We start from the raw sequence: 57,433 nt of genomic DNA on the forward strand, positions 1-57,433 counted from the left end.
TGCCGGCGTTCCAGCTAAAAAAATTAAAGATATCGATGAAAAAACAAAAAGTAAAACAAGTTTAATTGACGAATTGCGCAAACTATAAAAATAAAAGGCTATCTCTCGTGAGATAGCTTTTTATACTATTTACTTAAAGGAGAAAGAATGATGAGCGAATTAAATCCTTTTATAAAAATAAGAAGAGACTTGCATCAAATCCCAGAAATTGGCTTACTAGAATTTAAAACGCATGCTTACTTGATGGACTATATTACAGCACTCCCACAAGAGTATCTTGAAATCATTGAATGGGAAACAGCTATTATAGTGAGAGTTCGTGGCAAAGTTGGAGCTAAAACGATTGGCTGGCGAACAGATATAGATGGTTTACCCGTTAGTGAAGAGACAGGATTGCCTTTTAAATCTATTCATCCGAACCAAATGCACGCCTGTGGACATGATGTTCATATGTCGATTGCATTAGGTTTACTGACATACTTTAGCGAACATCAAGGACAGAATCATTTAGTCTTTCTATTTCAACCAGCAGAAGAAAATGCAAGCGGAGGGAAACTTCTTTATGATGCGGGTGTCTTAGATGCATGGATGCCAGATGAATTTTATGCATTGCACGTTCAACCTAATTTAAAAGTTGGGCAGATTGGGACAAAAGTTGGAACGTTATTTGCTGGAACATGTACTATTCAAGCGAAGTTTAGCGGGAAAAGTGGACATGCGGCATATCCTCATGAAGCCAATGATATGATTGTTGCTGCTAGTCAATTTGTGAATCAAATCCAAACCATCATTAGTCGAAATGTAGACCCAATTGAAGGTGCGGTTATTACTTTAGGTACGTTTCATGCTGGAACAACAGGAAATATTATCAGTGGAGAGGCTTCTTTGACGGGGACAATTCGAACGCTTACCCCTGAGATGAGTCGCTTAATGCAAGAACGTGTTAGACAAGTAGCTCATGGAATTGAACAATCCTATCAATGTCAAGTCGAGTTGATTTTAGAGCAAGGGGGCTATTATCCGGTTGTAAATACGGAAAAAGAGACAACTGCATTGATTGATTTTATGAAAGACCACTCAAAAGTTGATTTTATTTCTTCACCAACAGCGATGACAGGGGAAGATTTTGGTTATTTGTTAGATAAAACTCCAGGAGCGATGTTTTGGTTGGGTGTAGATAGTCCCTATGGCCTGCATCATTCGATGATGAGTCCCAAAGAAGAGGCAATTCCACTTGCTATTGAAGTTCTTGAAGCCTTTTTAACAATGAAAATAAATTAAATAATGAATGAAAAGTTGCTTATGGCTATTTTGCATAAGCCTTTTTTTATAGATAAATTTAATCGCCAACTTCTCTTGTTATTGGATGAATGGATAATAAATTAAGAATAAAAAGAATAAGTCTTTTCTTTTAATTTGTTAACTAAAAACGCTTGTTTAGAACGAACGTTTGTATTATAATAGAAATCTATGTTTGACAGTACGAGTGAAAGAGGAGGGAAAGTGCATGAAGTTTTTGATTCAACAAATGAAAAAATTTCGTTTGTTTACTGTTTTATCAATTGTTTTAACTAGTATCATGGTGGGTTCTCAATTGTGGCAACCTAAGTTATTGCAACAAGTATTAGAAGCGATTGTAAACGATAAATTAGACGATATTTATTCAATTGGAGTAATATTGATTGGAGTGGCTGGAGTCGGTTTGATTGCCGGCATTTTAAATACAATTACTTCAGCAAAAGTAGCTCAAGAAGTTGGAGCGAATTTAAGAGAAGAAAGTTTTAGAAAAATTCAAACATTTTCGTATAGTAATATTGAACGTTTTTCAACTGGAAATTTAGTTGTTCGTTTAACGAATGACATTACTCAAGTTCAAAATTTAGTGATGTTGGCTTTACAATCGTTGATCCGAATTCCAATTTTATTTATTGGTAGTTTTATTTTAGCTATGTATACTTTGCCACAATTGTGGTGGATCATTATTTTATTAGTTGTTTTAGTTTTTATTATTGTATTCTTTACTTTTGGTGCAATGGGCAAACACTTTGCTAAAATTCAAGGCTTTTTAGATCGTGTCAATGGCATTGCAAAAGAAAATTTAGCGGGTATGCGTGTTGTGAAATCATTCGTACAAGAAGAAAACGAAGAAAAACGTTTTACAGATGTTAGTGAATCGTTAACCTACCATACAATTAAAGTGGGAAATCTATTTTCAATTATGATTCCAGCCTTTATGTTTGTATCAAATATCGCTGTTGTGACATCAATTTTCTTTGTTGGAACAATGGTGAAGAGTGATCCAGCTGTCATTGGTGCAGTTGCTTCATTTATGAGTTATTTAACTCAAATTATGATGGCGATTATCATTGGTGGAATGTTAATGATGATGTCTTCAAGAGCGATTATTTCTTTAAAACGTATTTCCGAAATTCTTGAAACAAAATCAGACATTGAATACAGTGCAACACCGTTGAAAAAAGAACTTGATGGTAGTGTTACTTTTGAGCATGTTAGTTTTAAATATGAAAATGACGATGATGCAGCTTTAAAAGATATTTCATTTTCAGTTAAACCAGGTGAACTAGTTGGAATTGTTGGTGCTACTGGTTCAGGTAAATCGACCTTAGCACAATTAATGACAAGACTTTATGACCCAAGCGAAGGCGAGATTTTAATTGGTGGTGTGCCCTTAAAAGAAATTCCTAAGGATACTTTGCGCCATACCATTTCATTAGTTTTGCAACGGGCTGTCTTATTTTCAGGTACGATTGCGGATAATATTCGTCAAGGGAAACAAAATGCTTCGCTAGAAGAAATGGAGCATGCTTCTGCTATTGCTCAAGCAAAAGAGTTTATCGATCGTCAAGATAACCGATATGATGCAATGGTGGAAGAACGTGGCTTGAATTTTTCAGGTGGGCAAAAGCAACGATTATCAATTACAAGAGGAATTGTGGGGGAACCCAAAGTCTTGATTTTAGATGATAGTACAAGCGCCCTAGATGCTAAATCTGAAAAATTGGTAAAAGAAGCGTTGAATCAAGAATTAGATGATACAACAACATTTATTATCGCACAAAAAATTTCATCAGTCATTCAGGCCGATAAAATTTTAGTATTAGATCAAGGTAAATTGGTTCAAGTAGGAACCCATAAAGAGTTGCTACAAACGAGTGCTATTTATCAAGAAATCTATGAAACTCAAAAAGGGAAAGAGGTGGCAGTAAATGAGTGAATTTAAAAAAATTAGTCGCTTTTTCTGGATGTACTTGCGACATTTTAAATTACAATTAGCTGTCGTAATCGTAGCAGTAGTTGCTTCGACTTATTTACAAGTAAAAGCCCCTTACTATATTGGACAAGCGATTCAAGAATTAGCAAATTATGCAGCACGTGGTTTTAAAGATAATAGTGAATTTATCCGCATTATCTGGTTGTTAGTCATTTTTTATGTCTTGCTTGCAGCAGGTACCTTTATTCAAAGTATCTTGATGGCTGGAATTTCAGGTCGTTCGACTAATAAAATGCGTATTGATTTATTCAAAAAAATGGAAAGTTTATCTATCCGATTTTTTGACAGTCATAAAGACGGAGAGATGCTGAGCCGTTTTACAAGTGATTTAGATAATATATCAAATACGCTGAATCAAGCGCTAGTTCAAGTCATGTCGAATGTGGCGTTGATGGTTGGTGTGACTATTATGATGTTCCGTCAAGATGTTCAATTAAGTATCGTAACATTGGCAGCCGCTCCATTTGCCATTATTATAGCAGCTTTAGTCATTCGTAAAGCGCGTAAGTATGTAAACTTACAGCAAGAGAGCATCGGTTCTTTAAATGGTTATATTGATGAGAAAATTTCAGGTCAAAAAATGATTATTGCCAATGGTTTAGAGGCAGAAACTGTTACTGAATTTTTGGATTATAATCAGAATGTTAAAAAGGTTTCTTTTAAAGGGCAAGTTTACTCAGGTTTGCTTTTCCCAATGATGCAAGGAATTGCTCTTTTTAATACAGCGATTGTTATTTTCTTTGGTGGGTATTTTGCTTTAAATGGCAGTATCGAACGTGCGGTAGCACTAGGGTTAATTGTGACTTTTGTACAATATTCACAACAATTTTATATGCCCTTAACGCAAATTTCATCACAATATAGCATGCTGCAACTCGCTTTTACTGGTGCAAAACGTGTTATTGAAGTTCTTGATGAAGAGCCAGAAGTGGAACGTCCAACGGTAAAAGCAATGTATGGAATTGAAAAAGAAGTTCGTTTGGACCATGTTGATTTTTCATATGTAGCAAATAAACCTATTTTAAAGGATATTTCAATTACGGCGAAAAAAGGCCAAATGGTTGCTTTGGTAGGACCAACAGGATCTGGTAAAACGACCATTATGAACTTGCTAAATCGTTTCTATAATGTTGATAATGGGGCTATCTTAATCGATAATGTTGATATTCGAGATATTGAGTTAGCTTCATTACGAAAACAGGTAGGAATTGTGTTACAAGATTCAGTATTGTTTTCAGGCACGATTCGAGATAATATCGTTTTTGGTAAGCCAGAAGCTACAGATGAAGAAGTCATTGGCGCTGCAAAACAGGCGCATATTCATGATTTTATTATGTCATTAGATGATGGATATGAGACAATTGTAAGTGATGAACACAGTATTTTTAGTGTGGGGCAAAAACAATTGATAAGTATTGCTAGAACAATTATTACAGATCCATCCTTGTTGATATTAGATGAAGCAACGAGTAATGTCGATACGGTGACCGAAAGTAAAATTCAAAAAGCAATGGAAGCCATCATTTCTGGTCGAACCAGCTTTGTAATTGCCCATCGCTTAAAAACTATTTTAAATGCGGATTATATTGTCGTATTGAATCAAGGAGAAATCATTGAAGAAGGTACACATGAAGAACTATTGAATTTAGAAGGATTTTATTCTGAATTGTATCACAACCAATTTGTCATGGAATAGTAAAAAGCGCCTCTCATAAAGTATGAGAGGCGCTTTTTTAATTAAGCTTCTTTTTCTTCACTTGGTGAATCTAAGAAAATCGTACATACAACACCAATCACTAAACAAGTAATTCCCATCAAAACTAATAGGATAGGATTCATTGTAGCTGTTGTTGCACCCCAATAAGGAAAGACTCCTGTTTCAAATAAAGTAATTAAAGCTGAAATCATTACTCCAGCCACACCATAATAAACAAGACTTTCATATTTTGTTAGCAAATAGCCCATTAATTTAGCAATTAAAATGATTCCAACAACAGATCCGATAACAAATGGTACTAATAATAGGACACTACCAAATGCTGCACTAGCTGCAACAAAGTCACCTTTGAGTAAATAGAAAAGTAAATCTACAAACTGACCAACTGCATTATAAACGGTTCCATATTGATTGATAACCATTAACATAATGCTGCCACTTACACCTGGAACGGACATTAATGACATTGAGAAGGCACCTGCAAAGAGCATTGAAAAAGCATCGTCCCAACTATCAAAAGATTGAATTGCGATATATGATTCGCTGCCGCCCTCACCCATTTTTGTTAGGGCTAAAATAAGTAGAAATGAAACAACTGAAACAATTAAATAACTTGGCTTAAATGGGATTTTTTTCATTTTTTTAAAGACTAGAGGAAAACTGCCTAAGACTAATCCTACAAAGAATAAGTAAGATTGGATGGGGTACTCAATACAGACCCATAGAATCATTTTTGTAGAAGCCATAATCCCGATAACTGCACCAATTCCAATAGGTAATAAAAATTGAATAGAAGCTTTCTTATTAGACTTAAAATGATTAATAGCATCCATCATTTTTTCATATAATCCGACAACGACTGCAAAGATACTACCAGATAACCCTGGGATAACTAAGGCAATCCCAATTAAAAAACCTTTTAGTGTATTGATTAAAGACATTAAATAACGTTCCTCCTAAAGAATATTACTCATTTTTATGTTACATACCTTATTATAACGATTTTTTGATGGATCAACAATAATAAAATAGTTAAGATAATGATAAGATATTTAATTGTTTAATTGGTTTTTTAATGAGTAAAAAGGATAAATAAAACCAAATAGACTAAATTTATGTTAAACTAAAAACAAATTAAAAAAAGAAGGAACTCATTATGAAAGCAAAAAAAGTAACTAAAACAAATGCGTGTCGGATCTTGGATCAAGAAAGTATTCCTTATAAGATTTATGAATTTCCTTGGAGTGAGGATCATATTGACGCAAAGTCAGTAGCCGATCAGTTAGGAATTGCTACGGAGTCTATTTATAAAACACTCGTGACAGTAGGAGATAAAACCGGAGTGGTTGTAGCCTGCTTATCAGGATCTGTAGAGCTGGATTTAAAAGCCTTAGCGAAAGTAAGTGGCAATAAAAAAGTGGAAATGCTCCCGATGAAAGAATTGGAAAAGACAACTGGCTATATTCGCGGTGGTTGCTCGCCAATTGGTATGAAAAAAGAGTTTCCTACCTTTATTCAAAAAAGTGCTGAATTAGAAGATGAAATGATTATCTCTGCAGGTCGAAGAGGAATGCAATTAGCTGTTGCACCAAAAGAGCTAGCACAGGTAACAAAAGCACAATTTGTTGATATTAGTCACTAAAAGAGCAAAAGATAGCCCTTAAATGCCTAAGCATTTAAGGGCTATCTTTTTATTTTGTTGAAGAATCTTCTTCAGCAGCAGAGTCAGTTGCTGGTGGAACAAGCTCTGGTGCATCTGTTTTATATAAGTCAACAGTTGAAGTATTGTTGTTTTTACTATATAAACTTGTTGATTCTTTCCCTAATTTTTTGGTAATTGCATCAATTTGTTCTTTTTGTTTTTTATAATTGTAATCTTCTGGCGAAACTGGTTTAAAGCCATCAGGTGTATAGAATCTCAATAAGTCACTATTGATAATGCTGTCTGATAGATTTAATTGTTTTTCAACGCCTAATCTTATTTTTTCAACTTCATCAAGAACTTCTTGGGTAGGTTCTTCAATCAAGATTCCGGTTTTTGTTTCATAAATTTTTGAACCGATAACGGTATAATTAGGAGTAACAAAGTTTCCATTACGGAAAGTGACAGTTTGATCGTGACCGCTTGAAGTTAAATCAGTTCCAAATTGAATATAACTTTTAGCATCTACACCTAGTAAGTTTAATAGGGTAGGTAATACATCAATTTGTCCTCCGAATTCTTCTTTGATTCCACCATTTGTTTGACCAGGAATGTGGAACATTAATGGGACACGTTGTAACATTGCATTGTCGTAATCGTTCCATTCATTAGCATCTTTTCCTAATAATGGTGCCAGTGAAGGATTACGAGAATTTGAAATACCATAATGATCTCCATAAAGAACGAATACAGTATTGTCATATAAACCAGCTGCTTTTAAATAGTCAAACATTTCTTTAATAGACTGGTCTAAATAATGAGCTGTCGCAAAGTAACCGTCAATCGTGCTATCACCTGTTGACGCTCTTGGAAAGCTAACATTCGCATCATCAAGAGGGTAAGGGAAGTGATTGGTTACTGTTAAGAATTTTGTGTAGAAAGGTTGTTGTAATTGTTCTAAATATTGAGCAGACTCTTGGAAAAGAAGTTTATCTTTTAAGCCATATTCCAAGGTATTTCCTTCAGAAGTATCATAGTAACTTGCATCAAAGAAATAGTTGTATCCTAAAGATTTGTAGGTATCGTCACGGTTCCAGAAGGAGCCAACGTTTCCATGAAAAACGGCGCTTGTATAATTACCGTTGTCATGCAAAATTTTTGGAGCAGCTTGGAATGTGTTAGATGATCCTGCTTGAGTAAAAGCGGATCCTTGTGGCAAACCAAACAGTGAATTTTCTAGAATCGTTTCAGCATCACTTGTTTTTCCTTGTCCGACTTGATGGAAGAAATTTGGATAGCTACTTGTACTTTGGTCGTGGTAAAGGCTATTTAAGAAGGGCGTTACTTCATGTTCAACGCCGTTTTCATCTTTTAGCTTGTAATCAATCAAGAATTGTTGGAAGCTCTCTAAATGGATATAAACCACGTTACGTCCCTTAGCAGAACCAAATGTTTCTGGATTAGGCTCGGCACGATGTTCATTTAAATACTCTAAAACGTCATCCATATCTGAAACATCAGCATTGGCTTTAACTTGATTAGCTTGGGCTGTTTTAATTCCATCATAAACTGTAAAGACGTTTAACCCTAAATACTTGACGATATAGTTACGGTCAAATGTTCTTGTTAACAATTGAGGTCGATTGCTTTCGGCTAAACTTAAGTTGGCACTGAAAATAGCAATTGCTAACGCAGTTGTTGCAAATGCATAGCGTTTTTTAAAGGGTCTTGGATCAATTTTTACTTTTTTAGAAACAAGTAAAGCGATTAGAATAATAAAATCTAACCAATAGAAAGCATCTGAAAAATTGACTAAGGCAAAAGCACTTGAATTCAGTCCACCTGAAACACTCTTAACTCCTAACATCGTATTAACGGTTAAGAAGTCTGTAAATTCTCGATAATAAATGACATTGGCATAAATCAAAGCCGATGATAAGAAATAGAGAACAAATAATGCGATATAGGCGCTTCTGGGTTTTTTAAAGTACAGCGCAATTGAAAAGATAAACAGCGTTGTTGCGATTGGATTGATAATTAAGATGAACTGTTGTAGTGGTCCAGTAACTCCTAATGAAAAATCGGCTTGGTACCCATAATAAGTTTTAGCCCAGAAAAAAATCACACTTAAAGTGAAAAATCCTAAACGGGTATTTAATAAAGATTTTGTTTTATTCATAAAATTCAAAGTTGTTGTCCTCCTCTTAAAAAGCAGACAGTTTTTATGATTAGCACTAAAGCGTAGCGGGTAATCATCATTTTTGTGATGGATATTTGCCTGTTGCTTTAAAAATATATCACCTTCAATTTTACCGTTTCTCGATTTTAAAGTCAACTTTATAAAAAAATTGATTCATTTCGCAAAGTGAGTCTGTAAGAGGTTCAGACGCTAATTTAGGATTTTAATAAAAATTTAAACAAACTTTCCATGATTTTTCTTGTCTTTAAGTTATAATGAATATTGATTTATCACTAAAAGGGGGGATCCCAAAAAACGATGCTTTTCTTAAATGATTTATATGAATACACTGAGACGGTTTTTGGGGACACAATCAATCATTTCCCATTAATTAAATTAATTTTTTATAGTTTAGATAAAACGCTGATTTACTTTTTAATTTGGTTAGCCCTTCGTTTTTTTTATTTGCTTTTGAAAAGAAAGAGTGGCCAAAAGAATTCGTTGCTTAAAGAGCTATTGCTTCATTTATTTGTTTTCTACTTTATTTTGTTATTTCAACTGACTGTTTTTCGTGGGGAGTACACGATAATGAATGTCTATGTTGAATGGCGGCCAATTAGTGAAGTTAACTGGGAACCATTTACAGAAACGTTTAAATTGACTAATGGCTCTTCTCAATTTGATTTCTTTTATAATCTGTATGGAAATATTTTTTGGTTTATTCCAATGGGTTTTTTCTTAGGAATGTTATTCAGGAAAAGACATCCATTTTTTAAAGTCTTACTGTTTGGTTTTTTATGCTCTCTTTCAATCGAAACGATGCAGTTTCTTTTTAGAACAGGGGTCGCGGACATTGACGATTTGATTTTTAATACAATTGGTACACTTATCGGATATTTACTTTATGAAATTATTTTTTCAATTAAGAGAATAGTCAGCAAGGGAGCAACGGATTAATCACTGGTTGCTTTTTTGCTATGCTATAATAAAACTGACTTTAATGAAAAGAGATGACTCTACTATGGTAGAAAAAGCAAAAGCAGCAAGAACGATTTGGCAAAGAAATTTAAAAATACTTTGGATAGGGTGCTTCTTAGCTGGAATGGGTTTTAGTTTAGTAATGCCTTTTATGTCGTTATACATTGATACGTTAGGAGACTTTTCTCAAAAACAACTAAGCCTTTGGAGCGGGGTTACGTTTAGCTCGACTTTTTTAGTAACAGCAATCGTTTCACCTTATTGGGGACGGTTGGCTGATCGTAAAGGCCGCAAGTTAATGTTGCTACGTTCAGCTTTAGGGATGGCGATTGTCATCGGTTTGATGAGTTGTGTTACAAATGTGTATCAATTGATTGGGTTGCGCTTGCTACAAGGAGTTTTCTCAGGATTTATCTCAAATGCGACAGCATTAATTGCAACACAAGTTCCTAGAGAACAAAGTGGTAAAACATTAGGCACTTTAACGACTGGAAGTGTCACGGGAACGTTATTAGGTCCTTTTTTTGGTGGTGGGATTGCTGAATTGTTTGGATATCGAATTCCTTTTTTGTTGACAGGAATTTTATTGTTAGTGGTTTTCTTTTTATGTTTCTTTTTTGTGAAAGAAGAATTTCAGCCAGTCGAAAAAGGAACGGAGCTTTCTGGCAAGGAAGTATTGAAAAACCTAACGTATCCTCGAGTAATTGTAGGGATGTTTATTACAACGATGATGATTCAAGTAGCAGCTAATTCAATTAGTCCCATTTTAAGTTTATATATTAAAGAACTATTAGGAGCTAATCAAAACGTTGCATTTATTAGTGGCATTGTGGCATCGGTGCCAGGCATTGCTACATTAATTGCAGCGCCTCGGTTAGGAGCTTTAGGGGATCGAATCGGAAGTGAACGGATCTTAATGGCGGGTTTGATTGTATCGATTTGCCTGTTATTACCGATGGCTTTTGTTACAAATGTTTGGCAATTAGCTGTTTTACGTTTCTTTTTAGGGGTATCTGATGCTGCATTGATTCCGGCTGTTCAAGCTATTTTAACTAAAAATAGTCCTCATATTGTTGCTGGACGGATTTTTAGCTATAATCAGTCTTTTCAAGCGATGGGAAATGTGATGGGACCTTTGATCGGATCGATGATTTCAAGTAGTTTAGGTTTTAGAGGGGTTTTTATCATTACACCACTTTTTGTTCTATTTAATTTTATACTTGTCAGAAGAAATACGAAAAGTATTCATCAGCAATTACATTAAAAACAGCTTTTGCCAGCGGTTCTAGTTTATGGTATGCTTTGAAACGAGGATTTAAAAGTAGTCAGTATTTAATTTAAAGGAGCTAATACAACGTGGAAAAAATAAAATTAAAGAAAGTCGCAACCAAGAGAGTGAAAGAGGGCTATCCGCTATTAGTTAAAGGGGATTTTCTTTCAGAGCCTAAGCTGAATGACGGTTCTTTTGTAGAATTAGTCGATGATCAAAAACAATTTGTTGCGAGAGGCTATCTTGCTACTCAAAATAAAGGAGATGGCTGGGTTTTAACAACGAACCCTAAGGAGCTATTAGAGCAAAGTTTCTTTGAAGGTCTTTTTTTGAAAGCTGAAAAAGCAAGAAATACATTAAAACTTGATGAATCAACGACGGCTTTTCGCTTCTTTAATGGTGAAGGGGACGGTCTTGGCGGTTTAACAATTGACTATTACGCAGATTATTATGTTTTTTCTTGGTATAGTGAGGGAATTTATAAACATCATTCTGTGATTCTTAAAGCTTTTCAAGCGGTGATTAAAAACTGTCTTGGGATTTATCAAAAATTTCGTTACGATGTAAAAGGCAAAGAATACAGCAGTCATATTTCTGGTGAAATTGCACCAACGCCATTGATAATTCTTGAGAATGGGATTCAATATGCTACCTACCTTGATGATGGTTTGATGACGGGAATTTTCTTAGATCAAAGAGAGGTTCGAGAAACGATTCGAGAAAACTATTCAATGGGAAAAACAGTTTTAAATACATTTAGCTATACTGGTGCTTTTTCTGTGGCAGCAGCAATGGGAGGAGCAAGTGAAACAACGAGCGTTGATTTAGCTAACCGGAGTTTGCCTAAAACTAAAGAACAATTTGAAGTTAATGGAATTAGCGCTGATACACAACGGATTTTAGTAATGGACGTTTTTGATTATTTTAAATACGCATTGAAAAAAAACTTATCTTACGATACAGTGATTATTGATCCACCAAGTTTTGCTCGCTCAAAGAAGCGGACATTTAGCGTTGCCAAAGATTATCAAAAACTATTAGAAGAAGTCATTTCAATTACAAATCATAATGGTGTGATTGTGGCTTCAACTAATGCGGCTAATGTAACGATGGAAAAATTTGAAGGATTTATTCGTAAAGCGTTTGAAAACAGTCATGAAAAATATACCTTATTAGAAAAATATAGTTTACCAAGTGATTTTAAATTGAATCCACATTTTCCAGAAGGCGACTATTTGAAAGTATGTATTTTAAGAAAAAAATAGTTTAATAGAAAGTATTCCAGCAAAGAGGGAATGCTTTTTTGTTGCTAATTAGTTTAAAAATTTACTAAAATAGCTAGGTAAGGAGATGGAAAAAATGCAAACTAGTGAACTATTGATTCGCTCTCTTGAAAATATTAGTGTGATTTATTTTTTTATCTCAGTTATTTTCTATTTATTTGATGGCAAAGAAATCATTACCGTCTATTCTACTTATTGGAAAAAACTATTATTTGGGATTTCCTTTGGAATGTTAGCTTTATTACTTACAGAAACAGCAATTAATGAAGGAACAAGTGAGCTGTCTTACAGTCTGATTCCTATTTTTATTTGTTTTTATTTAGCAGGACCCTTTGCAGGTATGACAAGTTTTTTTGTTTTATCTGTTACCGATAGGGTAGCTTTTAGTTTTTTTAATGTTACCTACATGCTTGTGATTTTTATGTTTTTGATTGTTTTAAGAGTTTGGGAAAAAAGATCAGTTAAAGCTTTTTCAATCGTTCTTTTTATTCTTATTTTCTATTCTTTAGTGCTTATTTTCATATTTTATCCTACCGCAATTTGGAAACCGAGTATTTGGATATTTGAATTATTTTGTTATCTATCTTCAGTAATTTGTTACTTTTTTATTAATAAACAACGGATTTATTTTCAAAGTCATTTAACTTTAGTGGATGAATCAAGGAAAGATTTTTTAACAGAGCTTTATAATCGTAATTACCTAGTTAAATTAATCAAACAAAGAGATGCGAAACAAAAACGCTACAGTATCTTATTGCTAGATATTGACCACTTTAAAAAAATTAATGATCACTACGGCCACGCTGCAGGCGACACTATTTTAATGCAATTTGCAGCACTCTTAATGCGAAAAACTAGTGGAAGGAATTCGCTTGTTTTTCGCTATGGTGGGGAAGAGTTTATTGTTTTAGTTGATGAAACAGACCGTGAAAAAATAACGAAATTAGCTGAAACTATTCGTGTGGCTGTGGAAACATATCCCTTCATTTTATCTGAAGAGAAAAAAATAGCGGTGACAACATCAATCGGAGTTTCGTTTAAGCTAAATGAAAAACAACGTTATCAAGAAATAATTAATCAAGCAGATGAAGCATTGTACAAAGGGAAGGCTCAAAATCGAAATCAAGTAGTTGTTTTTGATGAAAAGTAAGAAATACAAAAAGTTGCCTAAAAAACAAGATCTTGTTTTTTAGGCAACTTTTTTAGTTGATAGAGATTCCCGCTAGTGCTAAAGAATCTGTAATAATAGTTTTAGCGGCATGTGGATAAAAGTGTTCTTCCATATGTTGCACTAAATTTTTTGCTAACAGGGGTTGCTTTAATAACTGATAAATAGCTGGAATAATTTCTTCTTCAGTTTTAGTTACAATAGCCATACATTCTTTTTCAAATAATTGCGCATTTTCACTTTCTTGTCCTGGAACACCAGGAGTTAAAATTAAAGGCGTTTGAATGGCTAGGGCCTCTGATAAGGAAATACCTCCTGGTTTGGTAATCATAATATCGGCGTGACTCATTAATTTAGCCATTTCCGAAACAAATCCTTTGATTTCAATAGTAGGTTGATCTGCAAATTGTGTTGATAGAGAATCAAAAAGATTTTTATTATTGCCGCAAACAACAACAATGTTCAAATCCTCTTTTGATTGTAATTCTTCAAGGATATCAGCTAAATTTGTTAAAACACCGTATGCTCCTGCTGAAATCAAGAGATTTTTTTTGCTGGAAGGAGATGTCATTTTCTGTGCTTTTTCTTGATTTTCAAGATAAAACTGTTCTTTGATAGGAATACCAGAAATTGTAATGGTTTCTTTTGGAATGCCAGATTCGATCAGTTCTGTTTTCAAATGATTGCAAGAAACAAAAAAATGATCAATTTCTTTTGAGACCCAACGAGTATGCAAACAAAAATCAGTCAGTACATTGACAAAAGGAATGCGTTTGCCGACTTTTTTCTTATAGGCAGGAAAAACTTGCATTGGAAACGTGTTTATCACCAAATCAAAGTCGTTGTTTTTCATCAATTGATTTAAACGGATATAACCGTATGAATCAGTAAACTTATCAAAGCTGTGCTCTTTTAATTGATTGTCAAAATTATAGTACAGAAAGCCATAAAGATTGCGGTATCTAGTAAAGCTTTTAATATATAGATATTTTGTAACAGTAGTGACAATTGGGTGAGCTTCATAAAATAAGTCCGACGTGGTAATATCTTTGATACCAACTCGATGAAGTTCTTCAATTAGTGCTCTTGTTACTTCAAGATGCCCGTTTCCATAGCTACCTGTTAAAATGAGTATTTTTGGAGCTTTGTCCAAGTGACCATCCATCCTTTCTGTGTTCATTTTGATAGAGTATATCATAGTGATGCTTATTTTGTTAAGTTCAAAGGTGAAACAGGAATTTCAATACCTGCAGCTGTTAAGGCTACAATGTATTTTTGTAAAAATTCATTTTGAATTTGATATTGGCTGCCGTTTAGAGTGAAAATAACAATTCGCATCGCAAGCTGCCCATTTCCTAAATCAGTTAAGCCTAAATTAGTAGGTCCTTGAACGATTTCTTGGTGAAGTGGAACCAATTCTTCATTAACAGCTTCAATGATACTGGCAACTTTGTCAATATCAGGATTTGGCATCATATGAATATCGATTAATGCGCGCATATTGCCTCTAGATAAGTTGCTAACAATCGTGATGTTACGGTTTGGAATATAGTTTAACGTACCATTAACGCTTTTAACTTGCGTTGTTCTGAGTCCAACTGCTACTACATTGCCTTCAATTAAGTCTAATTTAACAAAGTCTCCAACATCTAGTTGTTTTTCTAAAATAATGAAAAAACCAGTAACAATGTCGCTAATAAAACCTTGTGCGCCAAGACCAATTGCAATTCCTACCACCCCAGCACCAGCGATTAACGTTGCAACAGGAACACCTAAAATTGACAGTAAAGCATAAGCATAGAAAAAAACCATCACATAGTGGAATATATTTAATGATAAGGTATAAAGTGTGTTTGAACGGTTTTCTGAAACGTATTTTTTCTTCTTATAATTATTAAAGCTTTTATCAAGAAAAACTTTTCCCATTTTACGAAAGACAAAAAATAAAAAGGTAATAAAAACAAGTTGGATTGATTTATTGATAAGCAAGGCTAAAATGTTGTTCCAATCAATACTATGCCAATAATTAACAAATAGATTGGTACTTTTGGATACTTTTTCAACCACGTCATTTGTGACAGAACTATCTACATCTTGATTCATAAAAAAACTCCTTTAAAAACTACTTAGTTTCATTCTATCAAAAATTAAGCGGAAAAGAAAAAAAATTAGTAGAAATTAAGAATAAACTAACGTTCTTAATAAAAATTATTGGAAACCCCTTTCGTATAATTTGAAGTGATAGTGAAAAAATGTTATTCTAATTAAGAAGAATAGTGACTATTTAGTTGATTTTTAGTAGCTTTTTACGAATACATATCAATTTAAATAGCATGAATACTATATTTAGATGGGAGTGAGGCATTAAGATGACAGGTGGAGAAATTGCAGCAATTATTGCAGCAGTTGCATTTGCCGTTTTAGTTGTGTTTATCGTGATGGCAGTGATGAAAATCACTAAAATTATGGAAGAAATTTCTAAAACAGTAAAAGAGGCAAACAACAGTATCGAAGTGATTACGAAAGATGTCGATAGTTTATCGATTGAAGTTGAAGGGCTATTGAATAAATCCAATGTTTTATTAGATGATGTCAACGGCAAATTAGGTATGACAGACCCTCTATTCCAAGCAATTGGTGATTTGGGTGTGACGGTTTCTGATTTAAACCAATCAAGTCGTAATTTAGCAGGGCATGTAACAGGCGCAACTAAGAAAACTGCGCAAGCTTCCGTTATTTCAAAAATTGGCCGTACGGCATGGTCAATGAATAAAAATCGTAAAGCTAAAAAAGTATCGAAACAATCACTATAAAAATGAAATGAGGAATGAAAGATGGCTAAAAAAGGTGGATTTTTACTAGGAACAATTATTGGTGGTACAGCTGCAGCAATTACTGCATTATTATTTGCACCAAAATCAGGAAAAGAATTACGTGGCGATATTAACGATAAAGCCAATGATTTTAAAGAAACTGCAAAAGACTATGCAGATATCGCTGTAGATAAGGGAACTGAAATTAGTCGTGTTGCAAAAGATGCTACAGAAGATATCAAAGTAAACTTAAAAGATACTGCGAATCAATTTGCAGATCAATTAAAACAAACATCTAAAGAAGTAGAATCAGATTTAGAAGATATTCATACTGAATTAGATAGCAACAAAGAAGAGTTGAAATCAGACTTAGAAGATACAAAAGATACAGCTGTAGCAGGAGCTAAAAATGTTGCAGATGAAGTGAAATCAGCAACTGATGATGTAAAAGGGGAAGCTAAAAAAACAGCTGAAACAGTGAAATCAGATGCGAAAGATGTTGCGAACGAAGCAAAAGACCAAGCAAAAGATGTAAAAGAAGACGTTAAAGCAACGATTAAAGACGCTAAAAAATAAACGCAAGTTAAAAACCGTTTGACCTCCATTTATTTGGAGGTCAAACGGTTTTTTTAGGTTATACACCAAAGGCATCGCTTAATTCTTTAAAAATATCATTTTCGTTTTGAATGACCCAAGCGTTTTTATCATCGGGATTTTCTTTTAGAGAAATAGATAGTTTTATAGGTTCTTTTGTTTCAGTATTTGCTTTAATTTTTTCTGAATAAATGTCAAAAGCTAATTGATTAATCACCTTTTGTGCATCTTCTTCAGACAAATCTTCTTTGATTAAATCGGGGTTAGCTGCTATCTTTTGGGAGATTTCTTCTTCAAGGTTATCTAAATTCAATTCTTTTAAGCCAGAAACAGTTACTTCAACAGTTGCTTTATCTGATTTTTCATGTAAAATTTTTGTCGAAAATTTAGTGTTTTTTTTCAAATTCGTTTGATAAACTTGATAAAGGTCATCTAGCTTCTTATCGTAGTCCGCGCCTAATTTGAACTGCTCTTTTAAAGAGGTAGTAAAGTTTTCTTTGTCTTCTTTTGCTAAGTCCATTTCTTTTTCAGCAAAAGCTTTTTGTAAAGTGTCGGTTTCTTCACTATAGATATAGGCTTTGATATAGCTTGAAATAGCATCTTCTGAATCAACTTTTTTTGTACAACCAGCTAACAAGGTTAAGCTGATACTCAATACAGCTAAAATGGGTAAAATTCTTTTTTTCATTTTTATAGGCTCCTATTACTATTAACGTCCATTACGGAAATAGTTTTTCTTTTCTTCTACAATATTTCTTCTTTCATCCTGGCTTAAGTTAGGATCACTTAGACGTTCTCCATACTCACGCCCTTTATTGCTGCGTTCTTGCCAATTGTTTTGACTAGCTCCCGTTGTTGCTTCTGGAGTAGCAGAACTAGCCGACGGTTCATTTGGTTCTACCGGAGTAGTTTGTTGAGTATTCACTGCTGCTTGTTGTTCTTGAGCTGCTTGCTCATTAGCGACTTGCTGGGCTTGTTCTTGGGTAGCGCGAGCTTGAGCTTCTTCTTCTGCTTTGACTAAAGCCTCTTCTTTGATGGCAATTTTTTCTTTGATCGTTTCTTTCACTTCAACATCGACTCTAGAAAGAACTTGATTAAGTTGTGTCATCATTTTTTCTCGTTTAATTTTGAAACGATTTTCAATCAAACTTGAAGTATCGGGTTTGGCAATAGCAGGAACTGAACATAGGCTTCCTCCAACAATCATTATTACAGCACCTGTTACTAATTTCTTTTTCATTAATAAAATCTCCTTTTCTTATTTAATTATCTTAATGTAAGATAATTTTCTCGATTGAAATAACGATTTTTATTCACATCATGAAGAATTCTCCAAGCTCTTAAGTTTTTGACTTCACCGACTTGATTTTTCATGTCAGAGTAGATTAAATGATGAAGGGCTTTTTGATTTTCTTTAGTTAGATGATTGATTTTAAATGTAACTTCAATTGTATTACCGGATGTTTTTAACTTCGTTTTTTGAATAGGTAAATCGGTTAATTCTTTAAAAGAAATTGTGGTGTAGTAATTTTCTTTTAATTGTCGTGCTAATTTTTTGCGATAGGGTAAGTTTAAAATTAAATGAGATTCACTAATGATAATGTCTTCAGCAAAGAGGTTCGTTTTGCCAATGTTAATAATTTCATCCACGATGACTTTTACAAATAAAGGCAATCTAGGACGTTCAATTGCAACGAAAACAACAATCGTTAATGCAAAAATATTATAAAGTAACCAATACGTGTTTAGATTAAAGAATGAAATCGCGTGTCCTGATTGATAGCTAGTTAGGGATAGTTTTACAAAAGCGATTAAACAAATAACCAATAATACAATTTGTGTTCGAATGATGCGCCAGTTAAAGTGGCTAGTGGTTTGCTTCAAACCTTTTTTTGTTACATGGAATTTTTTTCCTTTATCTGATTTAGCAAATACTTCTTTAAAAACTGCCCAAAACACTTGTGGCGCGGTGGATAATTCATAAATATGACTTAATAATGAATGGTATTTTTTTCCTGCAATTGATTTAAACATTAGTTGTCCTGAAAGATAAGAAGGGACCCAAAATAAAAGTAAATCAGTAAAAGCAGCTTCAATACTATAAACATTGAATAAAATATAAAGAAGGGGACAAATAATATAAATTAATTTGTAGATTCCATAAAACCAATACAAAACACCATCGACATAAAATAATTTTTGGATAAAACTTAGTTCAGGTAGCTTGTTTAACTTGTACTTCTTAAATACTTGAATATTGCCACGTCCCCAACGATCTCGTTGTTTAATAAAATCTTCTAATGTTTCAGGAGAAATGCCTGATGCTAAAGCTTCATTTACAAAAACAGTCTTCCAACCATTATTTTGAATGATTAAACCAGTTGCCATATCTTCCGTAATTACACCAGTGCTAAAGCCACCGATTTCTTCTAGTGTCTTGCGACGAAAAAGAGCATTACTTCCAACATATAAAAGGGCATTGTATTGATCTTTTGCCGTTTGCAAAGAGCGCATAAAGAAGTCTTGTTCGTTATTAACTTCATTATGTAGAAATAAATTATTTTGAAAAATATCATAGTTGAAAAAGGTTTGGGGTGTTTGAACAAAACCCACATCTTCTTGATAAAAATACCCTAAGGTTCGCTTTAAAAAATTACGTTTTGGAACCATATCGGCATCTTGTGTGACAACAATTTCACCTGTTGTTTTAGTCAAAGCATGGTTTAGATTGCCTGCTTTTGCATGCTCGCTGCTGTCTCTATTAATGTAGCCAATATTGAATTCTTTAGCTAACATAGCTATATCATTGCGATTTCCATCATCACAAAGATAGATAGAAACAAGGTGTTTCGGGTAATCAATATTTTGACAACCTAAAATTGTGCGATTTAAAATTTCAGCATTTTCGTTATAAGTTGCAATTAAAATATCGACAGTTGGAAGTTTTTTAAGTCGCTTTAGACTACGAAATTTTCTGCGATAGGGGGACCAAAACAGTATAACTAAAACTAGGGATTGTAAAAACCCCATTATTTCAGCAAATAATAGTAACCCTCCAGAAAAACTACTAAAAATAGTAATAGTTGGGAAAGAATAAGCAATTCTCCAATAAAGATAGATGCCATTCATTAAAACGTACCCAATTAATAAAAAACGTCTGAATTTTAAGTTGATTTTGGTTAAAATATAAAAAATACTTAGAAAAATAATACTAGGAATCGTGTAGTAATAGAATAATAGCTGATACATGTTTTTTCCTTCCTTTTACAAAGTAATCGTTTTTAGATATGTTTTTAAGTCTTCTTTTAATTCTGGATGGTTTAATCCGTATTCAATATTGGTTTTTAAAAAGCCCATTTTATCTCCAACGTCGTAACGTGTCCCTTTAAATTCATAAGAGTAAACCTCCTCTTGTTTGTTCAAAGTAGCGATAGCGTCAGTTAATTGAATCTCATTGCCAACACCGGGTTCTTGTTTTTCTAATAGGTCAAAAATAGCTGGAGTTAGCAAGTATCTGCCAATAATCGCTAAATTACTTGGTGCATCTTCGATAGCAGGTTTTTCAACTAAACCATTTACTTGGCATAATTGTTCAGAGGAATTTTCAATCGGACTAACTACGCCGTATTTTGAAATTTCTTCAAGAGGCATCGCCATCGTTGCAACAATAGAGCGACCTTTTTTTTCATAGGCATCCATTAATTGTTTTGTTAGTGGTTTGGTATCTGCCATCAGATCATCTCCAAGTAATACAACAAAGGGTTCATTTCCAATAAATGATTTTCCTTGTAAGATTGCATGTCCTAAGCCATTTGGATTTGTTTGACGAATAAAATGCAATTTAATACCGGTTGTATCCTCTACAAGTTTTAAAAGATCCGTTTTTCCTTTTTCTTTTAAAGTAGATTCTAATTCTGGATGAGAGTCAAAATAATCTTCAATGCTACGTTTCCCTCGACCCGTAACGAGTAAAATTTCTTCGATTCCCGCTTCTTTTGCTTCTTCTATAATAAATTGAATCGTTGGTTTATCAATGATTGGAAGCATTTCTTTTGCAACTGATTTTGTAATCGGTAAAAATCGAGTGCCTAACCCTCCAACAGGGATAATCGCTTTTCTTACTTTGTTCATAAAATATTAACTCCATTCTGCTATTTTTCTGCTTATACTATTTATTGAATAGTAGTTGCTTTTTATAATATACAACAAAAAAAAATATTGTCAATAGAATAATACTGTTTTATGAATAGTAGTTGAAGTTTTATTGCTACTTAAAGGGATTATTGATATAATAATAGATATTGTCTTAAGGAGAAGTGTCTATGAGAGCCGCAACACAATTTAAAAAAGGCGCATTAGAGATGTGTGTCCTTTATTTATTAAAAAATGAAGATCGCTATGGGTATGATTTGACCCAAGTAGTTAATAAATACGTTCCGACAACCGAAGGTGCGCTTTATCCTGTCTTAAGACGATTAGTCAAAGAAGATTTTTGTATTTCCTATACAAAAGAATCATCAGGTGGGCCTTCAAGAAAATATTATCGCATAACCTCTAAGGGGGAAGACTATTTAGCGTCATTAATTGAAGATTGGGATATTTTTGTTCAAAATATAAAAAAAATGAGGGAGGATGAAGATAATGGACTTAACAAAAGAGTATTTTAAAGAACTGAAAAGTTATTTTTCAGAGGATGATTTAGAGAGTTACTATGAAATTAAAGAAGACCTAATGGATCACATCGAAGCGTGTAAAGAAGACGGACAGACGGTTGAAGAAGCGTTAAGTTCGTTAGCCTCTCCTAAAGAAGTAGCGGATGATTTTTTTGAGGATCGTCGCTTACAAACAGCAATGAATGCAGAAAAAGATGTTATTCCAAGTGAAGAAATCCAATCTGTTTTTTTAGGCACTCAAAAGAAAAAAATGAAGATTTTAGCGATGTCAATCTTCACTGTGGTTCGTATTTTTTTTATGTCTTTATTATTGTTCGTGTTATTTTATTTTCTTGTTTATTTAGGAGAAGAAATGATTAATGAGAAGCATTTAGCAATTATACCTTTATCCTCTAGCTTAATGATTGTAGCGATTATTAGTTTAGGATTTAGAAAAAAACGGTTATTTAAAAAAATACATTTAAGTGGTTGGACGTCAGTAGTGTTAGTTTTTTTAAGTTTGATTATATTAGCAGGTGCTTTTTTAGCAGGAGATTTATTTTATCAAGGAATCAAAATTGAACAAGATTTAGTGATAAAAAATGAAAAAGATGTCAAACTTATAATGGATTCAGATGCAGATGTTGAAATTACAACAGTAGAGGTTCCTAAAAACGAAGAATTCCGAATTTTTTTAAGCGGACGATTCAAAAAAAGTGAACTAACTAAAATCAATCATGCTATTAAAGGAAATAAATTTGATTTAAAAGTAGACAAACGTAATAAATTTGATTTTTTTACAAGAACAGGAAGTTCTGAAATGGTTGTTTTTATACCTGAAGGGACGAAACTGGATTCGCTTGATTTCAATTTAACAAAAGGTGAGTTACGAATTATTGATCTTCATGTTGATCATTTTAATTTAAATTTAGTTGATGGCGATTTATATGGTAAGAATATTACATCTAATAGAGGAGAAATTTATAGTGAGTTTGGAGAAGTTGTCATTGAGGACTCAAAAACAAATTTAAAGGTAGACAGTCAAAAAGGCAAAACCATTTTAACGATGATTACAGGAGATGTTGAGGCAAACATTGAAGATGGACTTTCCATTTTTAAAGACTTGACATCAAAAAAAGTGAATGTTAAAAGCAATTCTGGAAAATTTATATTAGAAGATTCTACTATTCAAAAACTAGTTGCCGTGTCAAATGATGGACAAAGTATTGTAAAAAGAACAAAAGGATCAGTCGATTTGAAAACGACAACAGGAAAAATGATTCTTCGATCTAACAATGGACCATTAAAAGTTGTAAATGATGAAGGGACGATTATATCCATTCAACACGATAATTTGAATGCAGACATTAAGAGTGAATCTGGCTTTATAAAATGGATCCAAGATAGTGATGCCGATATTCGCATTGTTGCAGTTTCTAAAACAGGTGATGTGACTAATGAATTTAATTCTAAAAAGAAAGCACCTTATAAAGTTAAATTAAAGTCTGATACAGGTATGATTCGAGTAATCAAAAAAGTAAATTAAGACGAAAAAAAGGAGTCGATTGTGTTTTCTAATCGACTCCTTTTTTGTTTTTAAATCGTTGTGTAGGTTTTTGGAGTATGAGTGAAGACCTCACAACCCTCTTTAGTAACATACAAACAATCTTCAATTCGAACACCTGCTACGCCTGGAACGTAAATACCTGGCTCGATTGAAAAGCACATGCCTTCTTCTATCACAAGAGGGTTACCTTCCATCAGTGAAGGGTATTCATGAACCGAGCTACCTAAGCCATGACCTAATCGGTGATTAAAATAAGGTCCAAATCCAGCATCCGTAATAATATCGCGTGCAATTTTGTCTAATTCACCAGCTGTAATACCTGGTTTAACGGCTGCTAAAGCTGCATTATGGGCAGTTAAAACAATGTCGTAAATTTCTTTAGCTTCTTTTGAAGGCTCTCCAAAGGCAACCGTTCTTGTCGCATCACTGGTATAGCCATTGTAGACAACACCTAAATCAAAGAGTACAAGTTCATCCTTTTTAATTTTACGTTCACCAGGATTGCCATGGGGACTTGCGGCATTATCACCTGCTAAGACAATAGTATCAAAGCTCATTTGCATGATGCCTTTTTTCTTGAGTTGGTATTCAATTTCAGCAACGACTTCTTGTTCCATAATGCCTTCCTTGATGGCATTAAAACCAACTTCAAATGCGAAATCGGCCCATTTACCTGCTTCAATCATTGTGGCAATTTCATCGGGCGTTTTGATTAATTTTAACCGTTGAATCATTGGAGTTAAGTCTGTTTTAAATTGACTTGTAGGAAAGTAATTTTGAAGAGCTTCAAACCGGTTTAATGTTAGACTGTCTTTTTCAACAGCCCAATTAGTTACTGCTGACGTAACCTCATTCACTTTTTCAGCAATGATTTTCCAAGGGTCTTCATTATCTAAATAGCCAAAAACATCGTAGTTCCATTCGCTATTTTTTGCATCATCAATTTCAAGAGCAGGAGTGAATAAAAATGGATTACTTTCTGGAAAGACAAGTAATGCTAAAATCCGTTCATGAGGATCACTTTCATAGCCAGTAAAGTAGCCAATCGTTTCTGGAGCATTGACAAAGGCGACATCTACTTGATGGTCTTTTAACCATTGCTGTAATTCTTTTAATTGTTTTTTCATCAAGATACCTCTTTTCATTTAGTTGTTCTAGTTTATTGTAGCATTAATGATGGAAGTGGTAAAAGGATGAAAGCAAACTTTTTGATTCTTTTACCAAAAAGATAGTGAAACGAGAGTTGTTGAAAAAGTTTATGAAAATTTCATGAAAACGAAAGTAAAACGTTTGCATTTTTAAATTTTATTTGTTAAATTGTATGAGTATAGGATTGTCAGGAACGAAATTAAATAATAGAGGGAGAACAAACATGGAAAAACAAACAATTACAATTTATGATGTTGCAAGAGAAGCCAATGTTTCAATGGCGACAGTTTCACGTGTGGTCAATGGAAATCCAAATGTAAAACCAACGACTAGAAAAAAAGTTTTGGAGGTTATTGATCGTTTAGATTACCGTCCAAATGCAGTAGCAAGAGGCTTAGCAAGCAAAAAAACAACTACGGTTGGAGTCATCGTACCAGATGTTACGAATTTATATTTCTCTTCATTAGCAAGAGGAATCGATGATATCGCAACAATGTACAAATACAACATTATTCTAGCGAACTCTGATCAAAACGATCAAAAAGAAATTCAAGTATTAAATACGTTACTAGCTAAACAAGTAGACGGAATCATCTACATGGGACACAAAATTACAGATGAAATGCGTGCTGAATTTTCACGTTCAAAAACACCCGTAGTTCTAGCTGGAACCGTTGACCCAGATGCGCAAGTTGGCAGTGTGAACATTGATTATACTGAAGCAACAGAACAAGTAATCACGCAATTAATTGCAAAAGGCAATAAAAAAATATCCTTTGTTTCAGGCGCTTTAACTGAACCAATCAATGGAATTTACCGTATGAATGGTTATAAAAAAGCATTGAAAAAAGCAGGGATTAACTTTGATGAAAAATTAGTATTTGAAACGGAATATTCTTACCAAGCTGGTGAAGAAATGTATAACAAATTAGCTAAAGTAGGTGCAACAGCAGCTTTTGTTGGCGATGATGAATTAGCAATTGGTATTTTAAATGGAGCGTTAGATCATGGAATTAAAATTCCAGAAAAATTTGAAGTCGTTACAAGTAATAATTCAAAATTAACTGAAATGGTTCGTCCGCGATTAAGTACGATTACGCAACCTTTATATGATATTGGTGCTGTTTCAATGCGCTTATTAACAAAATTGATGAATAAAGAAGAAGTTGAAGAAAAAACAATTATTTTACCTCATAATATTGCGGATCGTGGAACAACTAAAAAATAAATAAAAGAAACCATCTATTCGGAATTTCCAAATAGATGGTTTCTTTTTGATTTTACAGTAAGTGGTTAGTTTGTTGTAAAATGTAATAAATTCTGATATTAGGGTGTTGATTTAATTTCTAGAATATCCTCAGTTTGTTCAATTTCCTTTTCTTCAGTTTCTTTTTCCTTTTCTTTCTGTTTCTTTTCTTTTTCAGCTTCTTCTTTGTCAGTTTTCTCTTTTTCAATTTTTTCCTTCTCGGCTTTTTCTTCTTCTTCTTTTTTCTTTTTTTGATCTTCTTCTTGTGTTTTTACATATGTTTCGAACCAATATTTATACAGTTCTGAAGAATTTGCTCCTAAAGTAAAATGATAATTGGTAGCACTTGGCAAATATTTTGTGTTAAACAATTCCGATATCATCGCGCCACTAGCTGTAATACTTGATCCATTTGGAGCTGTAAAGGTAGAAGGTTTCATACCTGTAGCAGCTAAAACTGAACTATAAGTCACACCAGCCGGACGGTTGAAACTTTTTTCAGTTCCTAAAATCGTTGAATCAACACGGTTAATTGCATTGGCTAATTTTGACCAATATCTTATATTCCGAAGACTTGTATCGCCGTAACCATCAGTTTGTGAAAGCTCATGACTACTATATTGGTTGTCATAGCCAATCCAAGAACTTAAGGTAACTTGAGGTGTACTGGCAATAAACCAAATATCACGGAAATTTTGCGATGTTCCGGTTTTTCCAGCCCAATCAGCAGTGAAATTCAAGTAATTATGAATCGAACTACCTGTTCCTTCATTAACTACAGAACGCATCATGTCAGTAGTAAGGTATGCTGTTTGTGGTGAAAAGACAGGAGTTGAAGTCGTTTCATGCTGATAAATGCTATTGCCTTTTTTGTCAGTGATGGAATCAATTAAATACGCTTTTGTATAATTTCCTCCATTTGCAAGTGTTGCAAATGCATTAGTTTGTTCTAAAACAGTTGGACCAGTATCGGTTCCACCCAGTGAAAGGGAAAGATTTCCGTACTCAGAAGGATTGATGGATTGAATGCCCATTTTTTTCAAATAATCCCCAGGATTAGAATTTTTTAAGAGTTCGTTATAAATTTGAACGGTTGGGACATTGGCAGAACGTTTTAAGGCTTCTCTAGCACTGACAAATTTCCCACTAATGGTTCCGCCATAGTTTTTAGGCGCCCAAACTTCCCCATTTGGTTGTGTAAAGGTAAAGTTAGTATCAGCAATCATTGTAGCAGGTGTAATTAAGCCAGATTCCAATGCAGGTGCGTATACTAGTAAGGGTTTAATAGTTGACCCTGGCTGACGTTGGGTATCAAAAGCATGATCGACTTGTGTAATATCAAAATCACGTCCCCCAACAAAACTAATCACTTTTCCAGTCTGGTTATCCATTAAAACGCTACCTGTTTGAACAGGTTCTTGAATCTCTTCATTTTCACCAGTCACTTCATTGTATACAGTAGCGTGATAGGTTTGACCTAGTGAATCGCCATATTCTTGTACCGTTTCAGTCATTGCATCGTACACATTCTTATTAATTGTAGAGTGAATTTCATAGCCTTTTTGACGAATTTCAAAATCAGCACGTTTGTAATATACATTATATAAATTATCGTTCGCTTCAATGTCTGCATCTGTTAGTTTATCGGCGGTATACATTTGCTTCATAATAATTCGACGTGCTTCTTTTTCAACCGCATTGTAAACATAAGAATAATTGTGATCCTCAACGTCTTCAGTTGGAGAAACAAAATCTTTTACTAAATCATAGGCTAAGGCCTCATCATATTCTTTTTTAGTAATAAATTTTTCACGATACATTCTAAAGAGAACGGTATTTTTACGTTCTGTACCCGCTTCTAAGTTTTGACGCAATTCCCCAAATTGATTATAGGGAGTGTACATGGAAGGACTTTGTGGCAGTCCCGCGATAAAAGCAGATTGAGCCAGGTTTAGCTCACTCGCATGAATACCAAAAATACCAATAGCAGCAGCTTCAACACCAGCGATATTTTGACCACTGCTGTTACGTCCAAAACTTGAAACATTTAAGTAAGCTTCTAAAATCTCATCTTTAGTAAAATAGTTTTCTAATCGGTAAGCTAATAAAATTTCATTGGCTTTTCGTTTAAAGGAAACTTCACTTGTTAATAATTGCTGTTTGACTAATTGTTGAGTTAATGTTGATCCACCCGTTTGCATACTTGAACCTGTAAATTCTTGGATTAAGGCTCTAGCTACGGCTTTTGGAACAACACCATGATGTTTGTAAAAATATTCATCTTCGGTTGCAACAATCGCGTGTTGCAGGTCTTTTGAAATTTCATGTAAAGGCACAACTTTTCGATTTAAATCTGTTTTTAATTGCCCAATCGGAGTGCTGTCAGCAAAATACATATTTGAAACTTGTTCTAGATTGCTAATATCGCTTTGCATCTCTTCATAAGTTGGTGGTTTTTCATTAGAAACGAGATAAGCAAAATAGCCTAAACCAACACCCGCAAAAAGGGCACCGCCAAATAGAACTAAAATGATAAAACTTAAAAATAGATTTTTGATAACGCCATAGCCTACATTAAATTGAAAAATCATTTTTTTCTTTCTTTCTTCTGGAGTGAGGTCTTCATTTTGCTTGTTTGTTTTTGATTCTGAAAAACGAGCGCGTAATTTAGTCCATTTTGTAATGAAGGCAATTTGAATTGCTGCTAAAAAAACGACTATTTTTGAACCGATAGATGGTGACTCTGGGTTATCACTTATTAAAGGTGCTGTTTCAATAGGTGATTTTTCAATCTCAGTAGGTTCGGTTAAATTAGTCTCTTTTTGTTCTTTTTTTATCTGCCTATTTTTTTTGAAATCAAGCCATTTTATTTTGGCATACTCTTTTAAACGTTCATAAGACTTGATAAGTTTTTCTTTGATGGATGGTCCATTGTTATTGTTATGTGGATCATTCAATTTTTTCACCTCAATAATATAAATTAGTAATTGTTTAGACGTTTGTGCTTTAAAAATAAAAAAGGGAATGAACTGTTAAGAGTCGATGGTGCATTCGTTTGAAAGAAGATAATCAAATTTACTAAGCAACTCTATAAACTCAGTTTCTAAAAACTCAGTTGTTTCGTCAGCTAAGAGAACAGATTGGGTAGGCGTTTTTACGTTATCAAAATAGGACAAAACTGAAAGTTGATTGTATCGAACCGCTATTTTTAATTGTGGCTGATAAAGAGATTCTCCACAGGGACCAGTTTTTAGACGAGCAATACTATAATGCTCAGGATTTATTTGATAAATACGATAAAAATCACCAGCAAAATACTGTTTTGTTAAACCAAACTTTTGAACAACCGCATTAAAACGTTGATAAAGTTTTTCCAAGATAGGTTCACTCCTTAAAATACTGTTCCTACAAGTATACCAAATAATTCAAGAAAATTAGAGCACTATTTTAAATTAATTAAAATAAAAAAAGTATTTGACATTTATTTTGATTATAGATATACTTTGACTAACAAATTTAGATTGTGAGTGATGGTTATGAAAAACGAACAAGTATATCCAACACAACTGAATAATTTCTTCTTTAGCTATTTTAGATAGTGTTTGTAAACATGAACCTTCATGGGTACAAACCGTAATGTTTGTATCTATATGGCTAGAGCATTTTGATTTACACAAAATTCGCCACATAGATGAGTAATGATCTAGAGTGGCTTTATCGTTTATTTTTCCTCAATAGGGAATCAGGGACACCTCTTTAGATTTTACTTATCAAAATCTAAAGAGGTGTTTTTGTGTCTTCAAAACAAATTAAACAGATAGGAGTAGCGTTAAAGGAACTATAATAGTTTGAAAATTCTTAATTATTAAATAATAAAAAATTGGAGGAAAAAAAGATGAAAAAAATAGCAATTGCAAGTTTAACAGGATTAGTAGCGTTAGGGTTATTAGCGGGATGTACTGGCGGAAATTCAAAAAGTGAGAACAAAAAGGAAGTTAAAGTTGGCGTTTTACAATATATGGAACACAATTCATTGGATCAAGCACGCAAAGGTTTTGTTGCAGAATTGAAAGATGCTGGATATGAAGAGGGAAAAAATATGACCTTAGATTACCAAAATGCTCAAGGGGATCAATCGAATTTGAAAAGTATGAGTGAACGCTTAGTAAAAAATAAAAATGATGTCATTCTAGCCATTGCAACACCTGCAGCACAATCAGTTGTCAATGAAACCACAACCCTCCCAGTTTTATTTACAGCCGTGACAGATGCCGTTTCAGCAGGGTTAGTAACAAGCAATGAAAAACCAGGCGGAAATGTTACTGGAACAAGCGATATGGTGCCAATTGATGAACAAACAGATTTATTATTATCCATCGTACCGGAAGCTAAAACAGTAGGAATTATTTACAATGCAAGTGAAAAAAATTCAGAAATTCAATCAAAATTAGCGAAAAAAGCGCTTGAAAAATCAGGTGTTAAAGTAAAAGAAGTAACGGTTTCTTCAACTAATGATGTTCAACAAGTGATGACGTCACTAGCAAAACAAGTAGATGGAATCTACATTCCAACAGATAATACCTTAGCAAAAACAATGTCAACAGTTGGTGAAATCGCAGAAGCAGCTAAAATTCCCGTGATTGCAGGTTCAACAGATATGGTTGAAGAGGGTGGTTTAGCAACTTATGGAATCAATTATGAAAAATTAGGACGTCAAACAGGAAAATTAGCTGTTAAAATTTTAAAAGGTGAAGCAAAACCAGAAGAGTTGTCCATTGAAACCTCTAAAAACTTGGAACTAGTTGTGAATCAAAAAATGGCAAAAGCACTAGAAATTGATCCTACAAGTATTAAAATCAAAAAATAACGAATCATGAAACGTTCTTATACAGGAAGGAAGATAAGTTAAATGGATATTATCATGTCAAGTGTTTCGCAAGGTCTTTTATGGTCAATTATGGCAATTGGAGTTTACCTAACGTATCGTATTTTAGATATCGCTGATTTAACAGCTGAGGGAAGTTTTCCACTAGGCGCGGCTATTTGTGCAAGTCAAATTGTGGCTGGAACTAGCCCTATTATTGCCACTTTAATGGCGCTATTAGGTGGCATGGGAGCAGGTTTGGTTTCAGGTTTGTTGCATACTAAGTTGAAAATCCCAGCATTACTAACGGGTATTTTAACAATGACGGCGTTGTATTCGATTAACCTAAGAATCATGGGACAAGCGAATATTTCATTGTTAGGTCAAAAAACAATTATGAGAAGTTTGGCATTACTGGGAATGACCAATCAAACAGCGGTTTTAATTGTCGGAGGCATCGCAGTTGCTATTGTTATAGTGGTATTGTATTTCTTTTTTAGTACAGAAATAGGTTTAGCTATTCATTCAACAGGAGATAACGAGGAAATGAGTGAAGCCAATGGGATTAATACTGATTTAATGAAAATTATAGGATATATGTTATGTAATGGTTTGATTGCTCTTTCAGGTGCATTATTAGCACAAAATAATGGGTATGCAGATATTAGTATGGGAATTGGCACGATTGTGATCGGACTAGCTTCGATTATTATTGGAGAAGTTATTTTCAGCCATTTAACTTTTGTAAAACGTCTGATGACAATCGTCATTGGAGCAATCGTTTATCGTTTGATTATTGATATTGTTTTACAATTAGGCGTAGCACCAACTGACTTAAAGCTATTTTCAGCACTTATTTTAGCCATCGCACTTTCAACACCATTGTTGCGTGGTAAATTAAAAGGAATCAAAAAAGGCAAGAAGAAAGGAGGCAAATTAGCATGAGTACTATTTTAGAATTAAAAGGCATTCATAAAAGTTTTGAAGTAGGAACAATCAATGAACATCATGTGTTAAAAGGCATTGATTTAACCTTAGAAACTGGCGAATTTGTTACGATTATTGGCGGCAACGGTGCTGGTAAATCAACTTTATTAAACAGTATTGCTGGTAGCTTTTCTGTTGATGAAGGAGAAATCCTAGTGGATAGTATTGACGTTACCAATCAAAAAACAGCGAAGCGAGCAACTTATATTGGACGAGTATTTCAAGATCCACGTATGGGCACCGCAACACGATTATCAATTGAAGAAAACTTGGCAGTTGCTTATAAAAGAGGGAAAAGCAGAGGTCTATCAAAAGGCGTAAAGGGAGCGCAACGAGCTTTTTTTAAGGAACAACTACAACAACTTAATTTAGGATTAGAAAATCGATTGAAAATGGAAGTGGGATTGCTTTCAGGTGGTCAACGTCAAGCCGTTACATTATTAATGGCGACTTTAGTAACACCCAAATTACTTTTATTAGATGAGCATACGGCGGCTCTCGATCCAAAAACTAGCCAATCTGTTTTAGAATTAACAGAAAAAGTAATTGAAGAAAAAAAACTAACAGCTCTAATGATTACCCATAATATGGAAGATGCGATTCGTTACGGCAATCGTTTAATTATGTTATATAATGGACAAATTGTGGTAGATATTAAAGGTTCGCAAAAGCAAGAATTAACCGTTCCCGATTTATTGACCTTATTCCAAAAAAATAGTGGTCAAGTAATGAGTGAAGATTCTTTGGTTTTAGGATAAGGAAAAAGGCTTCGTTGACGTTTACGTCAACAAAGCCTTTTTTTATTAAACATTTGAAGGGAGTTTTTCGCCAATTTCAGCTAAACGAGCTTCGACTTCTTCAATGCTTAAGTGCTGTTCTTTCACATAACGATTCTCAGGCGAAACACGACATTCATGGCTACAGCCACGCAAATATTTCGCTTCATTTTCTGGTGAAGTCAAAATTTGACGGTTACATTTAGGGTCTGCGCAGTTTACGTAGCGCTCACACGGCGTTCCATCAAACCAATCTTTCCCAACGATAACATGTTCCTTACGGTTAATAGGAACGCTAATTCGTTCATCAAAGACATACATTTGACCATCCCATAAATCGCCTTGTACTTCTGGATCTTTTCCATAAGTAGCAATTCCACCATGTAATTGACCAACGTCTTTAAAACCTTCACGGACTAGCCAGCCGGAAAATTTCTCACAGCGAATCCCACCAGTACAATAAGTAACGACACGTTTTTCCATAAATTGTTCTTTGTTATCACGAATCCACTGAGGCAATTCGCGGAAACTGCGGATTTCAGGGCGAACAGCTCCTCTAAAGTGACCCAAATCATATTCATAATCATTACGGGCATCAATGACAACGACATCATCATCTAAAATAGCTTCTCTAAACTCTTTAGGACTTAAGTAGGCACCTGTTAATTTAAGTGGATCAATATCATCTTCTAAGTTTAAAGAAACTAACTCAGGACGGTAGCGAACAAACATTTTTTTGAAAGCATCATGATTTTCAGGATCAATTTTAAAAACAGTTTCAGCGAAACGTGGATCAGCGTGCATCGCATCTATGTAACGCTGTGTTTCTTCTATTGTACCAGAAACCGTTCCGTTGATTCCTTCATCGGCAACTAAAATACGGCCTTTAAGCCCTAATTCTTTACAAAACTGAAGGTGTTCTTTTGCGAATTCTGCACCATCTTCAATCGCAACATATTGGTAATAAAGTAAAACACGATAATCTTTTGACATAGTAAATCCTCCTAAATTTTCTCCCATCAACTAAATAAGATAGATTGACACTATACTTTAACATGAATTAAAACGATTAGCTAGCAATTATATTTGTGTTTAAAATCACATAAGGAGATGCTTGCAAGTTAGTGATTGTCATTTATAATGAAAGGAATAAAGAAAATAGGGAGGTTGGGGAAATGGAAAGATGTGCTTGGGCAAAAAAAGAGTTAGATATTAGGTATCATGATGAAGAGTGGGGAAACCCCCATCATTCGGAAGCCAGTTTGTTTGAGCTCTTAATTTTAGAAACGATGCAGGCAGGTTTGAGTTGGTCAACGATTTTAGTAAAACGTGAAAATTATCGTGAAGCGTTAGATCAGTTTGATTATCATAAAATAGCTAGTTATTCAGATGAAAAAGTAGAAGAATTAATGAATAATGCTGGAATTATTCGTAATCGTTTAAAAATAAAATCAATTATTAAAAATGCACAGGCTTTTATCAAGGTTCAAAAAGAGTGGGGAAGCTTTGATCGTTATTTATGGTCTTTTGTTGATTACCAAACGATTGACAACCAGTTTGAAAGCATTGCAGAAGTCCCAGCGCAAACGGAATTGTCTAATCAGCTAGCCAAAGATCTTAAAAAGAGAGGATTTTCTTTTATAGGCCCCGTTACGTGCTACGCATTTATGCAAGCAGCAGGATTGATAAATGATCACACAATGAATTGTTCCTATAGAATGGCAGTCAATTATGACAAATAAGTAATAGAATTCTTAAGAATGTGATAAATAACAAGGTAAATGAAATTTTATTGTAATCTAATAGATATCTAATTTGAAAGTGAAGTATGCTATACTAAATAGACGTTAAGGAAAACTTTAAAATTTAAACAATGAATGATAAAAATAAAAAAGAATGATACTTTGGAGGAATGAAATCGTGAACAAGAAATTAATGAATATTGCCATCTTAGGAACAATCACATTTAGCTCAATGATTTTACCTATTGTTTCCCATGCAGATTCTGTCGAAACTCAAATTCAAGAACAAGATAGCAAAATCAACTCATTAAAATCTAAATCGACAAGTGTTCAAGCGGATTTAGAAACAGTTGAATCTTCAATTTCTAATAACGAAGCAAAAGCAAAAGGATTATTAAAAGAAATCCAAGCAGCGAATTCTGAAATGAAACAATTAGATGAAGACATTACAACATTAACAGCTAAAATTGATCAACGAAATGATCAATTAAAAGAACAAGCTCGTTCTGTTCAAGTAACTGGCGACAGTCAAAATTACTTAGAATTTATCATTAGTGCAGAATCTCTTTCTGATGTAATTGGCCGAATCGATGTTGTTGGCAAAATGGTTTCTGCTAACCGCGGTTTAGTTCAACAACAAGTAGCAGATAAAGAAGCAGTGAAAACAAAGAAAGATGAAACACAAAAGAAAGTCAATCAACAAAATACATTGGCTGGACAACTTGAATCAACACAAAGCAAGCTAGAAAAACAAAAAATGGAAAAAGAAGTAGTAGTTGCTCAATTAGCAGCAGATACTGCAACAGCTGAAGGCGACAAAGCTAAATTCTTAGCTCAAAAAGCAGAAGCTGAAAAACAAGTCGCTGCCTTTACTGCAGCGAAAGATGAATCAGCGAAAGCTGTTCAATTAGCATCTGCAACGACTAAAGAAACAGCTGATTCAAGTAGTAATAAAAATTCGAGTCAAGATGCACCTTCTTCTGTACCGACTCCAGCAACAAACAATCCAGTAGCTCCAAGTAATCCAACACCAGCAGCTCCAACGCCGGTACCAGAGCAACCAACTAAACCAGTAACACCAGAAAAACCGGTTAAACCAGTAGATCCTCCAACACCACCATCTGGTGGCGGTGCTTCATGGAGCAACTTACAAGCAATTGCCAATCCTTTACAAGGAATTCCTTATTCTTGGGGCGGAACAACAACAAATGGTTTTGACTGCTCAGGATTTACACAATATGTATTTGCAAGAGCAGGAATTTCAATTCCACGTGTTGCTTCAGCACAATATGCTGCTTCAACAAAAGTATCTAACCCACAACCAGGTGATCTAGTCTTCTTCTCACAATCAGGTGGAGAGATTGATCACGTAGGAATTTATGCAGGTGGTTCAACATTTATCGGCTCACAATCTTCATCAGGTGTTGCTTATGCGAACTACGCTTATTACTGGGATAAATTTATTGTAGGCTATGGCCGCTATTAAAAATAATTTTTGAAAAGCTATCAATTTTAAATTGATAGCTTTTTTTTGTCTACAAAATATAAATGCGACAGAAAATTCATTACTTAGTTGGTAAAAAGTCTAGTTATTAGATTTTTGATTTAACTTTTTATCGGTTTCTAACTATATAATAAATGTAATAGTTAATAGTGTTAATTTGGCATTTATGTATGGAGGTAGAAATGGATAGTCTATATGGAAAAAATACGATAAAAAATCTATTTGGTAATGAAAAATTAGTCGATTTAATATTAGATAATCATACTGTTAAGATAAAATCGGAAGTAATTAAAGTTGCAAGTAAAAAAACATTAATTGAAGAAAATACGATTCATGATTCTTTTTATTTTATTAAAGAAGGAATATTTGTTTTAAAGAAAGGCAATCAAATTGTTGATTTAATTGGAGAATCGTCTGTAATCGGTTTGTATGATTTATTCATAGGTGAAAAATCTTCTTTAGGTGTAATGAGCTTAACTTCTGCTGTATTAGTGAAAATAAAAAAAGAAGAGTTATTGGCTATTCTTTTTTCAATTCAAGAAGGAGCAATTTTCCATATTAACTATATGCATAGTACCTTAAATAGTTTAATTTCACATCGAAATTTATTAGGTCTACCTCTAAAAAAACGAATTTTAAAAGTAATGGAAAAAATAGCGATTAATTTTGGAGTTGAAGACCAAGATTACTACTATCTTCCTAAAGAAATGACTACTCGTATTGTAGCAAATTACTGCAATTGCAACGTGAATACAATCACAAAAATTTTTAAAGAATTTGTTGCAAAGGAGTTTTTATTATCTACTAGTAAACCCTATATTTTAAATCGGAAAAAAATTGAGGGCTATTTTTCAATCTCTAAAGAATAACAAAAAGGAGGGCTTACTAATGAGGGTGAAATTTTTAAATTGTTATGTAGATGATGTAGGATTAATGGATTCAATAATGAAAATTGAAGGAATTATCAAAAGAAAAAAACCTAGTCAACACATTGTGATCTATCCGAGTAAAATCAATTCAATGCAAAAAGATCTATCACTTAGATTAATCGTGAACAAATCCCCTTTAATTACTACAGATAGTTCAACCATTTTACATGCTAGTAAATTACTAAAGAGACCACTTAAACAGCGAATATCAACAAAACTATTGTTTATTGAGCTGTTAAAAAAGTGTGAGGAGCAAGGTTATCGTCCTTATTTTCTTGGATCAAGTAATGAAGTTCTTGAAGACGTAGTAAATTATGTGAGAATCACTTATCCGACACTTGACATCTCTGGTTATCATAATGGTTATTTTTCAAAGAAAGATACTTTAAAGGTTGTTAAAGAAATTCAAAAATCACAATCAGATATTTTATTTGTAGCGTTTTCCAGTCCCAAAAAAGAATATTGGATTGACGAATACTTAGGGCAATTGGGAATTCCTTTCGCAATGGGAGTAGGTGCTAATTTTGATGTACTAGCAGATGAAATTAAGACAAAACCAATCCGACGACTAAGTAAAAAAATAAGAAAACTACTTGTCCATAGCCTCTTTGGAAATGCGTTTTTATTAGTTCATACGCTAAAAGCAAGAGTAAAGTCATTAAGTCAATAAAGAGCTAAATCATCAATTCAAGTAAAGTGTTAAATTGGGCCAGGTTTTCTTCCAATCTTTTTGTCGCAATCGTTGTTTGAAAATCGCCATTCTTTCAGGATCTGTTTGATAATAAGGTGTAGGTACTACTTTAAAATGAATTAAATCAGAAACACCATAAGGCGCAATCAGTTCAAGTTCTCCTTTTTGTGTTCGAATTCCGATAGCTGTACAGGTTTCTGGAAATTTACTAATCGCATCTTCGACAGACAAATAGGGAGCGGTATTAGGATTGTGTTGGTGCATATCATACTGGTTTCTCAGTTCCCATTGATAAAAAGGATACTTTTGTTGAAGCTGATCTTGAATTAGAAGAGTGGATTCATAGGATACGTTTGGATCAAAAAAAATGATATCAAGATCATTGGATAAGTAATTTTTTTTAGTTGATAAATGATTCCAGATGGTACTTCGAATTGTTCCAGCACAAAGGCAAGCTTGTGGCAAATGCAATTCTTCGACAATTATTAGAATAGTCATTAACTCAGGATTATTTGAAATACAGTTCATTAAATCTTGTTGATTTTTCATACGAAAACCTCACTTCAATTGAATGTCAATCACCTTACATTATAGAAAATACCCCTATTGAAAAAATAGAGGTATTTTGTATAAAGAAAGTGATTAAAGATTATTGGTTAACTCAATAAATTCTTGTACATCTGCTTCCATTAGTTTGATTCCCGCAACCCAAAAATCAGACTTTGTTAAATCGACGTCAAGGTGTTTCATCGCTAGCTCTTCTGTTGTCATTGAAGCAGTATCTTTTAATAAGGCGATATACTTATCTTCAAAATCGGCTCCTTCTTCTAACGACCGAGCGTAGATTCCTAAACTGAATAAATAGCCAAAGGTATAAGGGAAGTTGTAGAATGGCACATCTGAAATAAAGAAGTGCAACTTGCTAGCCCAAAAATGCGGATGGTACTGACTTAAGGAATCTTTGAAAGCTTCTTTTTGAGCTTCTTCCATCAATTCAGAAATACGCTCTTCAGAGACGATTCCAGCTTGGCGCTCCTTGTAAAAATTAGATTCAAAAATAAAGCGAGCATGAATATTTAAAAACATCGCGATGCTACTTGAAATTTTTGTATCTAAGAGCATGATTTTTTCCTCAGTTGTTGTAGCTTCTTTGACAGTAGCATCTGCAACAATCATTTCAGCAAATGTACTGGCTGTTTCAGCAACGTTCATCGCATAATCTTGGTTGAGGATTGGCAAGTCTTTCATCACGTCAGAATGGAAGGCATGACCTAGCTCATGAGCCAACGTTGAGACATCACTTGGAGATTCTGAATACGTCATAAAAATTCGTGATTCTTTACTTTCAGGGAAACCTGTACAGTAACCGCCAGGGCGTTTTCCACTACGATCTTCTGCTTCAATCCAAGAATGGTCGAAGGCGTATTGTGCAAAATCAGCCATTTTTGTACTGAATTTTCTAAAGTTGGCAACGATGAAATCAGCACCTTGATCAAAAGGATAAACCTGTGCTTTGTTTGAGCCAATAATGACTGGCGCATCAATGTCTTCCCATGATAATTGTGTTTTTCCAAAAAGTTTTGCTTTTTGATTCAGATAGTCAACAAATGGTTTTTTATGATCACTTACTGCTTGCCACATCGCATCTAAAGTTTCTTTTTTCATTCGATTATAACGCAAAGGTTTCTTTAAAAAGTCTGTTGTATGGTGAGCTTTGTAGTTGGCTAATCGAAAACCAGCTAAATGATTTAAAGTATCTGCAAATAATGGCGCTTTTTTTGTCCAGGCGTCTTCCCATTTTTTAAATAATTGTTTCCGAACAGCGCTATCAGGATCATCACTCATTTTATTGAATGCCTGTCCAGCAGAAAGAAGAGAAACCGAACCATCTTTTTCTTCAAAAGGAATTTCAATCGTTGCAACTAAACTGTCGTAATGGTCGCTCCAACCTTGGAAACCATCGATACTTAAAGCGTTGATTAAAGCTTCTTCGGCTTCGCTTAATAATTCTTTTCCGTCTTCTCTTGTTTCATTTAGACTAAAAGCGATAGCTTTAAATGAAGGGATTTGGAGTAATTCTTGCCATTTATCCTCAGAAATAAGAACTAATTTTTTGACTAAAATTGTATGGATCGTTTGAAATTGGCTATTTAACTCTAATAATTGACCTGTAACAGTGCCTGCATTTTTATCAGAGACATCGGCGGATTGAACGGCTTCAATAAAACTAAAAGCCTGAGTTAGCCCCATTGAAATTTTTTCTTCTAAAGCTAAAATAGCTGAGAATTGAGAAGTATTTGTCTGATCTTGGTTAAATTCCCAAGCTTGTACCTGGGTTGTTAGTTCCTCTAGCTGAGTGTGTAATAGTGTAATCTTTTCTTGCAATGCGGCAGAGGTGCTTCCTCCGGGGAAAATTGAATCTAAATCCCAATTAATATGATAAGTCATTCATGACATCCTTTCTAAATTCTAATAAATCTATTATAACTCACTTTTTCAAAATATGAAAATAAACTTTATCATCTAAAATCAGCCTTAAGTTGCAGAAGAAGTTCCGGCTTTTGTCGGTCGTTTAGCTGATGGGGAACAGCTAAACTAAGAGTATCACTTAAATGGAAAAGAGGAAGAGACATGAGTCATAATTTTAAACTATTTTTATTAATTGAAGGTGTGTTAGCATTGTCAATGCTTTCAAGTATTGTAACAAGACCGCTATTATTACTAGTTATTATCGGAAGTTTTATTGTAATGACGTTAGCAAAGAGAACTCAAAATAGTCAGTTGGGGAAAATTGCTTGGTATACAGGCGTAGGTACGTTAGTTTATGGAGCCTTTATTTCAGGAGCATTTGCACTCATGTTAATTGTTGCATTAATCTGGCTGCTTGTATTTGGATTAGACGAGTTACGTCAACAAGCGAATCGTAGAATTTAATTAGAATCACTCTTTTCTTAAGGGAGAAGGGTGCTTTTTTTTGTGAAAAATAGTAAACTGATAGAGCAGATATTGAAATTGGAGGAAATCAAATGAAGAAAAAAACATCCTCAAAAGAAAATCTTTTTATTCTTTTGGCTATTTTAATTATGGGGATTCTCTTTTATAGTTCATCACAACCTTATAGTAAGCAAACAGTAGCACCAATGCTAGAAACGTTATTGAAAAATGAGCCATTAAAAGATCTTTTGAGTACGGTTCATTTTAATTACGCAGGAAGTGAAGTTAGTATTGCTACGAAAGGTTATTCACATTTTGTCGAATTTTTTATTCGAAAAGGTGCACATTTTGGCACGTATTTTTTACTTGGCCTCTTTTGGTTTTTAGGTTTAAAAGACAAGATGCGTTCAACTGAATTGGCATTTTTAATTTCTTGGCTGTTAGCAGCAGGGTATGCTGCATTTGATGAATTTCACCAGAGCTTTACAGCAGAACGAACGCCTCTATTTCAAGATGTTATTTTAGATAGTGTGGGGGCTTTAACCGGTATTTTAATTGTCTATCTTTTTGTTCGCTTGAGAAAAAATAGAAAACGCAAATAAGGAGGAAAACGAATGAAACGTTCGGTAATTTTATATATTGCAGCTTCTCTTGATGGGAAAATTGCTAAAAAGAATGGCGATTTGAACTGGTTGTATCAAACTGAAAATGATGGCGATAATGGGTACTATGCTTTTATGAAGCAAGTAGATACAACCATTATGGGGCGAACTACTTATGACGAAGTCTTAGGATTTGATGTACCCTTTCCATATGATGACTATGAAAATTACGTTGTAACCAGTCACGCACCAAAAGAAGGGCATCCAGAAGTTACTTTTGTTGATGGTGATATTGTACATTTAGTTGAAAACTTAAAAGAAAAAGAAGGGAAAGATATCTTTTTAATTGGTGGCGGAAATTTAATCGCTCAATTTTTAGAAAAAGATTTAGTTGATGAACTGATTCTTTCCATTGCACCGGTTTTAATCGGAGAAGGCGTTCCCTTATTTTCTGGCAATTATTTAGAAAAACGTTTTAAATTAAGTGAGCTAAGACAATACAAAGATCTTGTCCAAATGCATTATGTAGCTGAATAAAATGAGAGTTGTTAAAAAAGATTTATTTGATAAAATAGAAGAGAAGTACATTATACGATGAAATGAGGGAACAGGAATGTCAGGACATTCAAAATGGAGCAACATCCAAGGACGTAAAAATGCACAAGATGCTAAACGTGGTAAAATTTTCCAGAAAATATCAAGAGAAATTTATATGGCCGTTAAAAGTGGTGGACCTGACCCTGGTATCAACCCGCAATTGCGTATGATGATTGATAAAGCTAAAGCTGCGAATATGCCAAATGACAATGTAAAAAGAGCGATCACAAAGGGAAGTCAAACAGGCGAAGGCGAGCACTATGATGAAATCACTTATGAAGGATATGGTCCAAATGGAATTGCGGTTTTAGTTCATACTTTAACAGATAATCGCAACCGAACTGCAACCAATGTTCGAGTAGCCTTTAATAAAAATGGTGGTTCAATTGGTGAAACCGGATCTGTGGGGTATATGTTTGATCGTAAAGGCTATCTAGCGATTGAACGAGCAGGCTTAGATGTGGACGAAGATACAATGTTGCTGAGCGTTTTAGAAGCAGGTGGTGAAGAGTTGGAGACGAGTGAAGAGGTTTTCGAAATTTATACAGATCCAACTGATTTTACAACCGTACGGGATGCACTTGAAGCAGAGGGATACAAACTTGCTCAAGCTGAAATCACGATGGTTCCTCAAACAACCGCAGCATTACCTGCAGATAAAGCTGAGTTGTTTCAAACAATGTTAGATAAATTGGAAGATGACGATGATGTTTCAGAAGTCTTTCATAATGCTGAAATGTAAAAAAAGATCCTCTTAAGAGGATCTTTTTTTATTCACTCGTAATTTGTTTCGTAAAACCTTCCCCTTCGACACTTTGAACATCATTAATGATGAAAAAGGCTTTTGGGTCATACTTATTGACAATCTTAGTGACTTGTAATAATTGTTGACGGCTAACAACCGTATATAAAATATCTTTATTTTGTTTGAAATAATAGCCATGACCATGAAAAACAGTGATGCCGCGTTCTAATTCTTTTTCAATATCTCGAGCAATTAAATCATGTTGATCTGAGATAATGGTAATAGATTTTTTAGGATTAAAGCCTTCCAATAAGAAGTCCAGGACTTTTGTAGATACGTATAGCGAAACGATTGTAAATAACATATTTTGAAGTCCAATAACAAAAGCCGATGGAACCACAACAATCAAGTCGAAAAATAACAAGGCATAGCTTGTATTCCAACCTAAGTACTTATTCGCTAGCTTCGCTAAAATAGCACTTCCAGCAGTAGTGCCGCCACCTAACATAATCAAGCCCATTCCTGTCCCCATCAAAGTTCCTGCGGTGATGGCTGCAATAATCGTTTGATCGGTCAAAAAATGCCAGCTTTCTGTCACTCGTAAAAAGAATGAAAAAATAGCGACTGCTAAAATGGTTAAATAAACAGTACTTTTATCCAAATATTTATAACCAATTACTAGTAAAACACTATTAAATAACAGGTTTGTTAAGGCTGGTGCCCAAGCAAATAAATAATAAAGAACCATCGTTAAACCTGTTACTCCACCTTCACCAAGTTTATTTGGCAAAGCAAAAACATTTACAGCAAGAGAAAAAATAAAAGCTCCTACTATAATCTTTACTAAATTTAAAATCTGTTTTTTTGTCATTTTTTCTCCTCTCCCAATTGACGTGATTCCCAAAAAAGAAGACACCAAGTGATTGCGTTCAAATCACTGGAGCCTTATAGTGAAACACGAATATTTCTCACTCTTAAGTGTCGTTTTACGTAACATCAATTAGTGAAAATATAGCATAAAACAGTTTAATAGGCAAGGGGACGATTGATTAAAACAGAAGTAAAATCAGCGCCATAGCAAGCAAAACTTGTACCGTTCCAAGAGTCAAACCATAGACAATCAAGCGGTTGCCTTGTTTTAATAAATGACTAAAATTTAAGCGTAAGCCAATTCCTGCAAGGGCAATAATTTCAAACCAACTACTGATGCTATGCATCAAAGAGCTTGCAAATTCAGGGATAAAACCAATACTGCGAAAGAAGCAAACTATAAAAAAACCAATTACATACCAAGGAATCTTCACCATTTTTTTTGAGGATTGCTTTTGAATCGTTGTAGTTGTTTTTTGTTTGTAGTGTCCAAAAGCGTAAACAACGACAACTAAAAATAAAATCCGAACAATTTTAAAAATCGTTGCCATTGCTAAAATTTCAGGATTAACCATGCTGCCACTAGCAACTACTTGGCCAACAGATTGTAAAACGCCACCAATTAAAGCTGAGCTTTTTAAGGTATCTTGCTGATACAAGAAGAGACTGATTAATGGCAAAATTAACATTAAAACAGTTCCCATTAAATTCACAATAGTAATTGTCAGGCCTCGATCTTCTTCGTTAGCATCAATGACAGGAGCAGTAGAAGCGATTGCTGATGAGCCACATACTGCATTTCCACTAGCCATTAATAGTCGAATGTTTTGTGAAAAAGCGAGTTTCCTCCCTAAATAGATCGCTGCAAAAATCGTTCCAGTCATTTGAAGCATAATAAATAAAAGACCATGTCCACCTAATAATGAAATTGTTTGAAAGGTAATCGTGCCGCCAAGTAGCACGATGGAATAAGCTAACAAATTACTTTCTGAAAATTTTGTACCATTTGCATAAATTGAACTTTTAAAAAAAGTATTCCCTAAAAAAATACCAATTAAAATCGCAAATGTTGCAGCCCCTAAGCTAGGGAAAATAAGAGCAATTCCTTTACTGATTAAAGCAACGCAACTGGCTAACAATAGCCCAGGGAAATAAGATTTGATTGTATTCATTTACTATACAGCTCCTTTAATCTAATGACTAAAGTATACGGGATATGGTATTATTATGGAAATAGTTATTTTAAATGATTTCAATTACTTTTTTTTATGGAAAGGGTTAAAAAAACATGTTCAAATTTTTAGAGACCTATAAAGTTGTTTATGAAGAACTAAATTTTACCGTTGCAGCTGAGAAGCTGTTTATTTCCCAACCTACTGTTTCCACTCAAATTCACAAACTAGAAGAGATAGTTGGAGCGCCGCTCTTTGTTCGCAATGGTCGAACAGAAATGAGCCCAACTGAAAGTGGCAAATTATTTTATATTCAATGTAAGGAAATGCTGGAACTGTGGGAAGATTCGATTCACGAAGTCCAGTCTTTAAAAGGTATTTTACGAACGACGTGTAAAATTGGCGCTTCTCATACGATTGCTGTTCATTATTTGCCAGCGATTTTAAAGGATATTCAAGAACAATTTCCATTAGTTGATTTTGAAGTCTATCTAAGCAATTCAGAGGATGTTTTAAAAAAAGTTGAAACACGAATGTGGGATTTTGGTTTTATTGAAGCCGCTCTTACCACAACGGAATTAGAGCGAGTTCCTTTTCTAAAAGATGAATTAGTAGTAGCTGGTAAAAAAGAGGAGACCTTGTGGCTCGTTAGAGAAAAAGGATCTGGCATCCATCATTTTACGATGGATTATTTCGACACATACAATATTCAGCCACAACAAAAAATGATTATTGAAAGCAACGAAATGATCATAAAATTATTAGAAAAAGGCATTGGGAAAACACTCATATCTAAGCAAGCAGTAGGAAATATTCCCTTTGAATCCCTCAAAGAACCGTTAGAAAGGGAGCTGTATTTAATCAAACCCAAACAACAAAATAAAGTCCTTCAACAAGTAGTAGAGGCATTTTTTAACGCATTAAATAAATAAAAATTTAGGAGGGGAATCAATGGAAATACGTGAAATGCAACAACAAGATGAGCAATCAATCAATCGATTGTTAAATCAGTTAGGCTACCCAATGACTGTGGAAGAAACAGCAAGTCGACTAACTAAAATCAAAAAAGATAAAACCAACGGTACAACCATTATAGTAGCCGAAGCGAGTAATGGAGAAATTTTAGGTTTTGCCCAGTGGCTAGTATTAGATTCTTTGTTATTTGAACCGCTAACGTATTTAATCGCTTTAGTAGTAGATGAAAATAGCCGTTCAAAAGGAATTGGCAGTCAGTTGTTACAACGCGTGGAGGAATGGAGTAAAGATCATGGAATGGATGGAGTGATTCTGCATTCTGGTGTTGAACGTCACAAGGCTCATTGTTTTTATGAAAAATCAGGTTATCAAATTCGAAAAGAACAGAAAAATATTTTAAAGCTATTTTAAACTATAAAAGCGGAAAAGGATGTTGAATGAAGAAAGAAAAAACCAGAGTAATCATGGATTTAGAAAATCAAAAAAAAAGATCATTTATAAAAAGGCTATCTAAAAAACTTTATTTTTAGATAGCTTAAATTATCCTACTTTTTCAGCAGCCTTCCTAACAACTAGATGGTATTTTTGTACATTTAAAACTGTAACCGCTATAATAAAGAAAAGGGGAGGCGAAGAAAATGGAAAATGAATATCGACGTATCTTAGTAGCGGTGGACGGATCGGAGCAATCGAAGCATGCGTTTTATAAAGCGGTAGAAGTTGCTAAACGAAATAATGCAGAGTTAGTTATTGTGCAAGTCTTAGATGATAATAAGGGGTTAAACAATATCACTCAAAATCTCAAAGAATTTGCTTATGTATTAAATATTGAAGAACAAAAAATTGAAGAGAATTTATCTGATTTATCAAGTAAAGCAAAAAAAGAGCTGAACCATGTTCGGAGTATATTCAAAATTGGAAGTCCAAAAAAATTAATTGCCACCCATATCCCTGAAAAAGAAAATATCGACTTAATTATTGTAGGTGCTACAGGTAAAAATGCAGTTGAGCTTGTTCTAGTGGGTTCGGTATCAAGTTATGTAGTAACCCATGCGTTATGTGATGTGCTAGTGGTACGTAAATAAGTTAGGAAAATGTGTGCTAAGTTTATATCAATCTAATGTCTGCCCCTCTACGTTGTTGTAGAGGGCTTTTTTGTATTAAAAAGACCACCTATTTTCTTAATAGGTGGCATACATAATCAATTTTGATTCATTCGTTCCCGAAGCTGTCAAATACATATCGTTGTCTCTATTTTTATTAAAAAAAATGAAGCATGACAAATTTGCGAATACTATTAATGAGTAGGAAAGGAGGGAATAATGAGTGAATCGATTGAAGAATTTGCAAAACATTTGATTAAAAATTTAGCAAAAAGAGGCGCAAGTGATATCCATATCTTGCCGACAAGGAACCGTTATCGTATTTACTTTAGAACAAGTAACGAACTAATTGAATGGCAAAAAGTAACTATAGAGTTAGGCTCCCGTTTGATAGCGTATTTTAAATTTTTAGCCAATATGGAGGTCAGTGAAAAACGTAAACCACAAAGTGGCGCAGCTGAACTTGAAATAGGAGAACTACAAAAATCATTACGTTTTTCAACGATCACAAACTTTAATTATCAAGAGTCAATGGTGATTCGTCTATTACTGAGTAAACAAGACTGCAAATTAGAAGAAACAACCTTTTTCCCAAAAGCGATTGGAGAACTGCAGCAATTAGTATCAGCCAAAAGTGGTTTAATTTTATTTTCAGGTCCGGTAAGTTCAGGAAAAACGACGACAATGTATCATTTAGTCAAAGAACAAGTCGATAAAAAGCAAAGTCAAGTTATTACGATAGAAGACCCTGTGGAAATAGAACAACCAGAATTTCTTCAAACTCAGCTTAACGAAGAAGCCGGTATTACCTATGAAGTGATTTTAAAAGCAAGCTTAAGGCATCATCCGGATATTTTGATTGTGGGAGAAATTAGAGATAGTCAAACCGCTAAAAATGTTCTACGTGGCGCGTTAACTGGGCATTTAATTTTAGCGAGCATTCATGCAAAAGATACAGAAGGGGTTCTTTTAAGAATGTTAGAATTAGGTGTTAGCTTGTTGCAGTTGCAACAAGTATTATTGGCGGTTGTAAGCCAACGATTGATTGCGAAAAAATGTTCATTATGTAAGGGGAATTGTCACTTTTTTTGTACCCATTTTCCTCATGATCATAAAAAAGCAACATTATACGAAATTTTATCTTATCAACTATTAGAAAAAAGACTACAAGAGCTTCAAGAAGAAATTTTTAATCGAAAACAAACTAATGGATTTAATGAAGTGTTAAGAAAGGCTTATGCGTATGGATATATTACAAAAGAAAGCTATCAGCAATTTCAAATTAGATAAAAAATTTACTGAAAAAAGAAAAGCCTATTTCTTAATAAAAACGGGATTATTAATAGAAGAGGGATTTACTCTTAAAGAAGCCTTAGTATTTTTAAAAATGATTATGCCAAAAGAAAAAGTGTTGATTCAACGTATCATAACTGGACTAGGAGAAGGACATGAATTTCATCAACTTTTAAAAGAAAAAAATTTTAATCAACAAATTACAACTCAACTTTATTTAGCACAAGTTCATGGTGCGTTTGGTCGAACCTTATTGACAACAGGAAAGACTATAGAAGAAAAAATAACACAACAACAAAAATTAAAGAAAATTCTTAGTTACCCTTTGTTATTAATGGGGTTGATGATAGGAATTGTTTTAGCAATGAGAATTTTATTACTGCCGCATTTTGAACAATTATTTCAACAGCAAAATACGCAAGAAGTTTCTTTTATTAGTCGGTTTTCAATTGGTTTGATTCTGCATTTTCCCTCGATTTTTATTTATTTTGTTTTAGGAGGTAGCTTGATTTGGTTTGTATTAAATAGACGTCTCGCTCAATTATCTGCAATAAAAAAAACGACCTTTTTCACTTATGTGCCTTTTTTAAGGAAGATGGTTAAACATTACTATACTGCCTATTTTAGTATTGAATGGAGCCATTTATTTAAAAGTGGCTGTTCAATGCAAGAAATCATTCAGTTAATGAAGCAGAAAGAAACACTGCCTTTAATGCAAGAATTAGCGGTGATAATGGAAGAGGAATTATCACAAGGGAAAAAATTTAATGAAATTTTCAACCAGTTTGCTTTTTTTAACCAAGAAATAAGCTTTATCGTCTTTCATGGCGAAACAACGAGTAAATTGGGAGCGGAACTGACTATTTATGGACAAGATTGTCAAAAAGAACTTCTTGAAAAATTAGAAAAAGGCTTAAATTGGATTCAACCACTGATTTTTATGATTGTCGCTTTTTTCATTTTATGTGTTTACCTAGCACTACTTTTACCAATGTTTACAATGATGGAGGGAATTGGATGAAGAAAAAACTATTAAACAACAACGGATTTACTTTAGTGGAAATGATTCTGGTTTTATTTGTGATTTCGGTGTTGCTCATTCTCGTAATACCTAATGTGACAAAACAAAAAGAAAAAATTGATCATCAAGGAACAGATGCACTCGTGACCGTTGTTGAAACGCAAATTGAACTGTATCAATTAGAAAAAGGAAATGTGGAATCCGTTACTTTTGAAATGTTAGAAAAAGCAGGCTATTTGAAAAATAAACAGGTGAAAAATGCCAAAGATAAAGGGATTAAAATTAATGGGACAGCTGTTAGTGGACCACCTTAAAAAAACCAATCAGGGGTTCACTTTATTAGAAACCGTACTTGTTTTAATTGTCTCAAGTATAGTGTTATTGATGCCGACACTTATCGCTAAGTCAGTTATAGAAGAAGTAAAACGCAATCTATTTTTTGAAGAATTTCAAAGTAAATTGACAAGTATGCAAACCGTAGCGTTACTTTCTAATGAGCGAGCGAAAATTACTGTTTTAAAAGCTGGGAAGATTAAGTATGAAATGGAGGGGCAACCAGCACATCGTTTAAATAAAGCACTTTTTTTACCTGAAAAGCTGACGACACCAACAGATAAGTTTTTTTACTTTAATTCAGGAACGGGCAATGTATCTAGTTTTAGTACAATTTATTTTAATAGTAGCAAAAAGCAATATCAATTTAAATTTCAAATTGGAAGTGGGCGTTATTTTTTTGAAGTATTGGAGAATGAATGAGGGCTATTTGTTAGTTGAAGGATTAATCACATTTTTATTGATTACGATTGGCATTTTGGTTTATTTGCCAATCGTAATTGGCTTCTTAAACCATATTCAAGAGCAAAAACTAGAAGTAGAAGCTAGTAGAATTTTATATGAGCAAACTCAACAGATGTCAGAAACAGGTGTTTGGAAATCCGGCAGCCATGAATGGGAGATTAAACTATTGGAAAATAAAGGATTAGGAGGAATTAAAGTTGTTGATAAAGCGACTCACTTGTCTAAAGAAGAAGTACTACTTCACACAAACTTTGACTAATCAAAAGGGCTTTACGTTAATTGAAACGCTTTGCGCCCTTTTTATCTTAGTTTTAAGTATCTCTCTTCTTTCAATCGGTGTGAGCCAATTTCAATTGATTCGAAGGCAAACTTTTCAAGACCGCCAATTGGAATGGCATTTGTTTTTAAATCAATTAGAAAAAGAATGGCAAAATCAAATCGTAATTAAAGTAACGCAAGATAACATTCAAACTGAAAATGCCAAAGGTAGGATTAGCTACTATGAAAATTATCAGAAGATGGTTCGCAAAAGAACGAGTAAAGGCGGGCATCAACCACTTTTAATAAAAGTTGAAAGTCTGACATTTCAAAAAAAAGCCAATTCAATTGTTCTTGAAGTTCAATTTGAAAATCAAGAAAGGTATCGAAATCAACTTCCAGCTTGTTTTAAAGAGGAGCTGAAACAATGAATCAAAAAGGTGCCTTACTCCCAACAGCATTAGTTTTTCTAATCCTTCTTACTTTATTATTACTAGGAACTTTGAAAATCTATCAAAATCAATTCGAACAATTACAGGTGACGAAAGATCACTATCAAGCTAAAACGATGATTTCTTTAACTAAAAAAAAGTTAAAAGAAGAAAGTCATGAAAATTGGACAAAGGGGAAATTTGTATTTCAGTCTGGAGAAGTAGAGATAGTAAAACAAGATGCCTATCAATTTGCTGTACAAACTACATTGAAAAATAGCTATCAAGAAAAAGAAAATATTCAATTTTCAGAAAAAGAGCAACCCAATTAAATGGTTGCTCTTTTTTATTGCTGTAAATGACTAGAATAAGTAGAATATTCGTTGTAATCAGACGGGTTTCACGATATAATAAAATGAATTGTATAAATTTGTATGGGACGAAAGAGTACCATTTAAATAAAAAAGATTTGGGAGGGAACGTCAATGAATCGAATTGAAAAATTACGTAAGGGTATGAAACAAAGAGGCTTAGATGCGCTATTAGTAACAAGCCCTTATAATTTACGTTATGTCTCTAACTTTACAGGAACAACGGGTTTAAGTGTTATTACATTAGATGAAGCCTACTTTATAACGGATTTTCGTTATACAGAGCAAGTTGCTAAACAAGCAGTAGGATTTAAAATAATTCAAAATCAAGGTCCAATTTTTGATGAAGTTGTTAAATTAGTTGAAGAAAATAAGATTGAAGCAATGGGATTTGAACAGGATTTTATTACATTTTCAACTTTTGAGTTACTTGAAGAGATTATTCCCGTTGAAACAGATTTAGTACCCGTTTCAGGATTGATTGAAAGTCTTAGAGAAGTAAAAGAAACCGTTGAGATTGAAACCATTAAAAAAGCATGTTCTATTTCAGATGCGGCTTTTAACTATATCTTAGGCGTTATCAAGCCAGGAATGAGTGAAATCGAAGTTGCGAACTTACTTGATTTTCACATGCGCAGTTTGGGTGCCAGTGGCGTTTCTTTTGAAACGATTGTTGCCAGTGGTTTACGTTCAGCAATGCCTCACGGGGTTGCGAGTTCAAAACTGATTGAAAAAGGAGATTTTGTAACCTTAGATTTTGGTTGTTATTATGAAGGTTATGTTTCTGACATGACAAGAACGATTGCAGTTGGTGAACCAACTGAAAAATTAAAAGAAATCTATCAAATTACACTTGAAGCTCAGTTAAAAGTGCTTGAAGTAGCAAAACCTGGTATGACAGGAAAAGAACTAGATGCTGTAGCAAGAGATCATATTAAGAGCTTTGGATATGGTGAAGCTTTCGGTCATTCAACAGGACATGGGATTGGATTAGAGATTCACGAAGGGCCGAATGTTTCCAAACTAGCAGACAAAGCATTTGTGCCAGGTAACGTGATTACGAATGAGCCCGGTATTTATTTGCCAGGAATCGGTGGCGTTCGAATTGAAGATGATTTAGTGATTACGTCAACAGGCAACGAAGTAATTGTTCATTCACCAAAAGAACTAATCATTTTATAATCAGATTGAAATAACAATTCAATAGTAAGAATGAGAAAAAAATGCTACACTAAATAAATAGAATAGAGAAGCTCTAGGAGGAAATTAAATGATTTCAGTAAATGATTTTAAAACAGGCTTGACAATTGAATTTGATGGCGGAATTTGGCGTGTTGTAGAATTCCAACATGTTAAACCAGGTAAAGGAGCGGCTTTTGTCCGTTCAAAACTTAAAAATCTTAGAACAGGCGCTGCTCAAGAAAAAACTTTCCGTGCGGGAGAAAAAGTAGCAAAAGCACAAATCGATAACCGTAAAATGCAATATTTATATGAAAGTGGTGGCGCTCATGTCTTTATGGACAGCGAAACTTACGATCAATTAGAATTACAAGAGGCGCAAATTGAAGAAGAATTGAAATATTTGAAAGAAAATATGGAAGTTCAAATCATCATGTATGGTGCTGAAACATTAGGTGTTGAGTTGCCAAATACTGTAGAGCTTCGTGTAGCAGAAACAGATCCTGGTATCCGCGGTGATACATCTTCAGGGGGAACAAAACCTGCTAAAATGGAAACAGGTGTCATGATCAACGTTCCTTTCTTTGTTAATGTAGACGATGTTTTAATCGTTAACACACAAGATAATTCATATGTATCAAGAGCTTAATACGAAAAAATTAGATCAATCTATATAAAAAGTGGAGGGTTGCCCTATGGCTGAAGAATCAAAATTAACCTTACAAGACAATAAAGCAAGCTTGGGAGAAATTGAAATTGCACCAGAAGTAATAGAAGTGATTTCAGGAATCGCAGCAAGTAAAGTAGAAGGCGTTTATGCAATGCATGGGAGCTTAACTTCAGGAGTGACTGAATTATTTGGACGCGTAAATCATAAAAAAGGTGTCCGTCTAACAGTCGATGAAGAAGGCTTGAAAGTAGATGTTTATTGTTACTTGAATTATGGCGTTGCGGTTCCTAAAGTAGCGTTAGAAATGCAAGAAAAAATTCGTCAACAATTATTGTTTATGACAGATATTGAACTAACTGAAGTCAATATTCATGTTGTAGCAATTATCCCAGAAAAAGCTGAGATTCAAAAGTTAATCGATTTAGAAGATGAAGATGGTGAAGATGCGTGAGTTTAACAAGACGCGAGATTAGAGAAAAAGCTTTACAAACATTATTCCAACTAGCTGCTAACGAAGATCTTTCTGCGGATCAAGCGATGCAACAGGCTTTAACAAGTCACGAAGAGCTTGCTGACGAGGTAGACAGAGTTGCAGTACCTAAATATTTGGAATTATTAACTTCAGGAGTTACCGAACATCAAGCAGTCATTGATGCAAAAATTGAAGAAAATCTAGCAAATTGGTCAATGAAACGCTTAGCAAAAACCGATTTAATGATTTTACGTATTGCTATTTTTGAAATGCTTTATGTGACGGACGTTCCTGCTAAAGTGGCTTTGAATGAAGCTCTTGAAATTACAAAACTTTACAGTGATGAAAAATCTCGTAAATTTGTTAACGGAGTTCTAGCAAAAGTAGCCGATGAACTAGCTGAATAATTATAAAAAAGAGACTGCTTGTGGGTCTCTTTTTTTATGGAATTCTTTAAAGAAGCTAAAAACGAATGAATTTAATAAATTTTGATTTAATTGTCGTTATTTTCGTTGTTAAAAGCCTTTATTACTATTTTGAAGCTTTTTATTGTGGTAAAATAGAAATGCAAAATGAATTTTAAGGAGTGGGTCAGTAGTGAGTGCAACGATAATGGATGGTAAAGGTTTGGCAGATGAAATGCAAATAGATATGCAAGAAATGGTTGCAGAATTAAAAAACAAGGGAATTACACCTGGTTTAGTTGTATTACTAGTAGGCGAAAATCCGGCCAGTCAAACCTACGTTAAAAATAAGGAAAAAAGAGCGATTGCACTAGGTTTTCATTCTGTTGTAGAACGTTATCCAGCGACGATTTCAGAAGCTGAATTATTAGAAGAAATTGAAAAATTCAATCAAGATGATGACTTTCATGGTATACTAGTGCAGTTGCCATTACCTGAACATATTGATGCAGATAAAGTACTAAATGCGATTGATTCAACAAAAGACGTGGATGGCTTTCATCCTATAAATATGGGGAAATTATTAATTGGAAAACCAGATATGATTCCATGCACTCCTTATGGTATTATGAAATTATTAGCACGTTATAATATTGACATTTCCGGGAAAAATGCCGTAATTATTGGCCGTAGCAATATTGTTGGCAAACCAATGGCTCAGCTTTTATTAATGGAGGATGCAACTGTTACTATCGCTCACTCTAAAACAAAAAATTTAGTTGAGGTTGCAAAACAGGCAGATATTTTGGTTGTTGCAATAGGACGAGGTCATTTTGTAACAAAAGAATTTATCAAACCTGGTGCAGTTGTGATCGATGTCGGAATGAATCGTGATGAGAACGGCAAATTGATTGGAGACGTGGCAACGAGTGAGGTTAGCGAAGTAGCTGGATTTTTAACACCAGTTCCAAAAGGCGTAGGCCCGATGACGATTACAATGTTGCTTTATCAAACAATCAAAAATGCACGTAAAAAAGGAAATCAATAGAAGCAAATAAGGAGGAATCCTTTTGACGACAGAATATTTAACTGTTACAGCACTAACGAAATACATTAAACGTAAATTTGATCAAGACCCTTATTTAGAGCGAATCTATTTAACAGGAGAAATTTCAAATTTTAGAATGCGTCCAAATGCGCATCAATATTTTAGCTTAAAAGACAATCAGGCTAAGATTTCTGCAATTATGTTTAAACCTGCTTTTCAAAAATTGAAGTTTACGCCTGAAGAGGGAATGAAAGTCCTAATTGTTGGTCGCATCTCTTTATATGAAGCCAGTGGAAATTATCAAATCTACGTAGAACATATGGAACCTGATGGTGTAGGTGCTTTGTATCAAGCTTTAGAAGAAACTAAAAAAAAATTACGACTAGAAGGATTGTTTGATGCACCAAAGCAATTAATCTCAACTTTCCCTAAAAAAATAGCTGTCATTACGAGTCCAACTGGAGCTGTTGTAAGAGATATTATGACCACGGTTAAAAGACGTTATCCAATTGTACAGTTAGTAATTTTTCCTACATTAGTTCAAGGGAATCAAGCAGCAAAAGATATTGTTAAAAACATTAAACTAGTAGAAGAAATCGGCGATTTTGATACGATGATTATCGCTCGTGGTGGTGGCTCGATTGAAGATTTGTGGCCATTTAATGAAGAAATTGTTGCAAGAGCTATTTTTGAAGCCACGACTCCAAGTATCTCCTCAGTAGGACATGAAACGGATACAACAATTGCTGATTTAGTAGCAGATGTGAGAGCAGCTACACCAACTGCAGCAGCAGAATTATCCGTACCATTATTAGCAGATGAACTTATGAAGATAGAACAATTAAAACTTCGCTTAATGCAAGCTTTTAAAGGTAAAATTGACGTATTAGATCATCGTCTAAATCGTAGTTTAAGTTCGTATATTTTTAAACAACCTGAGCGTCTATATGAAGGTTATGCTCAAAATTTAGATATAGCAACTGAGGGATTGTTTCGCAATATAGAAGAGAAAATTAATCAAAATAATCATCGTTTAAGTTTGCTGGAATTAAGACTAAAAGCTCATAATCCAACACAATTAGTTGAACAAAAACAACAAGAAATAGCGGTTTTAACCCAGCAACTATCTCTTCAAATGAGACGCTATATGGATGAAAAAATACAAACTATTCACGTGTTAATGCAGTCTCTTGATTATTTAAGTCCTTTAAAAATCATGGATCGTGGGTATAGTTATGTCACTAAAAATGGTGAAGTGATTAAAGAATCAGAACAAGTTAAAAAAGATGAAGTGATTGAAATTCATTTGCATAAAGGAAAAATTGAAGCAAAAGTGACTAAGAAAGTAGAGGAAATCTAATGACTGTAAAAAAACAAATCAAATTTGAAGAAGCAATGCAACAACTAGAAGAAATCGTAACAAACTTAGAGCAAGGCGATGTTCCTTTAGAAGAAGCTTTAGAACAATTTCAAAAAGGTGTAGGTCTTAGCAAAATTTGTAAAGAAACGTTACAAAATGCTGAAAAAACGCTAACAAAAATGGTAGATGAAAACGGTGAAGAAGCACTATTTGAGACAGATTCAGAATAAGGAGAACCTAAATGAACTTAATTGATTTTCAAACGCAACAAATGCCCTTGTTTGAAGACTTTTTAATCAACACATTAAAAGAAGAGATTTTACCAAATTCAACATTATATCATGCAATGAACTATTCTGTGTCAGCAGGTGGCAAACGAATCCGCCCGTTACTTTTATTAGCGGTACTAAAGTCATTCGGAAAAAATCCAAAAGCAGGATTTGAAGTTGCAGCGGCTCTAGAATACATTCATACGTATTCATTGATTCATGATGATTTACCAGCAATGGATAACGACGCTCTAAGACGAGGCAAGCCAACCAATCACATTGTCTATGGTGAAGATATGGCGATTTTAGCAGGTGATGGTCTATTGACCTATGCTTTTGAAGTGATTGCAATAAGTCCTTTATCAAATGATAAAAAAGTAAAGCTTATCTCAGCATTGGCTAAGTCAGCAGGACCAACAGGGATGGTTGCCGGTCAAGTGGCGGATATGGAAGCTGAAAAAAAACAAGTTCCCTTAAAGGAATTAAAAGAAATTCATGCTAGAAAAACAGGGGAATTATTACGTTTTGCAGCTATAGCAGGCGGGATTATTGCAGAAGTTTCATCATTAGCTTTAAATGCGCTTGAACAATACGCTCTTCATTTGGGACTGGCTTTTCAAATTCGAGATGATGTGATGGACGTTATTGGAGATGTGACGGAGTTAGGGAAAGAAACTGGCATGGATGCAATCCATGAAAAAAGTACTTATCCTAATTTATTGACATTAACTGGCGCTATTGAAGCGTTAAATGAAGAATTAGGACAAGCGAAAAAAGCTCTTAATTACGAAAAAAATAATGAAGTATTTGACGCAAGTCTTTTAAATGAGATTGCCGATATGCTTTTGATAGAAGAAAGATAGGCGATGGAATGAAGAAAGAACGAGTGGATATTTTATTAGTTGAACAAGGACTATTTGAAACAAGAGAGAAAGCGAAACGAGCAATTATGGCGGGTCAAATCTATAATGAAAAAGAAGAACGCTTAGACAAACCAGGTGAAAAAATCTCACAAGATTCCGTACTTAAAATCAAAGGAGAAACATTGCGTTATGTAAGTCGTGGTGGCTTGAAACTTGAAAAAGCCTTAGAAGTATTTGACGTGGATGTAACGGATAAGGTTATGTTGGATATTGGCTCTTCAACGGGTGGATTTACCGATGCAGCTTTACAAAATGGGGCAACAATGAGCTATGCGTTAGATGTAGGCTACAATCAATTGGCTTGGAAGTTAAGACAAGATGAACGTGTAGAAGTAATGGAACGCGTTAATTTCAGACACAGTAAATTAGAAGATTTTACCAAAGGACAACCGGAATTTGCGACAATCGATGTTTCTTTTATTTCTCTGCGTTTGATTTTACCAGTATTAAAAGATATTTTAAAACCTGGTGGCGATGTATTAGCTTTAATTAAACCACAATTTGAAGCAGGTCGTGAAGGTGTTGGCAAAAAAGGAATCGTTCGTGACCCAGCTGTTCATAAACAAGTATTAGACGATATGATTCAATTTGTAGTTGGTATCGGATATGATGTAATGGCTCTTGATTATTCACCAATCACTGGTGGCGAAGGCAATATTGAATTTTTAATGCATTTAAAATGGAATGACAAAGTTACTGGAACTGTAAATTATAGTGTTAATGCGGATTCTACTTTAGCCAGTGCTTATGAGCGTTTGAAAAAATAAATAAAAAACAGTGCTAAATTAAGAAAAGAATCTTATTTTAGTGCTGTTTTTTGAGTATGAATATACATTTAGTGTTAAAAACAACTATATTTTTTACTTAATTCTTTATTCCGAAAGTAAAATACGTT

General features: G+C 34.0%; 60 protein-coding genes (1 of these 60 only partly in view). 44 read left to right on the top strand and 16 right to left on the bottom strand.

Annotated features, from left to right (window positions below):
• The 4 genes from dapD to BR52_RS02335 all read left to right on the top strand — a co-directional run.
• Positions 1-88: the end of a 2,3,4,5-tetrahydropyridine-2,6-dicarboxylate N-acetyltransferase gene (dapD, locus tag BR52_RS02320; RefSeq protein WP_034568766.1), read on the top strand. Its footprint begins 614 nt before the window's first position; only the last 88 of its 702 coding nucleotides appear in the window; the start codon falls outside the window, past its left edge; it ends in the stop codon at positions 86-88.
• 59 nt (positions 89-147) lie between these two features.
• Positions 148-1,281, top strand: coding sequence for an N-acetyldiaminopimelate deacetylase (locus BR52_RS02325; protein ID WP_034568768.1), 1,134 nt, complete (start codon positions 148-150; stop codon positions 1,279-1,281).
• A gap of 247 nt (positions 1,282-1,528) precedes the next feature.
• Positions 1,529-3,235 (top strand): ABC transporter ATP-binding protein, encoded by a 1,707-nt coding sequence (locus BR52_RS02330; protein ID WP_376711121.1) that lies wholly within the window; start codon positions 1,529-1,531, stop codon positions 3,233-3,235.
• The gene (locus BR52_RS02335; protein WP_034568773.1) at positions 3,228-4,988 is read left to right on the top strand and encodes an ABC transporter ATP-binding protein; all 1,761 of its coding nucleotides are present in this window, start codon (positions 3,228-3,230) and stop codon (positions 4,986-4,988) included. Before BR52_RS02330 ends, BR52_RS02335 begins: the two co-directional genes overlap by 8 nt.
• A 41-nt stretch (positions 4,989-5,029) precedes the next feature.
• On the opposite strand, the gene BR52_RS02340 is transcribed toward BR52_RS02335, so the two are convergent.
• On the bottom strand, positions 5,030-5,950 hold the full coding sequence (locus BR52_RS02340; RefSeq protein ID WP_034568776.1) for a DUF368 domain-containing protein: 921 nt from the start codon (positions 5,948-5,950) through the stop codon (positions 5,030-5,032).
• Positions 5,951-6,165: 215 nt separating this feature from the next.
• On the opposite strand from BR52_RS02340, the gene ybaK reads away from it, so the two are divergent.
• Positions 6,166-6,651: a Cys-tRNA(Pro) deacylase gene (gene ybaK / locus BR52_RS02345; protein ID WP_034568778.1), complete on the top strand. Its 486-nt coding sequence runs from the start codon at positions 6,166-6,168 to the stop codon at positions 6,649-6,651.
• Between the two features lie 49 nt (positions 6,652-6,700).
• On the opposite strand, the gene BR52_RS02350 is transcribed toward ybaK, so the two are convergent.
• Positions 6,701-8,830, bottom strand: a complete 2,130-nt coding sequence (locus tag BR52_RS02350) for an LTA synthase family protein (protein WP_034573401.1) — start codon at positions 8,828-8,830, stop codon at positions 6,701-6,703.
• 318 nt (positions 8,831-9,148) lie between these two features.
• Between BR52_RS02350 and BR52_RS02355 the strand changes: the two genes are divergently transcribed.
• The 4 genes from BR52_RS02355 (at position 9,149) to BR52_RS12505 (ending at position 13,511) form a co-directional block, all read left to right on the top strand.
• Entirely contained in the window at positions 9,149-9,787 is a 639-nt protein-coding gene (locus BR52_RS02355; protein ID WP_034568780.1) for a VanZ family protein, read from the top strand.
• Between the two features lie 64 nt (positions 9,788-9,851).
• The gene (locus BR52_RS02360) at positions 9,852-11,072 is read left to right on the top strand and encodes a multidrug efflux MFS transporter (protein ID WP_034568781.1); all 1,221 of its coding nucleotides are present in this window, start codon (positions 9,852-9,854) and stop codon (positions 11,070-11,072) included.
• Positions 11,073-11,164: 92 nt separating this feature from the next.
• Complete coding sequence (locus tag BR52_RS02365) at positions 11,165-12,343, top strand: class I SAM-dependent rRNA methyltransferase (RefSeq protein WP_034568783.1); 1,179 nt, start codon at positions 11,165-11,167, stop codon at positions 12,341-12,343.
• A 94-nt stretch (positions 12,344-12,437) separates the two neighbouring features.
• A complete protein-coding gene (locus BR52_RS12505; protein WP_051915605.1) occupies positions 12,438-13,511 on the top strand; it encodes a GGDEF domain-containing protein in 1,074 nt (357 codons plus the stop codon).
• Positions 13,512-13,563: 52 nt separating this feature from the next.
• Here the strand turns inward: BR52_RS12505 and BR52_RS02375 are convergent, their stop codons facing one another.
• Together BR52_RS02375 and BR52_RS02380 are read right to left on the bottom strand one after the other, a co-directional pair.
• On the bottom strand, positions 13,564-14,682 hold the full coding sequence (locus tag BR52_RS02375) for an MGDG synthase family glycosyltransferase (protein WP_236707207.1): 1,119 nt from the start codon (positions 14,680-14,682) through the stop codon (positions 13,564-13,566).
• Positions 14,683-14,735: 53 nt separating this feature from the next.
• Positions 14,736-15,632 (bottom strand): mechanosensitive ion channel family protein, encoded by an 897-nt coding sequence (locus BR52_RS02380; protein WP_034568786.1) that lies wholly within the window; start codon positions 15,630-15,632, stop codon positions 14,736-14,738.
• 266 nt (positions 15,633-15,898) lie between these two features.
• On the opposite strand from BR52_RS02380, the gene BR52_RS02385 reads away from it, so the two are divergent.
• Positions 15,899-16,342: a DUF948 domain-containing protein gene (locus tag BR52_RS02385; RefSeq protein WP_034568787.1), complete on the top strand. Its 444-nt coding sequence runs from the start codon at positions 15,899-15,901 to the stop codon at positions 16,340-16,342.
• 21 nt (positions 16,343-16,363) lie between these two features.
• Positions 16,364-16,918: a YtxH domain-containing protein gene (locus BR52_RS02390; protein WP_034568790.1), complete on the top strand. Its 555-nt coding sequence runs from the start codon at positions 16,364-16,366 to the stop codon at positions 16,916-16,918.
• A gap of 58 nt (positions 16,919-16,976) precedes the next feature.
• On the opposite strand, the gene BR52_RS02395 is transcribed toward BR52_RS02390, so the two are convergent.
• The 4 genes from BR52_RS02395 to galU are packed head-to-tail and all read right to left on the bottom strand — an operon-like array spanning position 16,977 to position 21,067.
• On the bottom strand, positions 16,977-17,624 hold the full coding sequence (locus tag BR52_RS02395) for a DUF5105 domain-containing protein (RefSeq protein ID WP_034568794.1): 648 nt from the start codon (positions 17,622-17,624) through the stop codon (positions 16,977-16,979).
• A gap of 21 nt (positions 17,625-17,645) precedes the next feature.
• Complete coding sequence (locus tag BR52_RS02400) at positions 17,646-18,176, bottom strand: hypothetical protein (protein WP_034568795.1); 531 nt, start codon at positions 18,174-18,176, stop codon at positions 17,646-17,648.
• 26 nt (positions 18,177-18,202) lie between these two features.
• Positions 18,203-20,185 carry a glycosyltransferase family 2 protein gene (locus tag BR52_RS02405; RefSeq protein WP_051915606.1) on the bottom strand — a complete coding sequence of 661 codons (1,983 nt, stop codon included), beginning with the start codon at positions 20,183-20,185 and terminating at the stop codon, positions 18,203-18,205.
• A gap of 15 nt (positions 20,186-20,200) precedes the next feature.
• Positions 20,201-21,067, bottom strand: a complete 867-nt coding sequence (gene galU / locus BR52_RS02410; protein WP_034568797.1) for a UTP--glucose-1-phosphate uridylyltransferase GalU — start codon at positions 21,065-21,067, stop codon at positions 20,201-20,203.
• A gap of 191 nt (positions 21,068-21,258) precedes the next feature.
• Here galU and BR52_RS02415 point away from each other — a divergent pair, with 191 nt between their 5' ends.
• Positions 21,259-21,603, top strand: a complete 345-nt coding sequence (locus BR52_RS02415) for a PadR family transcriptional regulator (protein WP_034568800.1) — start codon at positions 21,259-21,261, stop codon at positions 21,601-21,603.
• A complete protein-coding gene (locus tag BR52_RS02420) occupies positions 21,578-23,134 on the top strand; it encodes a DUF4097 family beta strand repeat-containing protein (protein WP_034568803.1) in 1,557 nt (518 codons plus the stop codon). The genes BR52_RS02415 and BR52_RS02420 overlap by 26 nt, the downstream gene beginning before the upstream one ends.
• 50 nt (positions 23,135-23,184) lie before the next feature.
• Here BR52_RS02420 and BR52_RS02425 read toward each other — a convergent pair whose 3' ends face one another.
• Entirely contained in the window at positions 23,185-24,282 is a 1,098-nt protein-coding gene (locus BR52_RS02425; protein WP_034568805.1) for a M24 family metallopeptidase, read from the bottom strand.
• A gap of 245 nt (positions 24,283-24,527) precedes the next feature.
• Between BR52_RS02425 and ccpA the strand changes: the two genes are divergently transcribed.
• Positions 24,528-25,532: a catabolite control protein A gene (ccpA, locus tag BR52_RS02430; protein WP_034568806.1), complete on the top strand. Its 1,005-nt coding sequence runs from the start codon at positions 24,528-24,530 to the stop codon at positions 25,530-25,532.
• 98 nt (positions 25,533-25,630) lie between these two features.
• Here ccpA and BR52_RS02435 read toward each other — a convergent pair whose 3' ends face one another.
• Entirely contained in the window at positions 25,631-28,507 is a 2,877-nt protein-coding gene (locus tag BR52_RS02435) for a transglycosylase domain-containing protein (RefSeq protein WP_051915607.1), read from the bottom strand.
• A 75-nt stretch (positions 28,508-28,582) separates the two neighbouring features.
• A complete protein-coding gene (locus tag BR52_RS02440; RefSeq protein ID WP_034568808.1) occupies positions 28,583-28,927 on the bottom strand; it encodes a hypothetical protein in 345 nt (114 codons plus the stop codon).
• 518 nt (positions 28,928-29,445) lie between these two features.
• On the opposite strand from BR52_RS02440, the gene BR52_RS02445 reads away from it, so the two are divergent.
• From BR52_RS02445 to BR52_RS02455, 3 genes are read left to right on the top strand one after another with little or no spacing between them, the layout of a single operon-like run.
• Positions 29,446-30,417 carry an ABC transporter substrate-binding protein gene (locus tag BR52_RS02445; RefSeq protein ID WP_034568809.1) on the top strand — a complete coding sequence of 324 codons (972 nt, stop codon included), beginning with the start codon at positions 29,446-29,448 and terminating at the stop codon, positions 30,415-30,417.
• A gap of 42 nt (positions 30,418-30,459) precedes the next feature.
• On the top strand, positions 30,460-31,359 hold the full coding sequence (locus BR52_RS02450) for an ABC transporter permease (protein WP_034568811.1): 900 nt from the start codon (positions 30,460-30,462) through the stop codon (positions 31,357-31,359).
• On the top strand, positions 31,356-32,159 hold the full coding sequence (locus BR52_RS02455; protein ID WP_034568813.1) for an ABC transporter ATP-binding protein: 804 nt from the start codon (positions 31,356-31,358) through the stop codon (positions 32,157-32,159). The genes BR52_RS02450 and BR52_RS02455 overlap by 4 nt, the downstream gene beginning before the upstream one ends.
• A 45-nt stretch (positions 32,160-32,204) precedes the next feature.
• Here BR52_RS02455 and trhO read toward each other — a convergent pair whose 3' ends face one another.
• Positions 32,205-33,170 carry an oxygen-dependent tRNA uridine(34) hydroxylase TrhO gene (trhO, locus tag BR52_RS02460; RefSeq protein ID WP_034568815.1) on the bottom strand — a complete coding sequence of 322 codons (966 nt, stop codon included), beginning with the start codon at positions 33,168-33,170 and terminating at the stop codon, positions 32,205-32,207.
• 182 nt (positions 33,171-33,352) lie between these two features.
• On the opposite strand from trhO, the gene BR52_RS02465 reads away from it, so the two are divergent.
• The 4 genes from BR52_RS02465 (at position 33,353) to BR52_RS02480 (ending at position 37,022) form a co-directional block, all read left to right on the top strand.
• Positions 33,353-33,919 carry a DNA-3-methyladenine glycosylase I gene (locus BR52_RS02465; protein ID WP_034568817.1) on the top strand — a complete coding sequence of 189 codons (567 nt, stop codon included), beginning with the start codon at positions 33,353-33,355 and terminating at the stop codon, positions 33,917-33,919.
• 178 nt (positions 33,920-34,097) lie between these two features.
• Complete coding sequence (locus BR52_RS02470; RefSeq protein ID WP_034568819.1) at positions 34,098-35,405, top strand: C40 family peptidase; 1,308 nt, start codon at positions 34,098-34,100, stop codon at positions 35,403-35,405.
• Positions 35,406-35,605: 200 nt separating this feature from the next.
• On the top strand, positions 35,606-36,292 hold the full coding sequence (locus BR52_RS02475; RefSeq protein WP_034568821.1) for a Crp/Fnr family transcriptional regulator: 687 nt from the start codon (positions 35,606-35,608) through the stop codon (positions 36,290-36,292).
• A gap of 19 nt (positions 36,293-36,311) precedes the next feature.
• Positions 36,312-37,022: a WecB/TagA/CpsF family glycosyltransferase gene (locus BR52_RS02480; protein ID WP_051915608.1), complete on the top strand. Its 711-nt coding sequence runs from the start codon at positions 36,312-36,314 to the stop codon at positions 37,020-37,022.
• 12 nt (positions 37,023-37,034) lie between these two features.
• Here BR52_RS02480 and BR52_RS02485 read toward each other — a convergent pair whose 3' ends face one another.
• Together BR52_RS02485 and BR52_RS02490 are read right to left on the bottom strand one after the other, a co-directional pair.
• Positions 37,035-37,592, bottom strand: a complete 558-nt coding sequence (locus BR52_RS02485) for a nucleotidyltransferase family protein (RefSeq protein WP_034568822.1) — start codon at positions 37,590-37,592, stop codon at positions 37,035-37,037.
• A gap of 93 nt (positions 37,593-37,685) precedes the next feature.
• Entirely contained in the window at positions 37,686-39,491 is a 1,806-nt protein-coding gene (locus tag BR52_RS02490) for a M3 family oligoendopeptidase (RefSeq protein WP_034568825.1), read from the bottom strand.
• 183 nt (positions 39,492-39,674) lie between these two features.
• On the opposite strand from BR52_RS02490, the gene BR52_RS02495 reads away from it, so the two are divergent.
• The 4 genes from BR52_RS02495 to BR52_RS02510 all read left to right on the top strand — a co-directional run bounded on the left by BR52_RS02495 (position 39,675) and on the right by BR52_RS02510 (position 41,918).
• Positions 39,675-39,977, top strand: a complete 303-nt coding sequence (locus tag BR52_RS02495) for a DUF7649 domain-containing protein (protein WP_034568827.1) — start codon at positions 39,675-39,677, stop codon at positions 39,975-39,977.
• A gap of 92 nt (positions 39,978-40,069) precedes the next feature.
• Positions 40,070-40,579, top strand: a complete 510-nt coding sequence (locus BR52_RS02500; RefSeq protein ID WP_034568829.1) for a VanZ family protein — start codon at positions 40,070-40,072, stop codon at positions 40,577-40,579.
• Positions 40,580-40,591: 12 nt separating this feature from the next.
• Positions 40,592-41,116 (top strand): dihydrofolate reductase family protein, encoded by a 525-nt coding sequence (locus tag BR52_RS02505; protein WP_034568831.1) that lies wholly within the window; start codon positions 40,592-40,594, stop codon positions 41,114-41,116.
• A 76-nt stretch (positions 41,117-41,192) separates the two neighbouring features.
• Complete coding sequence (locus BR52_RS02510) at positions 41,193-41,918, top strand: YebC/PmpR family DNA-binding transcriptional regulator (RefSeq protein ID WP_034568833.1); 726 nt, start codon at positions 41,193-41,195, stop codon at positions 41,916-41,918.
• A gap of 28 nt (positions 41,919-41,946) precedes the next feature.
• On the opposite strand, the gene BR52_RS02515 is transcribed toward BR52_RS02510, so the two are convergent.
• Positions 41,947-42,792, bottom strand: coding sequence for a YitT family protein (locus BR52_RS02515; protein WP_034568835.1), 846 nt, complete (start codon positions 42,790-42,792; stop codon positions 41,947-41,949).
• Positions 42,793-42,970: 178 nt separating this feature from the next.
• Positions 42,971-43,963, bottom strand: a complete 993-nt coding sequence (locus BR52_RS02520) for a YeiH family protein (protein ID WP_034568838.1) — start codon at positions 43,961-43,963, stop codon at positions 42,971-42,973.
• Positions 43,964-44,079: 116 nt separating this feature from the next.
• On the opposite strand from BR52_RS02520, the gene BR52_RS02525 reads away from it, so the two are divergent.
• The 19 genes from BR52_RS02525 to BR52_RS02615 all read left to right on the top strand — a co-directional run bounded on the left by BR52_RS02525 (position 44,080) and on the right by BR52_RS02615 (position 57,305).
• The gene (locus BR52_RS02525; protein WP_034568839.1) at positions 44,080-44,895 is read left to right on the top strand and encodes a LysR substrate-binding domain-containing protein; all 816 of its coding nucleotides are present in this window, start codon (positions 44,080-44,082) and stop codon (positions 44,893-44,895) included.
• 19 nt (positions 44,896-44,914) lie between these two features.
• Positions 44,915-45,349 (top strand): GNAT family N-acetyltransferase, encoded by a 435-nt coding sequence (locus tag BR52_RS12510; RefSeq protein WP_051915609.1) that lies wholly within the window; start codon positions 44,915-44,917, stop codon positions 45,347-45,349.
• A gap of 227 nt (positions 45,350-45,576) precedes the next feature.
• Positions 45,577-46,023 carry a universal stress protein gene (locus BR52_RS02535; RefSeq protein WP_034568840.1) on the top strand — a complete coding sequence of 149 codons (447 nt, stop codon included), beginning with the start codon at positions 45,577-45,579 and terminating at the stop codon, positions 46,021-46,023.
• 237 nt (positions 46,024-46,260) lie between these two features.
• Entirely contained in the window at positions 46,261-47,331 is a 1,071-nt protein-coding gene (gene comGA / locus BR52_RS02540) for a competence type IV pilus ATPase ComGA (RefSeq protein ID WP_051915610.1), read from the top strand.
• Entirely contained in the window at positions 47,285-48,355 is a 1,071-nt protein-coding gene (comGB, locus tag BR52_RS02545) for a competence type IV pilus assembly protein ComGB (RefSeq protein ID WP_034568843.1), read from the top strand. Before comGA ends, comGB begins: the two co-directional genes overlap by 47 nt.
• Complete coding sequence (gene comGC, locus BR52_RS02550; RefSeq protein ID WP_034568844.1) at positions 48,352-48,669, top strand: competence type IV pilus major pilin ComGC; 318 nt, start codon at positions 48,352-48,354, stop codon at positions 48,667-48,669. The genes comGB and comGC overlap by 4 nt, the downstream gene beginning before the upstream one ends.
• Positions 48,641-49,111 carry a competence type IV pilus minor pilin ComGD gene (comGD, locus tag BR52_RS02555; protein ID WP_051915611.1) on the top strand — a complete coding sequence of 157 codons (471 nt, stop codon included), beginning with the start codon at positions 48,641-48,643 and terminating at the stop codon, positions 49,109-49,111. The genes comGC and comGD overlap by 29 nt, the downstream gene beginning before the upstream one ends.
• Positions 49,104-49,412, top strand: coding sequence for a hypothetical protein (locus BR52_RS02560; RefSeq protein ID WP_034568846.1), 309 nt, complete (start codon positions 49,104-49,106; stop codon positions 49,410-49,412). Before comGD ends, BR52_RS02560 begins: the two co-directional genes overlap by 8 nt.
• Positions 49,351-49,842, top strand: a complete 492-nt coding sequence (gene comGF, locus BR52_RS02565; protein WP_081890689.1) for a competence type IV pilus minor pilin ComGF — start codon at positions 49,351-49,353, stop codon at positions 49,840-49,842. The genes BR52_RS02560 and comGF overlap by 62 nt, the downstream gene beginning before the upstream one ends.
• Positions 49,839-50,174: a competence type IV pilus minor pilin ComGG gene (comGG, locus tag BR52_RS02570; RefSeq protein WP_034568850.1), complete on the top strand. Its 336-nt coding sequence runs from the start codon at positions 49,839-49,841 to the stop codon at positions 50,172-50,174. Before comGF ends, comGG begins: the two co-directional genes overlap by 4 nt.
• 153 nt (positions 50,175-50,327) lie before the next feature.
• Positions 50,328-51,395 carry a M24 family metallopeptidase gene (locus tag BR52_RS02575; RefSeq protein ID WP_034568852.1) on the top strand — a complete coding sequence of 356 codons (1,068 nt, stop codon included), beginning with the start codon at positions 50,328-50,330 and terminating at the stop codon, positions 51,393-51,395.
• A gap of 88 nt (positions 51,396-51,483) precedes the next feature.
• Positions 51,484-52,041, top strand: coding sequence for an elongation factor P (gene efp / locus BR52_RS02580; RefSeq protein ID WP_034568854.1), 558 nt, complete (start codon positions 51,484-51,486; stop codon positions 52,039-52,041).
• 46 nt (positions 52,042-52,087) lie between these two features.
• Positions 52,088-52,513, top strand: coding sequence for an Asp23/Gls24 family envelope stress response protein (locus tag BR52_RS02585; protein WP_034568856.1), 426 nt, complete (start codon positions 52,088-52,090; stop codon positions 52,511-52,513).
• On the top strand, positions 52,510-52,941 hold the full coding sequence (nusB, locus tag BR52_RS02590; RefSeq protein WP_034568858.1) for a transcription antitermination factor NusB: 432 nt from the start codon (positions 52,510-52,512) through the stop codon (positions 52,939-52,941). The genes BR52_RS02585 and nusB overlap by 4 nt, the downstream gene beginning before the upstream one ends.
• Positions 52,942-53,146: 205 nt before the next feature.
• A complete protein-coding gene (locus BR52_RS02595; protein ID WP_034573423.1) occupies positions 53,147-53,986 on the top strand; it encodes a bifunctional methylenetetrahydrofolate dehydrogenase/methenyltetrahydrofolate cyclohydrolase in 840 nt (279 codons plus the stop codon).
• 22 nt (positions 53,987-54,008) lie between these two features.
• The gene (gene xseA / locus BR52_RS02600; protein ID WP_034568860.1) at positions 54,009-55,346 is read left to right on the top strand and encodes an exodeoxyribonuclease VII large subunit; all 1,338 of its coding nucleotides are present in this window, start codon (positions 54,009-54,011) and stop codon (positions 55,344-55,346) included.
• Complete coding sequence (locus BR52_RS02605; protein ID WP_034568863.1) at positions 55,346-55,576, top strand: exodeoxyribonuclease VII small subunit; 231 nt, start codon at positions 55,346-55,348, stop codon at positions 55,574-55,576. The genes xseA and BR52_RS02605 overlap by 1 nt, the downstream gene beginning before the upstream one ends.
• Positions 55,577-55,587: 11 nt before the next feature.
• Complete coding sequence (locus BR52_RS02610; RefSeq protein ID WP_034568865.1) at positions 55,588-56,478, top strand: polyprenyl synthetase family protein; 891 nt, start codon at positions 55,588-55,590, stop codon at positions 56,476-56,478.
• Positions 56,479-56,486: 8 nt separating this feature from the next.
• The gene (locus tag BR52_RS02615) at positions 56,487-57,305 is read left to right on the top strand and encodes a TlyA family RNA methyltransferase (protein ID WP_034568867.1); all 819 of its coding nucleotides are present in this window, start codon (positions 56,487-56,489) and stop codon (positions 57,303-57,305) included.
• Positions 57,306-57,433 lie beyond the last annotated feature (128 nt).

The organism is Carnobacterium divergens DSM 20623 (assembly GCF_000744255.1).
Lineage (GTDB): Bacteria > Bacillota > Bacilli > Lactobacillales > Carnobacteriaceae > Carnobacterium > Carnobacterium divergens.

What these genes read in the sequence shown, in the direction of transcription:
- BR52_RS02325 (WP_034568768.1), top strand. Translation starts at nt 148, where the DNA reads ATGATGAGCGAATTAAATCCTTTTATAAAAATAAGAAGAGACTTGCAT.
- BR52_RS02330 (WP_376711121.1), top strand. Translation starts at nt 1,529, where the DNA reads ATGAAAAAATTTCGTTTGTTTACTGTTTTATCAATTGTTTTAACTAGT.
- BR52_RS02335 (WP_034568773.1), top strand. Translation starts at nt 3,228, where the DNA reads ATGAGTGAATTTAAAAAAATTAGTCGCTTTTTCTGGATGTACTTGCGA.
- BR52_RS02340 (WP_034568776.1), bottom strand. Translation starts at nt 5,950, where the DNA reads ATGTCTTTAATCAATACACTAAAAGGTTTTTTAATTGGGATTGCCTTA.
- ybaK (WP_034568778.1), top strand. Translation starts at nt 6,166, where the DNA reads ATGAAAGCAAAAAAAGTAACTAAAACAAATGCGTGTCGGATCTTGGAT.
- BR52_RS02350 (WP_034573401.1), bottom strand. Translation starts at nt 8,830, where the DNA reads ATGAATAAAACAAAATCTTTATTAAATACCCGTTTAGGATTTTTCACT.
- BR52_RS02355 (WP_034568780.1), top strand. Translation starts at nt 9,149, where the DNA reads ATGCTTTTCTTAAATGATTTATATGAATACACTGAGACGGTTTTTGGG.
- BR52_RS02360 (WP_034568781.1), top strand. Translation starts at nt 9,852, where the DNA reads ATGGTAGAAAAAGCAAAAGCAGCAAGAACGATTTGGCAAAGAAATTTA.
- BR52_RS12505 (WP_051915605.1), top strand. Translation starts at nt 12,438, where the DNA reads ATGCAAACTAGTGAACTATTGATTCGCTCTCTTGAAAATATTAGTGTG.
- BR52_RS02380 (WP_034568786.1), bottom strand. Translation starts at nt 15,632, where the DNA reads ATGAATCAAGATGTAGATAGTTCTGTCACAAATGACGTGGTTGAAAAA.
- BR52_RS02385 (WP_034568787.1), top strand. Translation starts at nt 15,899, where the DNA reads ATGACAGGTGGAGAAATTGCAGCAATTATTGCAGCAGTTGCATTTGCC.
- BR52_RS02390 (WP_034568790.1), top strand. Translation starts at nt 16,364, where the DNA reads ATGGCTAAAAAAGGTGGATTTTTACTAGGAACAATTATTGGTGGTACA.
- BR52_RS02395 (WP_034568794.1), bottom strand. Translation starts at nt 17,624, where the DNA reads ATGAAAAAAAGAATTTTACCCATTTTAGCTGTATTGAGTATCAGCTTA.
- BR52_RS02400 (WP_034568795.1), bottom strand. Translation starts at nt 18,176, where the DNA reads ATGAAAAAGAAATTAGTAACAGGTGCTGTAATAATGATTGTTGGAGGA.
- BR52_RS02405 (WP_051915606.1), bottom strand. Translation starts at nt 20,185, where the DNA reads ATGTATCAGCTATTATTCTATTACTACACGATTCCTAGTATTATTTTT.
- galU (WP_034568797.1), bottom strand. Translation starts at nt 21,067, where the DNA reads ATGAACAAAGTAAGAAAAGCGATTATCCCTGTTGGAGGGTTAGGCACT.
- BR52_RS02415 (WP_034568800.1), top strand. Translation starts at nt 21,259, where the DNA reads ATGAGAGCCGCAACACAATTTAAAAAAGGCGCATTAGAGATGTGTGTC.
- BR52_RS02420 (WP_034568803.1), top strand. Translation starts at nt 21,578, where the DNA reads ATGGACTTAACAAAAGAGTATTTTAAAGAACTGAAAAGTTATTTTTCA.
- BR52_RS02425 (WP_034568805.1), bottom strand. Translation starts at nt 24,282, where the DNA reads ATGAAAAAACAATTAAAAGAATTACAGCAATGGTTAAAAGACCATCAA.
- ccpA (WP_034568806.1), top strand. Translation starts at nt 24,528, where the DNA reads ATGGAAAAACAAACAATTACAATTTATGATGTTGCAAGAGAAGCCAAT.
- BR52_RS02445 (WP_034568809.1), top strand. Translation starts at nt 29,446, where the DNA reads ATGAAAAAAATAGCAATTGCAAGTTTAACAGGATTAGTAGCGTTAGGG.
- BR52_RS02450 (WP_034568811.1), top strand. Translation starts at nt 30,460, where the DNA reads ATGGATATTATCATGTCAAGTGTTTCGCAAGGTCTTTTATGGTCAATT.
- BR52_RS02455 (WP_034568813.1), top strand. Translation starts at nt 31,356, where the DNA reads ATGAGTACTATTTTAGAATTAAAAGGCATTCATAAAAGTTTTGAAGTA.
- trhO (WP_034568815.1), bottom strand. Translation starts at nt 33,170, where the DNA reads ATGTCAAAAGATTATCGTGTTTTACTTTATTACCAATATGTTGCGATT.
- BR52_RS02465 (WP_034568817.1), top strand. Translation starts at nt 33,353, where the DNA reads ATGGAAAGATGTGCTTGGGCAAAAAAAGAGTTAGATATTAGGTATCAT.
- BR52_RS02475 (WP_034568821.1), top strand. Translation starts at nt 35,606, where the DNA reads ATGGATAGTCTATATGGAAAAAATACGATAAAAAATCTATTTGGTAAT.
- BR52_RS02480 (WP_051915608.1), top strand. Translation starts at nt 36,312, where the DNA reads ATGAGGGTGAAATTTTTAAATTGTTATGTAGATGATGTAGGATTAATG.
- BR52_RS02485 (WP_034568822.1), bottom strand. Translation starts at nt 37,592, where the DNA reads ATGAAAAATCAACAAGATTTAATGAACTGTATTTCAAATAATCCTGAG.
- BR52_RS02490 (WP_034568825.1), bottom strand. Translation starts at nt 39,491, where the DNA reads ATGACTTATCATATTAATTGGGATTTAGATTCAATTTTCCCCGGAGGA.
- BR52_RS02495 (WP_034568827.1), top strand. Translation starts at nt 39,675, where the DNA reads ATGAGTCATAATTTTAAACTATTTTTATTAATTGAAGGTGTGTTAGCA.
- BR52_RS02500 (WP_034568829.1), top strand. Translation starts at nt 40,070, where the DNA reads ATGAAGAAAAAAACATCCTCAAAAGAAAATCTTTTTATTCTTTTGGCT.
- BR52_RS02505 (WP_034568831.1), top strand. Translation starts at nt 40,592, where the DNA reads ATGAAACGTTCGGTAATTTTATATATTGCAGCTTCTCTTGATGGGAAA.
- BR52_RS02510 (WP_034568833.1), top strand. Translation starts at nt 41,193, where the DNA reads ATGTCAGGACATTCAAAATGGAGCAACATCCAAGGACGTAAAAATGCA.
- BR52_RS02515 (WP_034568835.1), bottom strand. Translation starts at nt 42,792, where the DNA reads ATGACAAAAAAACAGATTTTAAATTTAGTAAAGATTATAGTAGGAGCT.
- BR52_RS02520 (WP_034568838.1), bottom strand. Translation starts at nt 43,963, where the DNA reads ATGAATACAATCAAATCTTATTTCCCTGGGCTATTGTTAGCCAGTTGC.
- BR52_RS02525 (WP_034568839.1), top strand. Translation starts at nt 44,080, where the DNA reads ATGTTCAAATTTTTAGAGACCTATAAAGTTGTTTATGAAGAACTAAAT.
- BR52_RS12510 (WP_051915609.1), top strand. Translation starts at nt 44,915, where the DNA reads ATGGAAATACGTGAAATGCAACAACAAGATGAGCAATCAATCAATCGA.
- BR52_RS02535 (WP_034568840.1), top strand. Translation starts at nt 45,577, where the DNA reads ATGGAAAATGAATATCGACGTATCTTAGTAGCGGTGGACGGATCGGAG.
- comGA (WP_051915610.1), top strand. Translation starts at nt 46,261, where the DNA reads ATGAGTGAATCGATTGAAGAATTTGCAAAACATTTGATTAAAAATTTA.
- comGB (WP_034568843.1), top strand. Translation starts at nt 47,285, where the DNA reads ATGGATATATTACAAAAGAAAGCTATCAGCAATTTCAAATTAGATAAA.
- comGC (WP_034568844.1), top strand. Translation starts at nt 48,352, where the DNA reads ATGAAGAAAAAACTATTAAACAACAACGGATTTACTTTAGTGGAAATG.
- comGD (WP_051915611.1), top strand. Translation starts at nt 48,641, where the DNA reads ATGGGACAGCTGTTAGTGGACCACCTTAAAAAAACCAATCAGGGGTTC.
- BR52_RS02560 (WP_034568846.1), top strand. Translation starts at nt 49,104, where the DNA reads ATGAATGAGGGCTATTTGTTAGTTGAAGGATTAATCACATTTTTATTG.
- comGG (WP_034568850.1), top strand. Translation starts at nt 49,839, where the DNA reads ATGAATCAAAAAGGTGCCTTACTCCCAACAGCATTAGTTTTTCTAATC.
- BR52_RS02575 (WP_034568852.1), top strand. Translation starts at nt 50,328, where the DNA reads ATGAATCGAATTGAAAAATTACGTAAGGGTATGAAACAAAGAGGCTTA.
- efp (WP_034568854.1), top strand. Translation starts at nt 51,484, where the DNA reads ATGATTTCAGTAAATGATTTTAAAACAGGCTTGACAATTGAATTTGAT.
- BR52_RS02585 (WP_034568856.1), top strand. Translation starts at nt 52,088, where the DNA reads ATGGCTGAAGAATCAAAATTAACCTTACAAGACAATAAAGCAAGCTTG.
- BR52_RS02595 (WP_034573423.1), top strand. Translation starts at nt 53,147, where the DNA reads ATGGATGGTAAAGGTTTGGCAGATGAAATGCAAATAGATATGCAAGAA.
- BR52_RS02605 (WP_034568863.1), top strand. Translation starts at nt 55,346, where the DNA reads ATGACTGTAAAAAAACAAATCAAATTTGAAGAAGCAATGCAACAACTA.
- BR52_RS02610 (WP_034568865.1), top strand. Translation starts at nt 55,588, where the DNA reads ATGAACTTAATTGATTTTCAAACGCAACAAATGCCCTTGTTTGAAGAC.
- BR52_RS02615 (WP_034568867.1), top strand. Translation starts at nt 56,487, where the DNA reads ATGAAGAAAGAACGAGTGGATATTTTATTAGTTGAACAAGGACTATTT.